The organism is Psychromonas sp. CD1, assembly GCF_002239585.1.
Classification (GTDB): Bacteria; Pseudomonadota; Gammaproteobacteria; order Enterobacterales; family Psychromonadaceae; genus Psychromonas.
In genome coordinates this window covers 115,343-173,013 of the sequence record NZ_NDFH01000002.1, presented here as the reverse complement: position 1 = coordinate 173,013, position 57,671 = coordinate 115,343, and the positions used below count along the sequence as shown (strand labels likewise).

The 57,671-nt window shown below is 36.8% G+C and carries 46 protein-coding genes, 1 tRNA gene and 1 pseudogene (2 of these 48 running past the window's edge); 21 read left to right on the top strand and 27 right to left on the bottom strand.

Annotated features, from left to right (window positions below; translation table 11 throughout):
- From B8W84_RS01000 to B8W84_RS00985, 4 genes are all read right to left on the bottom strand, one after another.
- Positions 1–225: the beginning of a TrmH family RNA methyltransferase gene (locus B8W84_RS01000; protein WP_094751478.1), read on the bottom strand. Its footprint begins 519 nt before the window's first position; the window shows 225 of its 744 coding nt (coding positions 1–225); its start codon is at positions 223–225; the stop codon falls past the left edge of the window.
- 9 nt (positions 226–234) lie between these two features.
- Positions 235–687: a ribosomal protein S18-alanine N-acetyltransferase gene (gene rimI / locus B8W84_RS00995; RefSeq protein ID WP_257797875.1), complete on the bottom strand. Its 453-nt coding sequence runs from the start codon at positions 685–687 to the stop codon at positions 235–237.
- Positions 674–1,072, bottom strand: a complete 399-nt coding sequence (locus B8W84_RS00990) for a DNA polymerase III subunit psi (protein WP_094751476.1) — start codon at positions 1,070–1,072, stop codon at positions 674–676. The genes rimI and B8W84_RS00990 overlap by 14 nt, the downstream gene beginning before the upstream one ends.
- 93 nt (positions 1,073–1,165) lie before the next feature.
- Positions 1,166–1,822 carry a Qnr family pentapeptide repeat protein gene (locus tag B8W84_RS00985; protein ID WP_094751475.1) on the bottom strand — a complete coding sequence of 219 codons (657 nt, stop codon included), beginning with the start codon at positions 1,820–1,822 and terminating at the stop codon, positions 1,166–1,168.
- 489 nt (positions 1,823–2,311) lie between these two features.
- Between B8W84_RS00985 and B8W84_RS00980 the strand changes: the two genes are divergently transcribed.
- Positions 2,312–3,889, top strand: coding sequence for a BCCT family transporter (locus B8W84_RS00980; RefSeq protein ID WP_094751474.1), 1,578 nt, complete (start codon positions 2,312–2,314; stop codon positions 3,887–3,889).
- 32 nt (positions 3,890–3,921) lie between these two features.
- Here the strand turns inward: B8W84_RS00980 and B8W84_RS00975 are convergent, their stop codons facing one another.
- The 8 genes from B8W84_RS00975 to trxA all read right to left on the bottom strand — a co-directional run bounded on the left by B8W84_RS00975 (position 3,922) and on the right by trxA (position 15,414).
- Positions 3,922–4,638 (bottom strand): 3'-5' exonuclease, encoded by a 717-nt coding sequence (locus B8W84_RS00975; protein ID WP_094751473.1) that lies wholly within the window; start codon positions 4,636–4,638, stop codon positions 3,922–3,924.
- 9 nt (positions 4,639–4,647) lie between these two features.
- Positions 4,648–6,516 carry a DUF294 nucleotidyltransferase-like domain-containing protein gene (locus tag B8W84_RS00970; RefSeq protein WP_094751472.1) on the bottom strand — a complete coding sequence of 623 codons (1,869 nt, stop codon included), beginning with the start codon at positions 6,514–6,516 and terminating at the stop codon, positions 4,648–4,650.
- A 141-nt stretch (positions 6,517–6,657) separates the two neighbouring features.
- A complete protein-coding gene (gene polA / locus B8W84_RS00965) occupies positions 6,658–9,462 on the bottom strand; it encodes a DNA polymerase I (protein ID WP_094751471.1) in 2,805 nt (934 codons plus the stop codon).
- Between the two features lie 268 nt (positions 9,463–9,730).
- Complete coding sequence (locus B8W84_RS00960) at positions 9,731–10,843, bottom strand: 1-acyl-sn-glycerol-3-phosphate acyltransferase (protein WP_094751470.1); 1,113 nt, start codon at positions 10,841–10,843, stop codon at positions 9,731–9,733.
- Positions 10,844–11,401: 558 nt separating this feature from the next.
- On the bottom strand, positions 11,402–12,097 hold the full coding sequence (gene fre / locus B8W84_RS00955) for an NAD(P)H-flavin reductase (RefSeq protein WP_094751469.1): 696 nt from the start codon (positions 12,095–12,097) through the stop codon (positions 11,402–11,404).
- A 35-nt stretch (positions 12,098–12,132) separates the two neighbouring features.
- Positions 12,133–13,602 (bottom strand): 4-hydroxy-3-polyprenylbenzoate decarboxylase, encoded by a 1,470-nt coding sequence (gene ubiD, locus B8W84_RS00950; protein WP_094751468.1) that lies wholly within the window; start codon positions 13,600–13,602, stop codon positions 12,133–12,135.
- Positions 13,603–13,678: 76 nt separating this feature from the next.
- Positions 13,679–14,947, bottom strand: a complete 1,269-nt coding sequence (gene rho / locus B8W84_RS00945) for a transcription termination factor Rho (RefSeq protein WP_094751467.1) — start codon at positions 14,945–14,947, stop codon at positions 13,679–13,681.
- Positions 14,948–15,087: 140 nt separating this feature from the next.
- Positions 15,088–15,414 carry a thioredoxin TrxA gene (gene trxA, locus B8W84_RS00940; RefSeq protein WP_094751466.1) on the bottom strand — a complete coding sequence of 109 codons (327 nt, stop codon included), beginning with the start codon at positions 15,412–15,414 and terminating at the stop codon, positions 15,088–15,090.
- Positions 15,415–15,627: 213 nt separating this feature from the next.
- On the opposite strand from trxA, the gene B8W84_RS00935 reads away from it, so the two are divergent.
- The 3 genes and pseudogenes from B8W84_RS00935 to B8W84_RS00925 all read left to right on the top strand — a co-directional run bounded on the left by B8W84_RS00935 (position 15,628) and on the right by B8W84_RS00925 (position 19,197).
- Complete coding sequence (locus tag B8W84_RS00935; protein ID WP_094751465.1) at positions 15,628–16,815, top strand: multidrug effflux MFS transporter; 1,188 nt, start codon at positions 15,628–15,630, stop codon at positions 16,813–16,815.
- A gap of 220 nt (positions 16,816–17,035) precedes the next feature.
- Positions 17,036–18,250 (top strand): annotated as a pseudogene (gene rhlB, locus B8W84_RS00930) (ATP-dependent RNA helicase RhlB); the annotation flags it as partial.
- 47 nt (positions 18,251–18,297) lie between these two features.
- Positions 18,298–19,197 (top strand): Ppx/GppA phosphatase family protein, encoded by a 900-nt coding sequence (locus tag B8W84_RS00925; protein ID WP_094751463.1) that lies wholly within the window; start codon positions 18,298–18,300, stop codon positions 19,195–19,197.
- A 107-nt stretch (positions 19,198–19,304) separates the two neighbouring features.
- On the opposite strand, the gene argH is transcribed toward B8W84_RS00925, so the two are convergent.
- The gene (gene argH, locus B8W84_RS00920; RefSeq protein WP_094751462.1) at positions 19,305–20,690 is read right to left on the bottom strand and encodes an argininosuccinate lyase; all 1,386 of its coding nucleotides are present in this window, start codon (positions 20,688–20,690) and stop codon (positions 19,305–19,307) included.
- Positions 20,691–20,983: 293 nt separating this feature from the next.
- Here argH and pepT point away from each other — a divergent pair, with 293 nt between their 5' ends.
- Positions 20,984–22,213: a peptidase T gene (gene pepT, locus B8W84_RS00915; protein ID WP_094751461.1), complete on the top strand. Its 1,230-nt coding sequence runs from the start codon at positions 20,984–20,986 to the stop codon at positions 22,211–22,213.
- Positions 22,214–22,215: 2 nt separating this feature from the next.
- Complete coding sequence (dcuC, locus tag B8W84_RS00910; RefSeq protein ID WP_094751460.1) at positions 22,216–23,583, top strand: C4-dicarboxylate transporter DcuC; 1,368 nt, start codon at positions 22,216–22,218, stop codon at positions 23,581–23,583.
- Between the two features lie 96 nt (positions 23,584–23,679).
- Here dcuC and B8W84_RS00905 read toward each other — a convergent pair whose 3' ends face one another.
- The gene (locus B8W84_RS00905) at positions 23,680–24,903 is read right to left on the bottom strand and encodes an argininosuccinate synthase (protein ID WP_094751459.1); all 1,224 of its coding nucleotides are present in this window, start codon (positions 24,901–24,903) and stop codon (positions 23,680–23,682) included.
- A 480-nt stretch (positions 24,904–25,383) separates the two neighbouring features.
- On the opposite strand from B8W84_RS00905, the gene ppc reads away from it, so the two are divergent.
- Positions 25,384–28,017 carry a phosphoenolpyruvate carboxylase gene (gene ppc, locus B8W84_RS00900; RefSeq protein WP_094751458.1) on the top strand — a complete coding sequence of 878 codons (2,634 nt, stop codon included), beginning with the start codon at positions 25,384–25,386 and terminating at the stop codon, positions 28,015–28,017.
- A 227-nt stretch (positions 28,018–28,244) separates the two neighbouring features.
- Positions 28,245–28,487 carry a sulfurtransferase TusA gene (gene tusA, locus B8W84_RS00895; protein ID WP_094751457.1) on the top strand — a complete coding sequence of 81 codons (243 nt, stop codon included), beginning with the start codon at positions 28,245–28,247 and terminating at the stop codon, positions 28,485–28,487.
- 27 nt (positions 28,488–28,514) lie between these two features.
- Here tusA and galE read toward each other — a convergent pair whose 3' ends face one another.
- The 3 genes from galE to orn all read right to left on the bottom strand — a co-directional run bounded on the left by galE (position 28,515) and on the right by orn (position 30,499).
- Complete coding sequence (gene galE, locus B8W84_RS00890) at positions 28,515–29,531, bottom strand: UDP-glucose 4-epimerase GalE (protein ID WP_094751456.1); 1,017 nt, start codon at positions 29,529–29,531, stop codon at positions 28,515–28,517.
- A gap of 186 nt (positions 29,532–29,717) precedes the next feature.
- Positions 29,718–29,792 (bottom strand) — tRNA-Gly (locus tag B8W84_RS00885).
- 167 nt (positions 29,793–29,959) lie between these two features.
- Positions 29,960–30,499, bottom strand: coding sequence for an oligoribonuclease (gene orn, locus B8W84_RS00880; RefSeq protein WP_094751455.1), 540 nt, complete (start codon positions 30,497–30,499; stop codon positions 29,960–29,962).
- Positions 30,500–30,606: 107 nt separating this feature from the next.
- On the opposite strand from orn, the gene rsgA reads away from it, so the two are divergent.
- The 5 genes from rsgA to srmB all read left to right on the top strand — a co-directional run bounded on the left by rsgA (position 30,607) and on the right by srmB (position 37,228).
- On the top strand, positions 30,607–31,647 hold the full coding sequence (gene rsgA / locus B8W84_RS00875; RefSeq protein ID WP_094751454.1) for a small ribosomal subunit biogenesis GTPase RsgA: 1,041 nt from the start codon (positions 30,607–30,609) through the stop codon (positions 31,645–31,647).
- Between the two features lie 10 nt (positions 31,648–31,657).
- The gene (gene asd / locus B8W84_RS00870) at positions 31,658–32,506 is read left to right on the top strand and encodes an archaetidylserine decarboxylase (RefSeq protein WP_094751555.1); all 849 of its coding nucleotides are present in this window, start codon (positions 31,658–31,660) and stop codon (positions 32,504–32,506) included.
- Positions 32,507–32,615: 109 nt separating this feature from the next.
- A complete protein-coding gene (locus B8W84_RS00865) occupies positions 32,616–33,680 on the top strand; it encodes a potassium channel family protein (RefSeq protein ID WP_094751453.1) in 1,065 nt (354 codons plus the stop codon).
- Positions 33,681–33,815: 135 nt separating this feature from the next.
- Positions 33,816–35,678 (top strand): TonB-dependent receptor plug domain-containing protein, encoded by a 1,863-nt coding sequence (locus B8W84_RS00860; protein ID WP_094751452.1) that lies wholly within the window; start codon positions 33,816–33,818, stop codon positions 35,676–35,678.
- A gap of 143 nt (positions 35,679–35,821) precedes the next feature.
- A complete protein-coding gene (gene srmB / locus B8W84_RS00855; RefSeq protein WP_094751451.1) occupies positions 35,822–37,228 on the top strand; it encodes an ATP-dependent RNA helicase SrmB in 1,407 nt (468 codons plus the stop codon).
- A gap of 108 nt (positions 37,229–37,336) precedes the next feature.
- Here srmB and yaaA read toward each other — a convergent pair whose 3' ends face one another.
- Both yaaA and B8W84_RS00845 read right to left on the bottom strand, forming a co-directional pair.
- A complete protein-coding gene (yaaA, locus tag B8W84_RS00850; protein ID WP_094751450.1) occupies positions 37,337–38,110 on the bottom strand; it encodes a peroxide stress protein YaaA in 774 nt (257 codons plus the stop codon).
- A 126-nt stretch (positions 38,111–38,236) separates the two neighbouring features.
- Positions 38,237–39,271 carry a type IV pilus twitching motility protein PilT gene (locus tag B8W84_RS00845; protein ID WP_094751449.1) on the bottom strand — a complete coding sequence of 345 codons (1,035 nt, stop codon included), beginning with the start codon at positions 39,269–39,271 and terminating at the stop codon, positions 38,237–38,239.
- Positions 39,272–39,288: 17 nt separating this feature from the next.
- On the opposite strand from B8W84_RS00845, the gene B8W84_RS00840 reads away from it, so the two are divergent.
- The 6 genes from B8W84_RS00840 (at position 39,289) to hemW (ending at position 44,092) form a co-directional block, all read left to right on the top strand.
- Positions 39,289–39,987, top strand: coding sequence for a YggS family pyridoxal phosphate-dependent enzyme (locus B8W84_RS00840; protein WP_094751448.1), 699 nt, complete (start codon positions 39,289–39,291; stop codon positions 39,985–39,987).
- A 40-nt stretch (positions 39,988–40,027) separates the two neighbouring features.
- Entirely contained in the window at positions 40,028–40,852 is an 825-nt protein-coding gene (proC, locus tag B8W84_RS00835) for a pyrroline-5-carboxylate reductase (RefSeq protein ID WP_094751447.1), read from the top strand.
- 27 nt (positions 40,853–40,879) lie between these two features.
- On the top strand, positions 40,880–41,422 hold the full coding sequence (locus B8W84_RS00830) for a YggT family protein (protein ID WP_094751446.1): 543 nt from the start codon (positions 40,880–40,882) through the stop codon (positions 41,420–41,422).
- Positions 41,423–41,686: 264 nt separating this feature from the next.
- Positions 41,687–42,118, top strand: a complete 432-nt coding sequence (locus B8W84_RS00825) for a DUF4426 domain-containing protein (RefSeq protein ID WP_094751445.1) — start codon at positions 41,687–41,689, stop codon at positions 42,116–42,118.
- Positions 42,119–42,131: 13 nt separating this feature from the next.
- Entirely contained in the window at positions 42,132–42,734 is a 603-nt protein-coding gene (gene rdgB, locus B8W84_RS00820) for an RdgB/HAM1 family non-canonical purine NTP pyrophosphatase (protein ID WP_094751444.1), read from the top strand.
- Positions 42,735–42,952: 218 nt separating this feature from the next.
- A complete protein-coding gene (gene hemW, locus B8W84_RS00815) occupies positions 42,953–44,092 on the top strand; it encodes a radical SAM family heme chaperone HemW (protein WP_094751443.1) in 1,140 nt (379 codons plus the stop codon).
- Between the two features lie 71 nt (positions 44,093–44,163).
- On the opposite strand, the gene purL is transcribed toward hemW, so the two are convergent.
- Positions 44,164–48,060 (bottom strand): phosphoribosylformylglycinamidine synthase, encoded by a 3,897-nt coding sequence (purL, locus tag B8W84_RS00810; RefSeq protein ID WP_094751442.1) that lies wholly within the window; start codon positions 48,058–48,060, stop codon positions 44,164–44,166.
- Positions 48,061–48,313: 253 nt separating this feature from the next.
- On the opposite strand from purL, the gene mltF reads away from it, so the two are divergent.
- A complete protein-coding gene (gene mltF, locus B8W84_RS00805) occupies positions 48,314–50,344 on the top strand; it encodes a membrane-bound lytic murein transglycosylase MltF (protein WP_094751441.1) in 2,031 nt (676 codons plus the stop codon).
- Positions 50,345–50,363: 19 nt separating this feature from the next.
- Here the strand turns inward: mltF and tadA are convergent, their stop codons facing one another.
- The 7 genes from tadA to nudF all read right to left on the bottom strand — a co-directional run bounded on the left by tadA (position 50,364) and on the right by nudF (position 56,801).
- Positions 50,364–50,882, bottom strand: coding sequence for a tRNA adenosine(34) deaminase TadA (gene tadA / locus B8W84_RS00800; protein WP_257797874.1), 519 nt, complete (start codon positions 50,880–50,882; stop codon positions 50,364–50,366).
- Complete coding sequence (locus B8W84_RS00795; protein WP_094751439.1) at positions 50,882–51,754, bottom strand: prepilin peptidase; 873 nt, start codon at positions 51,752–51,754, stop codon at positions 50,882–50,884. The genes tadA and B8W84_RS00795 overlap by 1 nt, the downstream gene beginning before the upstream one ends.
- A 14-nt stretch (positions 51,755–51,768) precedes the next feature.
- Positions 51,769–52,197 carry a nucleoside-diphosphate kinase gene (ndk, locus tag B8W84_RS00790; RefSeq protein WP_094751438.1) on the bottom strand — a complete coding sequence of 143 codons (429 nt, stop codon included), beginning with the start codon at positions 52,195–52,197 and terminating at the stop codon, positions 51,769–51,771.
- A gap of 47 nt (positions 52,198–52,244) precedes the next feature.
- Positions 52,245–54,134: a DNA topoisomerase IV subunit B gene (gene parE, locus B8W84_RS00785; protein ID WP_094751437.1), complete on the bottom strand. Its 1,890-nt coding sequence runs from the start codon at positions 54,132–54,134 to the stop codon at positions 52,245–52,247.
- A 348-nt stretch (positions 54,135–54,482) separates the two neighbouring features.
- Complete coding sequence (locus B8W84_RS00780) at positions 54,483–55,058, bottom strand: YqiA/YcfP family alpha/beta fold hydrolase (RefSeq protein ID WP_094751436.1); 576 nt, start codon at positions 55,056–55,058, stop codon at positions 54,483–54,485.
- Complete coding sequence (cpdA, locus tag B8W84_RS00775) at positions 55,058–55,885, bottom strand: 3',5'-cyclic-AMP phosphodiesterase (RefSeq protein WP_094751435.1); 828 nt, start codon at positions 55,883–55,885, stop codon at positions 55,058–55,060. The genes B8W84_RS00780 and cpdA overlap by 1 nt, the downstream gene beginning before the upstream one ends.
- 274 nt (positions 55,886–56,159) lie before the next feature.
- A complete protein-coding gene (gene nudF, locus B8W84_RS00770) occupies positions 56,160–56,801 on the bottom strand; it encodes an ADP-ribose diphosphatase (RefSeq protein ID WP_094751434.1) in 642 nt (213 codons plus the stop codon).
- A gap of 91 nt (positions 56,802–56,892) precedes the next feature.
- Here nudF and B8W84_RS00765 point away from each other — a divergent pair, with 91 nt between their 5' ends.
- Positions 56,893–57,671 carry the 5' portion of a TolC family outer membrane protein gene (locus B8W84_RS00765; protein ID WP_094751433.1) on the top strand. Its footprint extends 550 nt past the window's final position, so 779 of the gene's 1,329 nt are visible here — the first part of the coding sequence; the start codon lies at positions 56,893–56,895; its stop codon lies off the right edge, out of view.

Sequence of the window (57,671 nt, the reverse complement as noted above, 5' to 3'; positions counted from 1 at the left end):
ATCTTCACTCACTTCTGTACATAAAGGAACAAGTTGTAACGTCGATAACAGCGTATTATTTTTATTGATGAAAGTCGCTGTTGCAAAAATTTGTTGGATAATGAAATCAGAGCGTAATAGCTCTGCGACATTCTTTTCACCTTGAATTATAAATAAACCTTGTTTTTTACGTTGTTTTTTTTGTTCCAAACTTTTAATGAGTTTTAACTGATTTTTAGAGATCATTTTTCCAACCTAAAGGTGACAACACATAATAATCGCATCTTCGCGACCTTTTTCTAAGGGATAATAATCACGGCGCCTACCCACTTCAACAAATCCTAATTGTTGATATAAGCGCCATGCACTGCTATTTGAAACACGTACTTCAAGCCAAATTTCTTGCTCATCTTTATCTTTAGCAGTATCTAATAGTGACTGTAAAAGAAGCTTTCCAAAACCTTTCCCCTGCTCTTCGGTCGTAATTGCAATATTCATCAGTGTCACTTCACCCGCAACAGAGCTGGCGACATAATAACCAATAATTCTCGGTCCATCGACTAACACATGATTAAAATAGCGTTTGCCAAAATTGCTTAAAAAAATCTTCTCAGACCACGGAGATATATGCACGATGTGTTCAATTTTTGTGACACAAGCAATATCGGCAAGCCCCATTGGGACAATATTCACATTATGTGATCGCATCACAGTATTCTTCCCATAATTTCTTTTTTTTCTTTGCATCCATATATAACTGCGCTATCGAAGGTGAATTTAAAATAATAGAACCATCGAAACATCCACTTATCGCTCCCTGTGTAGACCAAATAATGGCGGGGAAATTAGCTTTTAATTGCAAGAATTCTGACATTGTGCAGTAATACACTTGCTCAGTTTTAATATTAAACGCTTTGAGTATATTCGTTAATAGAAGTGACTCGCGATCTTGCTTCGCACAAATGATTAATAACTCACAATCATTTAATGTGGCAGATAATTGAGGTGTTAAATACACAAAACGTGGCTCATTACGTAAAATCCAACGGGTTATGCCCATTTCTTGTAAATACAACGTTTTTTTATGTTGCATAAGCTACCTTATGATGCATGAGGCACTGCAATATACAGTAATCATAACTTAAACGATATCGCTTCATGTATATATATTAACGCGAATATCTATTTAATCGGGATATATAATAAGGCCTAAAGGTGATAATAATTGCTCTTGTTGCCAAGCACATATTTTAACACCAGAAAGATTCACACGTCGAAGATCTAACGAGTAAAGATCTGAATAGCGAATATCACAATCTTGTAGATTGAACAGCCCCCAACTGTCGGCTGCAAATTCGCTACGGCTTAAATTAGAGCCTTTAAAAGAGGCCCCTTGCAAATTTGCACCTATCCAACGGTTTTCAAAAAGATCGCATTTTTCCATGCATTGATGAGTAAAATTTGCATAAGATAAATTACAACCCGTAATATAAGCAGAGCAGAAATAAGCATTTTGACTAATGTGATTAACAAAGCTGGTTTTTAAAAAATTAGCACCTTTTAGGTCGCAATTTCTAAATTCTATAGCAAAACAGTTCGCCCCATAAAAATTCGCCATCGATATTTGGCAATCCTTAAAACTTGCATCACGTAAATCGCTATATTCAAATTTACAGCCATGATCTGAACCAGACTCTAAAAATTTACAATGAATAAATTGAGTATCCCTTAAATTTGCATGGCTAAAATCACAGCCGTAAAAATGGCAATATTCATAACGCTTAGCCTCTAAATCCTGGTCAATAAAACTTACATTTTTAAATGTTTCATTACGATATAACATACTATGCCCTCTGTTTAGATAAGACGCAGACTAGCATTGTAATATATAAAAATCCACACGAAACACCCACTTAAAATCAACGGGTTACGACCCAACAAACACCTACTTTACGAAGCCAAAATGGCACGCTAAGAGACTTTAAATGCAAAATGGAGCCCAGATAGGCTAAAAAAGTTTTACTTTATTTACAGAGCAAACAAAAACACGTCAAAAAGTCACAAAACAGAAGAAAAAAACCTAAAATATCCGATTATATTTTCTAAATTAAACAATAGTAAATCACCCTTAAATAGATTTATCTGTAAAGAAGAGCAGACTTTGTTAAGATCTTATTTGTTATACCTCACTTCGTGACGCTCGTTTTGAACTAAAATAGATAAATACGACGTATTAAAAGAAGAGATAAGAAGCGTATCGAAACGCTCTTGAACTATTACAGGTATATCAATAAATTAACAAAAGAGACAAAATTTCTCTAACTGAGGTTAAATGAGTTTAAACAAAGATAAATATAGTATCGATAACACCGACTACACAATAGGACAAGATAATATCCAAAAATGGGGGCTTGATGTACACAACCCTGTTTTTGGGATCAGTGCAGGGTTCATCGCTCTTTTTTTGCTCACTGTATTAATTGTTGACCCACAAACATCTAAATCTGTTCTTGATAGTTTAAAAGGACAAATTATAAATACCTTTGACAGTTTATTCATGTGGTCTGCGAATTTTTTTGTGGTATTTTGTTTGATTCTCGTTATTTCTCCTTATGGCAAAATTCGCTTAGGAGGTGATAAAGCTAAACCTGATTACACCACACTTTCTTGGCTCTCCATGTTATTTTCAGCAGGAATGGGTATTGGCTTGATGTTCTGGGGCGTCGCAGAGCCTCTTGCGTATTATACCGGTTGGGCAGGCACTCCGTTAAACGTAGCAGCCTACTCTCCTGAGGCGGTATCGATGGCATTAGGTGCAACGATGTTTCACTGGGGACTACACCCTTGGGCTATTTATTGTGTTGTTGCTTTATCTCTCGCCTTTTTTTCTTATAATAAAGGGCTCCCTTTATCCATGCGTTCGGTTTTTTATCCTATTTTAGGTGATCGTACTTGGGGATGGCCTGGTCACTGTATTGATATCCTGACCGTACTTGCCACATTATTTGGTTTAGCGACATCTTTAGGACTAGGAGCACAACAAGCCGCAAGTGGCTTTCATCATGTCTTTGGCATTGATGGTGGTTTACCATTACAAATTACGATTATTGTCGTCGTTAGCTTTCTTGCTGCCCTTTCCGTTTTACGCGGTATAGACGGCGGTGTTAAGGTAATTAGTAATATTAATATGCTACTTGCTCTTGTATTAGTTATCTTTGTTGCACTGGTCACTCTTGCTGTGACAATAGGCTCTATCCCACAAACTCTCATGGCCTATATCAAAAACATTATCCCTTTAAGTAATCCTATAGGTCGAGAAGATCAAGCGTGGATGCATAGCTGGACTCTTGTTTACTGGGCATGGTGGATTTCATGGTCTCCTTTTGTCGGCATGTTTATTGCGAGAATATCTAGAGGACGTACTGTGCGTGAATTTATTACGGCAGTGTTATTCATTCCAACTGGTGTCACTATTTTATGGATGTCCGTTTTTGGTGGAGAAGCCATTCACCAAATAGTCGATAAAGTAGGAATATTAGGATCTCAAGGTCTACATGAAATACCACTCGCTATGTTTCAAATGTTTGATGCTTTACCCTTAGGAAACTTATTATCCATACTTGGTATTATCCTTGTATTAGTTTTTTTTATTACTTCATCCGATTCTGGATCTTTAGTTATCGACAGTATCACCGCGGGAGGAAAAATAGATGCTCCTATACCACAACGTATTTTTTGGGCGTTAATCGAGGGCGCAATTGCTATCGCTCTTTTATGGGTAGGTGGCACTGATGCGATTGAAGCTTTGCAGGCGGGAACCATATCTACCGCATTGCCCTTTATCATCCTTCTTTTGATCATGTGTGTTTGTCTTATTATGGGTATGCGCACAGAAAAACATCGCGCTTAAATTTTATTAGAGTAAACAATGAAAAAATTAATTTAAAGCCACAATTCTTTGATAGCAGCATCCGAACTAAAATGATGCTTAATTTGAGCTTGTAATAGTTCTGCTGTTGCGATTGCATCAGTTAAAGCGTCGTGTGGTGAATACGCGGGTAAATTGTAGCGCAAGCGACTATTCGCTAATCGAATAGAGCTAATAGGGTAACCTTTTAACCAATTTAAAAATCCATGCGTTTGATCTTTTTGTATATTAGCTTCAATTTGCATCGTATCAATAACAGGGAAAATGATACCTTCTTCCACCTGTGCACGTAAATTAAGATCAAAAAAATCACGCTCAATACGACGATAGTGCACGACCACGACTTTTCCTGCAAGCTCCTCTAATAAAGAGCCTAAAATACTGAATAAATCAGGGGCACCTTGTAAATCAGAATGCGTTATCCCATGGATAATAATTGAGTTCTCTTTTAAATTATCTTCGGGATTGATATACCACTTTTTAGCATCTCTACAATAAATACGTTGTAAATCAAAGGGAACAAGGCCAATGCTAATAATGCTATTTTTAACCGGATCTAATCCTGTTGTTTCAAAGTCCAGAGCTACAAATTTTATATCACTTAATTTAGTGTCCTCGTGATATGTTCCCTTTTGATAAAATTTAAATAAATGCTTGTTTTTTGTTTGTAATGCTTTTAATTGCAAAAAAGCATTCCAATTTAATATATATTTACTGGTAAAATTATGCATTTTTAACCTTTATAATTTCGTGGCACTATAACGGTACTTTAAAAAGTTTTGAGCATTACTCAGCACCAAAAAAGCATCTTTTAAATGACGTCTCTCAAAATCTGACATATTCTCTGGCTCTATATTATTATCCGGCTCAATATCAGATTCAATATCTAAGGCTTGGTGACGTAAACGTACTAATGAAATTAATTCCATTGCATGTTTTAAATCTTCTCCTTTCGATTTTGGCAATATTTTTGCCTCAATAATATCATCCAAACGATTAAATGAATTTTGTGATTCTGATCCAATTGCAAGTGCATGCACACGAATAAGGTCGGCAAGAGGCGCGGTTCCTCGTCGTTTTAAATTGATAGAATTATTTTGACGACCATCTTTTTCCATGACAAAATCTTTAAAGAAACCCAAAGGAGGCGTTCTATTACGGGCATTACGTGCCAAACAGGCTAAAAATCGATTGTTTTTTCTCGCGCGACGCAAAATAAACATATTTAACTGCTCTGCCCATTTTATACGCCCATAAACACCCTCAATATCAAAGAAAATAGAGCAATTTAAGAGCGCTTGAGGATTGGGCTTATCTATCCAATTAGCAAAACATTCTTCCCATTGCACTTGAGTCTTCCTGTGCTCAGGGTTAGTTGCCATAATATCCCCAGTACAATAGTTGTAACCACAAATAGCTAAACCATCACATACAAATTTTGCCAATTTCTCAAAATATTTACCATGTTTCTTTTCATCATAACTATTATCTAAAATAATGGCATTATCTTGATCTGTAACGATTAATTGCTCATTTCTTGCCATTGATCCTAATGCCAAAAAACAATACGGAATCGGAGGTGGCCCATATTTTTCTTCAGCAAGTTCAATGAGGCGTTGTTTAAAACTACGTCCAATTTCCGACATGGCATGCCCAACCATATGTGAGTTAGCATCTTCATTGACCATTCGTAAAAAACAGTTCTTTAATTCGTGTGAAAGTTGCTCTAAATCTTCTGGACTTTGTTGCTGAAAGATACTACTTACAAACAACAAACTATTCTGTGATTCATAACGAATGATATCCGCAACCTCTATTAAACCTATTGGGTATTTATTTTTTAAAATGGGTAAATGATGTACGTTATAACGCAACATTAATAGCATCGCTTCATAAATATAAGAGTTATGATCTAAGGATATTAACTTTGTCGACATAATTTCTTTTACCGGATCATTAATATTTAAGCCTCCACCAATCACTTTCCCACAAAGATCATGCTCGGTGATAATCCCTACAAAGTTATTGCCTTCAACAGAAGGATCGTTAATCAATACTGCAGAGACATTCTCGTCACTCATAAATTTTGCAACACGTTGCATTGAACTCGTAATCGGTAACATTAATACATCACGGGTTAATAATGTTTTTACTTGAGAGCTCATCAGTGCATTCGCATCATCACTTTTACTTTCGACTGCTTGCTTTAAGCGCATACTATCTTCAACTTCGACAAAATCAGCAAAAGACTCATAGCGATCATATAAATCATGAAAAATAACTTCGGGAATACAATACAAAAGCGTGTCTTTCACCGATTTGGCGAGGAAGCGCACTTTATTATTGGTCAATAAACCGACTTGACCAAATAACTTACCTTGATCTAATCGATTATAAAGCTCACCTTTACGTCGATATATTTCAACAACACCACTGCGGATCAGATATAACTCACGACGCGTATCACCAAGCGGATTAATCATCGTTCCCATTCGATAATAAGAGATCTCGATATTCTGAGCAATATGGCACAGCTCCTCTTCAGGGAGCTGATTAAAAGGGTTATATTGACTAATAAAATCTTGGATTTCTAATAATTCAATGTCCATTTTTTCCTCGATGCAAGGTAAATATGTTTGTCTATATTTGACATTATATAATGTATTTTTAAAACCAAGAAAACACTAACTAGTTCACATTATTAGTCAGCAGTATCTTTAAAAGGTTCAAAATACCTTCATCCTAATTTTTTAATGTGCTTCATCCCAATTATTTCCGACACCTACGTCAGCAATTAAGGGAATATCTAAACAAATCGCCTGTGCCATGATTTCTTTTATCTTATGTGTATAATTTTCAACATACTCATCTTTAATACAAAATACCAATTCATCGTGCACTTGCATTAATAACTGAACTTGAGCGCTATCTTGCTTTTCTATCCACAGAGCAATATCCAACATGGCCTTTTTAATAATATCCGCAGCCGTACCCTGCATAGGAGCATTAATCGCGGCGCGTTCAGATGCTTTTTTTAAAATACCATTACGTGCATTGATATTTGGCAACTGTAAACGACGTCCTGAAATCGTTTCAACAAAACAGTTTTTACGTGCCTTTTCTCGCGTTTCTTGCATATAGATTAAAACACCAGGATAACGATTAAAATATTTGTCCATATATTGCTGTGCTTCTGAACGTGAAATCTTTAACTGCTTCGCTAAGCCAAAAGCACTCATCCCATAAATCAGCCCAAAATTAATGGCTTTAGCACTCCGTCTTTGCTCCGTTGTCACATCTTCTAACGCAACAGAAAAAACTTCCGATGCCGTCGCTTTATGAATATCAAGTCCAGTTGAAAAAGCGTCGAGTAAGCCTTTATCTTGCGAAAGATGTGCCATTATACGCAATTCAATTTGGCTATAATCTGCTGCCACAATTTTATATCCAGTCGGGGCAATAAAAGCTTGGCGAATACGGCGTCCTCGTGGACTTCTGATGGGTATATTTTGTAAGTTAGGATCGCTTGAAGATAAACGGCCGGTTACCGTTACTGCTTGATGATATGAGGTATGCACCCGCCCCGTCAATGCATTGATCATCTTAGGTAATTTATCTGTATAGGTTGATTTAAGCTTACTCAACCCGCGGTGCTCGATCACTAATTTAGGTAAAGCATACGTTTCAGCTAATTCAACTAAAACCTCTTCCGCTGTAGAGGGGGCACCTTTGGGAGTTTTCTTTAATATTGGTAATTTTAAGTCTTCAAACAAAATATTTTGTAACTGTTTAGGAGAGCTTAAATTAAATTCTTTACCTGCTTCAAGATAAGCACACTTTTCAATTTCAGCTAACCGAATGCCAATTTCAACACTTTGTTCCGCCAACATTTTAGCGTCTATTTCGACACCACCTAACTCTATATCAGAAAGAACATGTGCTAAAGGTAATTCAATGTCTTGATATAATGCGACTAAACAAGGTAATTTTTCTAATTTAGGCCATAACAACAAATGTAAACGTAATGTAAGTTCAACATTTACACCTACATACGAGGTGACATCTTTTATGCTAATTTTATTCAATGGCAGTTGTTTTTTACCTTTACCTGCTAACGATTCAAAAGGCACGCACTGATATTGTAAGTATTTAATGGTTAGTGAAGTTCTATCATGCTTACCGGTGCTATCGAGTACGTATGCTTCTAGCATCGTATCAAACGCAACACCTTGTAATTTTATACCTTCTTGAAGTAACACACTGCGCATGTATTTTAAATTATAAACAACTTTTTTAGGCGTCGAATTTTCTAGCAATGGTTTTAATTTATCTAATATTTCATTATATTCTAGCTGTTGAGGCGCATCAAGATAGTCATGTTTTAACGGTAGATAGATAGCTTCAATGTTTATTTCATCTGCGTCTTTACTCTGACATTGCAGTGCAAAAGAAAAACCAACAATTTTAGCCTGCATATAATCAGAGCTTGTGGTTTGAATAGAAAATGAAAATAATTCAGCGTTTTCTAACTTTTGAATAAGTTGCTTAAATTGTCCTTGGCTATAAATACATTGATCATGACGGATCACGCTTTGAGGTAACTCTTTTTTTTCATCATTTAACGATGAACTTTGTACCACCGCGGTAGACATCGTTCCTTTTAATATATTCTCGCCATCGAGTAACGCCGATAACCAACGTTTAAATTCTAACTGACCAAAAAGTTGTACTAAACTGTCCGTATCCTGTTTGGTCGTTTTAAAATCTGGATAAGTAACATCTAATGCAACGTCTAACTTAATCGTCGCGAGTTGATATGATAGACGCGCCATTGCTTCATTATCTACCATTTTTTTAGAAATTGTTTTACTACCACGAAAGCCTAATGGTGCTAACTTATCAAGGTTTTCATAAATAAGATCCATGCTACCAATACCTTGGATCATCGCTACCGCAGTTTTTTCTCCGACTCCCCGCACACCGGGTATATTATCCGCAGTATCTCCCATCAAAGCCAAGTAATCGATAATAAGCTCCGGAGGAACACCAAATTTTTCTTGCACGCCTTGTCTGTCTAATACAGTGTTAGTCATCGTATTAATCAGTAAAGTATGCTCATCTACCAACTGGGCCATATCTTTATCACCCGTACTGATCAATGTTTTAATACCTTGCTCACTCGCTTGTTTCGCTAAAGTGCCAATAACATCGTCAGCTTCCACACCTGGTACAATTAAAATAGGCAAGCCCATTGCTTTGATCACGGCATGTAACGGCTCAATTTGCGTACGTAGCTCATCGGGCATACTCGGTCGATTCGCTTTATATTGATCATAGAGATCATCACGAAAAGTCTTACCCTTGGCATCAAAGATGACGACAATATGCGAAGGCGAAAACTGTTGCATTAAGCTTTTTAGCATATTCACCACACCATAAACCGCACCGGTTGCATCCCCCGCAGAATTAGTTAAATGAGGAGGAGAGTAAAAAGCACGATAAAGATACGAGGAGCCGTCAACAAGTACAAAAGGATTTTCAGGGATAGTCGCCATCAATTTATTACCTAATAGCAGAAAAATAAATAACGATTATAACAGAAAAAAAGCCGAAAATAGTAATCTATTCGGTAAGTGGTTATTCACTTCCTTACGACAAAAAAACTCTGTGGATAACTCTGTTAGTAATTTAACGCCAAATTTGAGCTGGCACAAAGAAAGACTACAACTTCTTAATAATCAACGGGTTGAATTTAAACAAGAAAATACAACAAAAAAAATAATGTGCATAACAAAAACATAAGCGCTTTATTTTTAAGCTAATTTAAAAATCAGGAGCATTTTTTACTGGATTAGCATACATTTTTAAAACCATTTCTTGTAACTCAGAATCAATATTATTTAAACGTTGCGCAAACACCTCTTTATCAGCCTTATCGATACTCTCTAAATTAACTTTGGCTGCGATATAGTTTGACGGATGCAAATAATAATTTTTATAAATCTGTTTATCAATGGCCTTTGCAACTTCTTCTGCATCAGTAAAATCACCTTGTAATGGTTCTCCGAATGCTACGTGTACATGACCTTTTTCTCCAATCAAACCCGAAACGATACTTTCGATATCTTCAAACTCTGATTTTTTATATTCACCATATTTATTCTTAGTGTATAGCTCTTGTGCTTTTTGTTTATCACAAGCGTCAAATTCATAAGATATAGCTACGGGTACAATATTAAGCTGGTTAATATAATCAGAAAATTCTATCTTATTCTTCTTTCCATGAATATAAAACATCTTCACTATCGCAGGCTCTGTTTTATCAAAACCATCTTTAGCTCGCCCTTCTCGTTGTGCTATCCAAATACTACTATCACTTTTTAATGAGCTAAAAATATAATCGGATAAATGCAATAACGCTTTAAGCATTTCCCGAGGAGCACTAATAGAGCGCTTAACAATAAAACTTTTATTCATACGCATTAAGTCCGCAATAAAAGGCTTGCTTAATAAATTATCTCCGATAGCTACGCGCGCAGTTTTAAACTTTTCCGTAAATAAGGCTAGATTCATAAAGGCAGGATCCATCGCAATATCACGATGATTAGAAACAAATAAGTAACTCTTAGACACATCCAAATTCTGCAATCCTGAATAGGTAAATTGCGTGGTTGTGCCCTTGATCATATGTTGCATATATTGCCCCACCACTTTTTGAACCTCATCAATACTTGTAATACTTCCCCATTTATAAATAAAATAACGACGTAAAAGAGGCCTTAATAAGCAATGAGTAAATTTAGAAAATTTAGAAAAACGAAAACTAATAATGGCATTAATTAATTCATCGTTATTGATCAATCGTAAGATAGTCGCTTGGATCTCGTCATCATTATAAGGTCGAATATCACTAAATTTATCTGATGATGTTGGCATTTTTTTGCTCTCTATAAAATTAAGTGCGCATTTTACCTGCTTTCAGTGTAATTACCAAGTCGCTTTAAAAGGAATAACGCTTTGCAGACTAAATAGCGGTAATATTTTCACTCAATATTTTCTTCTAATTCATTCTCTAATGGAGAATAAATGTACCAAAAAGTTTAGATGTTATTGATGATACAAGTGAGCAGGCTGATATTTGTTACATTCTTCAGACAATAATATATTGCTCTGAGAGTGGCAATGATTTTCAACTCAACATTAACATTTCCTAGTGCAAGTGATTTCCTAGTACAAGTGAATTTATAAGGCCATATTTTTTTATAAAAAATTCACTTATACAATATAAAACAGAAGAATACACCGTTAAATATAATAAAATGATCTAAAAAAAATCTTAGCGTGAGCCTTCATAAAAAGATTCGGTTTTTTACATCTAGCGCCTTTGCGTATATTTATTCACAGATCCTAAATATATCAATAATAATTTGATTAGATTTCATATTAAAAATCACAAATATGTTAATTATTAATAGTACGCCATTTTTAATATTGTTAAATAAAAGTAAACGCATCACCATAAATATGACTCAGCTGTGCACCTTGTTTAATAAAATCTTCACGTGCGATTTTTGCCATTTCAAAGCGCCCAACAATATAAATATCAAACGCACTCAAATCAGGAAAATCATTAAGTACAGCCTGATGCACATACCCTTTATGTCCTTGCCAATTAACATCTGCCTGTTCGACTACTGGATGAAAAGAAATATTCTTATGTTGTTTTTCCCATTCTAATGCTTGCGTATTAAAATAAAGATGTGCGTATTCTTTAACGCCCCAATATAAATAAACAGGGTTTACTAGTTGTAATAGAACAATTTGTTCTAATAAAGATTTAACATACGGAAATCCAGTTCCGCCCGCCATTAAAATGATAGGGCGCGCTGACTTTTCTCGCAAAAAGGCTTCACCTAAACCAATTTCAACATCTATGGAGCCATCTTTTTTCATCTTTTCGATAACTTGCATAGCATACGTATTTTCAGGTGTTGCACCAATATGTAACTCAATCAATGGAGATGATGGCGCATTAGCAATTGAAAAGTGACGCTTATCTTTTTTTCCCATAAGCACCGACAAATATTGTCCTGCTTTATAAGAAACACTTTGCGGTGGCTTTAGAAAAACACGATACAAGGAGTGATTTAACTTCTCCATCAAGGTAACTTTACACGTGAATACAGACATTTACTTCTCTTCTTGTTTTTAACGAGTTGATAACATTATGACAGGATATTTAATTCTTGCCAAAGTGAATCTATTTTTTCTTGTACTTTTTTATCCATGGTTATCGGTATACCCCATTCTCTATCGGTTTCACCCGTCCATTTATTCGTTGCATCTAAGCCCATTTTAGAGCCTAAGCCTGACGTTGGTGACGCAAAATCTAAATAATCAATCGGAGTGTTTTCAATTAATGTTGTATCCCTGGAGGGATCCATGCGCGTGGTAATAGCCCATATTACATCATTCCAATCACGAACATTAATATCATCATCACAAACAATAATAAACTTGGTGTACATGAACTGTCGCAAAAAAGACCAAATACCCAACATAACCCGCTTAGCATGACCCGGATAGCGTTTTTTTATTGACACAATCGCCATCCGATAAGAGCAGCCTTCCGGTGGCAAGTAAAAATCAACAATTTCAGGGAATTGCTTTTGTAATATTGGTACAAAAACCTCGTTGAGTGCAACCCCTAAAATAGCAGGTTCATCCGGCGGACGTCCTGTATACGTACTATGATAAATGGGATCTTCGCGCATAGTGACATGGGTAACGGTCATTACTTGAAAATCATCTACTTCATTATAGTACCCGGTATGATCGCCATAAGGGCCTTCTGGTGCCTCTTCTCCTGGCATCAAATAACCTTCTAAAATAATTTCAGCGCTCGCAGGTACATCTAAATCATTACTAATACTCTTAGCTACTTTAGTGCGCGAACCACGCAATAGCCCCGCAAATGCATACTCCGACAACGTATCAGGAATCGGCGTAACCGCGGCTAAAATAGTCGCGGGATCTGCGCCTAAGGCAACAGATACTGGAAAAGGTTTTCCTGGATTTAACTCCTGCCATTCCCGAAAATCTATCGCTCCACCTCGATGCGATAGCCAACGCATAATAATTTTGTTTTTTGAAATCAGTTGCTGCCGATAAATACCTAAGTTCTGACGCTTTTTATAAGGTCCACGCGTAATGGTTAAACCCCATGTTATCAATGGGGCTACATCTCCTGGCCAGCATGTCATAATAGGTAGTTTTGTTAAATCAACCGCATCACCTTGCATCACTATTTTTTGACAAAGAGGATTACGCACTTTTTTCGTTGGCATATTTAAAATTTGCTTAAAAATAGGGAGTTTTTCCCACAGCGTTTTAATGCCTTTGGGTGGTTCCGGCTCTTTAAGATACGCCAACCACTCGCCCACTTCTCTTAATTGGGTAATATTTTCTTTACCCATTGCCATGGCGACTCGCTCTGTTGTACCAAAAAGATTCGTCAGCACTGGCATCTTATAGCCCTTGGGATTTTCAAATAACAAAGCAGGGCCACCCGCTTTTAAAGTACGATCCGAAATTTCCGTCATCTCTAAATGCGGATCTATTTCTTGCGAAATACGCTTTAATAAGCCTTTATCTTCAAGTCGTTCAATAAAATCACGTAAATCATCAAATTTCATAAAATCCCTCGGTACAGAAAAAAGTGAAAAAAAACGCTACATAAGTAGCGTCAATGGACTAAATCTAAAATAGATTTTATTTTGAGCGTTGATTCTTCATTGCACTAAAGAATTCACCGTTCGTTTTACTTAGGCCTAATTTAGAGATCATAAATTCTGTTGCGCCAATTTCACCCATTGGGTGTACTATTTGACGTAAGATCCACATACGTTGCAATTCATCAGATTTAGTTAACAACTCTTCACGACGTGTGCCTGAACGAATAATATCAATAGCTGGATAAATACGCTTCTCAGCTAATTTACGATTTAAGTGAATTTCACAGTTACCAGTTCCCTTAAACTCTTCATAAATAACTTCATCCATTTTGGATCCCGTATCTATCAAAGCAGTCGCAAGAATGGTTAAACTACCACCTTCTTCAACGTTACGCGCAGCACCAAAGAAACGCTTTGGACGATGTAAGGCATTCGCATCAATACCACCGGTTAACACTTTACCCGAACTTGGAACGACCGTATTGTAAGCACGCGCTAAACGTGTAATAGAGTCTAAAAGGATGACGACATCTTTTTTGTGTTCAACTAAGCGTTTCGCTTTTTCAATCACCATCTCAGCAACTTGCACATGTCTGCTTGCAGGTTCATCAAAGGTAGATGCGACAACTTCACCTCGCACTAAACGGCGCATTTCAGTTACTTCTTCTGGGCGTTCATCAATCAATAAAACAATTAATACCGCTTCAGGATAATTTATCGAAATACTTTGGGCAATGTTTTGCAAAAGCATCGTTTTACCCGCTTTTGGAGGCGCGACTATCAGTCCTCGCTGACCTTTACCAATCGGGGATACGAGATCTAAAATTCTAGCGGTAATATCTTCTGTACTACCGTTACCATTTTCAAGGCGAAAACGCTGATCAGGATGAATAGGCGTTAAATTTTCAAACAGAATTTTATTGCGAGAATATTCTGGTTTATTAAAATTAACTTTATTGATTTTTAACAAGGCAAAGTAACGTTCGCCATCTTTAGGCGGACGAATTTTCCCCTCAACACTGTCTCCAGTACGAAGATTAAAGCGCCTAATTTGACTTGGAGAAATATAAATATCATCAGGCCCAGCTAAATATGAGCAATCCGAGCTACGCAAGAAGCCAAAACCATCTTGTAATATTTCTAAAACACCTGCGCCGAAGATATCTTCTCCGCTTTTTGCATGGGCTTTTAAGATGGCAAAAATTATATCTTGTTTTCTTAGCCGCGCTAGATGCTCTAGCCCTTTACTTTCACCAAGTTTAACAAGTTGTGCGACAGATGTGTTCTTTAATTCGGTTAAATTCATAAGTGGTCTGTTTGAAGTGATAGATTGTTGTTTGAACATTGAATTGTTCAAAAGTTGAGTTGCTAAAGGTAACACTAAAAATGACAATAGTCTAGATTGGACTTATTGCAAGTCGCAATTTATCCAATCTTTTCTTGTTTTTAGATGTTTGCATCCAAAAATTCAACCAATTGAGTTTTTGATAATGCGCCAACTTTCGTTGCAGCTACTTTACCATCTTTGAAGAGAAGTAACGTAGGAATACCGCGAATACCAAACTTTGGTGGCGTCGCATTATTTTCGTCAATATTTAATTTGCCGATAGTAACTTTACCCGCATATTCGGTCGCTATTTCACTTAGAATAGGGGCTATCATTTTGCAAGGTCCACACCACTCAGCCCAAAAGTCAACTAGAACAAGGCCCGTTGCATTAAGGACATCAGTGTCAAAACTCGCATCAGTTAAAGTTACGATATTATCGCTCATTTTTCTCTCCAGAAAGAATTAATTTGTTAATTTATAATGACTATAACGGTAAATGTACAACTTAACTATTTATTATATTTTTTCTCTGCATCTGTTCACAGTTTTGAGTGGGTTGTCTACCATTCTATTGATTATTAACGCTTCTTCAGCTAGCAATAAACATGAATAATGCATGTAGGCATGAATCTTTCTACGCAGATAATGAGAGCTTCCATGACAAAAAAAATCACCACACCGTTACTTATTCTACTCGCGAGTGTTTTTGCGATGACCCCTTTTGCGATAGACGGATATCTACCTGCAATTCCCACTATCGCACATGAATTGAGTGTCAATACGTCTTTGGTTGCCGTTAGTGTCAGCCTTTACATATTAGGCCTCGCTATTGGACAAATTATTGGAGGTCCTTTATCCGATCAATACGGTCGTATGAAAATAATGGTGGCAGGACTTCTCATTTTTGCTCTCGGTAGTCTTTTTGTCGCAACGATTGAATCTTTAGAAATGCTTTGGATTTGGCGTATATTACAAGCCATTGGCGCAGGAATAGCAGTCGTTGGTGTCCCCGCGACAATACGCGACAATGCAGATGGAAAAGAAGCCGCTAAATTATTTGCTTTGATCTCTCTCATTATGATGATTGCGCCGAGCATTGCACCGGCATTAGGCACTTTAATTATGAAAGTGCTTAACTGGCGTTGGATATTTATATTACTTTCAATCATTGCGACGATAATCGCACTGTGTACAGTATTTATTATGCCCCCATCGAAAAAAAGAACGATCAATAAAAAAGAAACGGGTTATCTTAGCGTACTTAAAGAGCGCAGAGCATTAGGCTACCTAATAGCGCAAGCCTGTAGCTATACTATGCTAGTGGTTTTTCTTACTAATGCACCTTTTGCTTACATTGAATATTTTTCAGTAAATGAAACTATTTTTTCTGCGTTGCTTCTCACAAATGTTCTCGGACTTGTTATTATAAATAGGTTAAATAGCTTTTTATTACAGAGATTTAATCCAGAAACCCTCCTCAAAATCTTTCTTCTTATGCAACTATTTGGAGGTGTCATATTAATCAGCGCGATGCTTATTGATGCTCATAACATTTACTTTATTGTGCCCGGATTTATTGTTTCTATCGCCTCTATCGGTGGGATTTTGGCAAATAGTAATGCCTGCTTTATTAGTTATTTTAAAGAAAATGCGGGGGTAGCTTCCGCTTTACTTGGTGCAACCCAATATGCTTTAAGCGCGGGTGTTAGCGCGTTAGTTGCAATGCTAAGCATAAATTCCCTTTGGCCAATAGTATTAGCAATGTTTATTGCAACTGTCATTGCCTTATTTGGCGCCTATACTGGATCTCATTATCAGCGCAAACAAAATTTACTTAATACATGATTTAGCGTGTAGATGAATATATTTTTAAAATACAATAGCACCAATTAAAAAGGGTACTCTGTATATAATTTATCTCTTATTAGTATGCATTAAAGTGATAATGTTAAGCATTCAACAGATTAAAAACAAACCGATACCCCACACTAGAGATAAATTTTTCATCATTAGTATATGATGTACATTGAATGACAAGGCCCATATAAGCTGTTATGCTTCGCGAATGAATAAAACACATCTAAGTAAAATAAAATTTATAGATCTTCCTCTTCAGGAAAGTCTTCTTTCAGCCTTAGCAGAGCTAGGTTTTGAATATTGTACGCCTATTCAGGCGGTGTCATTACCGATCACTTTATTAGGTAAAGATATTGCAGGTCAGGCACAAACAGGTACAGGTAAGACCCTTGCCTTTTTACCTGCTATTTTTAATCACTTATTAATCAACAAAGAGCCTGAAAATCGCAAAAAAGATCAACCTCGTGCGATCATTTTAGCGCCAACACGTGAACTTGCTATCCAAATTCACAAAGATGCAATGATATTTGCAAGACATACAGATTTACGTTTAGGCTTAGCATACGGCGGTGAAAAAGTTGAAATTCAACGTAATAAACTTGAAAAAGGCGTTGATATATTAATTGGTACAACGGGTCGTATTATCGACTTTGTAAAGCAAGGCACACTCAATCTTAATAGCATCCAATGTGTTGTCCTCGATGAAGCTGATCGAATGTTTGATCTTGGTTTTATTAAGGATATTCGTTATCTATTTAGACGCATGCCTGAAGCTAAACAACGTTTAAATATGCTTTTCTCTGCGACGTTGTCTCATAAAGTTCAAGAGCTTGCTTTTGAACATATGAATTCACCAGAGCATATTCAAATTGAACCAGAAAGAATGACTTCTGAAAATATCTCTGAAGAGCTTTTCTACCCTTCTAATAAAGAGAAAATGCACTTGTTGCTAACTCTAATGGAAGAAGAATGGCCAGAAAAAGCGATTGTTTTTGCTAATACTAAGCATACTTGTGAAAAAGTATGGGGTTACTTGGCAGGTGACGGCCTACGTGCAGGATTACTAACGGGTGATGTACCACAAAAGAAACGTGAAAAAATATTAAGCCAATTTACCAACGGCGACATTGACGTTTTAGTGGCAACTGATGTTGCCGCACGTGGACTACATATACCCAAAGTGTCCCATGTATTTAACTTTGATCTTCCTGATGACTGTGAAGATTACGTGCATCGCATTGGTCGAACAGGTCGCGCGGGTGAAAAAGGTCTTGCTATCACTTTAGCATGTGAAAGATATGCCTTTAATTTACCTGAAATTGAAGCCTTTATTAAACATTCTATTCCTGTCAGTGAATATGATACAGATGCCTTAATAAAAACACTGCCAAAAATGATCGTCACAAAATATAAAGCTCATCCTAATCGACGTAAAGATAATTATCATCGAGAACACAAACGCTGAAAATAATGAATAAACGCTATACGATTATTGATCTTGGCTCAAATAGCTTTCATATGCTAACGGTGCTCAAAGAACAAAATGGTTTTAGCGTTTTTTCTAAACATAAAGAAAAAGTCAGATTGGCGTCAGGCCTAGATTATCAACACAACCTCAATTTAGAAACCATGCAAAGAGGTTGGCAATGTTTACAGCAATTCAGAAATGAACTTGATAAGTTACAACCTTATAAAATATTAATAACTGCAACCGCAGCATTACGCTTAGCAAATAACAGAAATGATTTTCTACAAAAAGCAGAAGCTATTTTAAAAACACCTATTCGCTTAATTTCTGGTATTGAAGAAGCTGAAACCATTTATCACGGCGTTGTCTTTACCGAAAAAGTACAGAAACAACTCTTAGTCATCGATATTGGTGGTGCAAGCACAGAGTTAATTATAGGAAAAAACACTAAAATATTTAACTCTACAAGTTTACATATGGGGTGTGTTACATGGCTCAATACTTATTTTAGCGATGCCAAATTAAACTCAGCGAACTTTGACAGTGCAATTCTTGCTGCTAAAAAAATACTTGCAACATCTATTTCCGATTACAAAAAACAAGGCTGGTCATTATGTATGGGAGCCTCTGGCACAATACAAGCTATCAATGAGATTAATGTAGAGCAAAACACCTGCAAAAAAATTGATATTGCTTTCTTATATCAGCTCAAAATGCAACTAATGGCCTGTAAAACTATCGAACAAATCTCTATTTATGGCTTAAAAAAATCTCGGATTGCGGTTTTTAGTGCTGGAATAGCTATCTTGATAGCTATTTTTGAATGTTTAGACATCAAAGAATTAAAAGTATCACAAGGTGCCTTACGTGAAGGGTTAATAAGCCAACTTTTTAAAAAATAAAAAACTCCATCCCCTAAATTCAATGAAATATTGACCTCTTATCGGTCTTTTTATCTAAAGTAATATAGAAGAAAACAATTAGATGTCTTCTTCTATATTAAAGTAAATTAGCTCTTCTCATGTAAGAGCCGATGCTCTGCTTCTTTTAAAGCAAACTCTATTTGCTCAGGAGCAACGCCACCTAATGCTTTACGTGCATTTAATATCGATTGAAGCATTAAAACAATATAAACATCATTTTCTATTAATGGTGTAAATTTTTTAAACTCTAATAAGGTTAAATCCTCTAATGCCACGCTTTTTTGTATAGCAAATAGGACTATTTCTCCGACCATCTGATGCGACGCTCTAAATGGGACTCCTTTTTTAACTAAATAATCAGCTAAATCTGTAGCATTAGCATAGCCACCTTGAGCTGCTTTCTCTGTACGCTCTACATTTACTTTAATATCAGCTAATACAATAGATGCAATTGCAAGGCAATCTTGCCATGTGTCTAACGCATCGAAAAGTCCTTCCTTATCTTCTTGCATATCTTTATTATAAGCAAGCGGTAAACCTTTTAACGTCATTAGCATACTTGCTAACGAGCCAAAAACTCTTCCCGATTTACCACGAATAAGCTCCATCGCATCTGGATTTTTCTTTTGTGGCATTAACGAGGATCCCGATGTCACTTGATCCGACATTTCAACAAATGCAGCTTCACCACTATTATAAAAAATAAGATCCTCAGCCATCCTAGATAAATGCGACATGGATAGCGCAGCACAACTCATTAGTTCGATTACATGATCTCTATCTGCCACCGCATCTAAACTATTACGCGTCGCACTTTTAAACCCTAAGTCATACGCCAAAGCCGTTCTATCTATTGCATATGCAGTTCCCGCTAACGCCCCACTACCCAGAGGACAGGTATCTAATCGAGACAAACAATTTTCTAAACGACTTTTATCGCGTTCAAGCATTTCAACATACGCTAAACACCAATGCGAAAAGGTTACTGGTTGTGCCCGTTGTAAATGTGTATATCCAGGAATAACAACATCTTGATTCAAACGAGCCAATTTGACTAACGTCGCCTCTAACGTCTGCAATTCTTGTCTTAATGCAAAACCTTTTTTCTTACACCAGAGTTTTAAATCGGTTGCAACCTGATCATTACGGCTTCGCCCCGTATGCAGTTTTTTACCTAAATCACCCAATTTATCAATTAATTGAATTTCCACCCAAGAATGAATATCCTCAGCCGTAGAGTTTAATATTTCCTGGTTATCATGTAAGACCAAAACCAAGAGATCCTGCAATGCAGATTCTAATTTTAATTGCTCATCATTACTTAAAACCTGCACACTTAATAACGCTTTTGACCACGCTATCGAGGCTATAATATCTTGCTCGGCAAGGCGATAATCAAAACGTAATGAATCATTAAACATTTTGAATTTTACATCTGCTTTTCCACTAAATCGTCCACCCCATAGTGCCATACTGTGCTCCTACGCTAAGATTATTTTCTAAAAAAGTGATTAATAGTTCAGTCTATACAGTAACCTACAATCTAACCTAGTTCAAAGTTTACCTCTCCGTCAATTTAAAACTTATCAAAACAAATATTTAAATATATATTGGATTTAAATAACAAGCGCGTAATTTGTTCTCTGTAATCCCCCGATTTATAACGCTTATATTAAAATATTTTTTACATTGGGATAAAGCTCACTTTAACTTTTGATTGATATTTATAATATGTCACCTTAAATAATAAATAAGGTACTGAAAAATGCATATTGTAGAACGTTTCTTAGGTTACACTCGAATTAATACGACCACTAACCAAGAACAAGGAAGCCTCGGCATAATGCCCTCAAGCGATGGTCAATATAAATTAGCGACTCTGGTTAAATGTCAATTAGAGTCATTAGGTTGTATTGATATTACGCTTCATGATAATGCAATCTTAAATGCAACTTTAGCTTCCAATTCAAATAAAAATTTGCCCACTATCGCTTTCTTTGGCCATCTAGATACCAGTTCTGAATGCACGGCTGATACACATGCTAAAATTGTACAATATAATGGTGGTGATATTTCTCTCTCCGAAAATATAACTCTGTCTTTACAACAATTTCCTGAGCTTGCTCATTATACTGGCCAAGAAATCATCGTAACCGATGGAACATCATTATTAGGCGCGGATGATAAAGCAGCTATCGCAGCCATATTAAATGCCTTACAATTTTTTCAAGACAACCCTCAGATTGAACATGGAAAAGTTCAAATTGTATTCCTTCCCGATGAAGAGCAAGGCCTTTTAGGTGCAAAAGAATTTAATGTCAAAGAATTAAATGCTGATTTCGCCTATACAATCGATGCGGGTCCAATTGGTGAATTTATTTATGAAAATTGGAATGCAGGTAATGCAGTTGTTACTTTTACAGGCCAATCTGCACATCCAATGAACGCCAAAGGCAAACTTGTCAATGCACTCCTACTTGCAAATACTTTTATAACTCAATTCCCCAGCGAAGAAAGACCTGAATGCACCGATGCACGTCAAGGATACTACTGGATGAAAAAAATGGTGGGCAACTCTGCAAAGACAGTACTAAATATCGACATCCGAGATTTTACTGAGGATGGATATAAACAACGTAATGAATATGTGCGTAAACAAGTAGAGATTTTTAATCAAAATAATAATGATAGAGCACATTTAACTCTCACAGATCGCTACAGTAACGTACTTAATTTTTTGAAAAATTCAACATTGCCGATTGATCTTGCCATAAGTGCCTATAAAGACAACAACATTAACCCTAATATTGTTGCCATGCGGGGCGGATATGATGGTGCTGTTCTTTCCCAAAAGGGTTTACCGTGCCCTAATCTATTTACGGGAGCGCATAATTTCCATTCGATCTTTGAATATTTACCCGTACCTTCATTAATCGCCGCCAGCAATGTAGTACAAAGCATAATAATGAACCTCACAGCACATGAAAGGGTTTAAACATGGTGCAGTTATTATTGGTTTTAGCAGTAATAATCTTTACTGCCTCAATGATTTTAAAGGGATATAAAGCAGAACTTACGTTGTTATTAGGTGGGATGATCTTGATTTTTTCCACTCTAATTTTCGGCTGGGGGGAGGTACTTCCGAATTCTGTTCACTCTACAAATTTTATTGGGTTTGAACCTTTTAGGTATGTTCAATACTTAATGGGCTACCGCGCAGGGACTTTAGGCCTGATGATCATGTCATTGGTCGGTTTTGCCAATTATATGAACCATATTGGTGCAAATGATGTGGTGGTAAGGCTTGCGACAAAAACATTAAAACATATTACAAATAAAAAGATCATGCTCTTCTGTGCATATTGTATGGCAAGTGTATTACAACTAGCAATTCCTTCTGCTACAGGCCTTGGTGTTCTATTAATGGGTACTCTGTTTCCAGTTTTATTGGCTCTGGGTCTTTCACGGGGTAGTTCAGTCGCTATTATTGCCAGCTCTCTTGCCGTCAGCTATACACCCACTGGTATCGATGCGATTCGGGCAAGTGAAGCTTTAAATATGGATTTAATGACCTATATTTTTAACTACCAAGCACCAACATCGATAGCGACTATGATTGTAATTGGTTTTATGCATATTATTTGGCAGTCTCATCTCGACAAAAAACATCCTGAACAATTTGAAAAAATATCCAACACCAAAAGCAAAGAGATCGGAAAGCTTGCTCCAAGCTATTATCTGATACTCCCTTTATTACCGATTATCATGGCAGTCATCTTTTCAAATCTAATTATGTCAAATATTAATATTGATGTGACAACCATCGTTTTTATAGCAATGTTCATTTCGATTCTATGTGAATGCTTTACTCAAAAAACACTTAAAACCATTTTTAATGATTTTGGCGTGTTCTCCAAAGGAATGGGAAATGCCTTTAATCAAGTTGTTTTCTTATTGGTGGCTGCAGGCGTTTTTGCTCATGGCATCCAAGCCACAGGCGCAATATCAAACCTAATTATCATGGCTAAATCTATTGGTTTACCGAGTGTTGCTATGACGTTGGTTTTTGCAGTTATTACGTTGGTTGCAGCCGTGATTATGGGCTCGGGTAATGCCCCTTTCTTAGCATTTGTCGAATTAATCCCTAATATCGCATCGAGTATGGGGGCGAATATGCCTGCGATGCTAATGCCTATGCAACAAGCATCCGCAATGGGCCGATCAATGTCCCCTGTTTCTGCTGTCGTGATTGCGTCTGCAACGGGCGCCAAACTTAGCCCCTTTGAAGTCGTACAACGAACATCTGTTCCCGTTTTAGTTGGCTTTGTATTTCATTTTATAATCGTTTATCTATTTTATAGTTGATTTTTTAGAGTCTATTACCAAATATATGCAAAAGGCCCTCATGATCGAGATGAGGGCCTTTTGCATATTAACGAGATAACAAACGATTATAAGCACCTACTTGAATTGTTTTTTTGCACTTTCATTAAGCTTTCTTATCCGACTTGATAACGAATATAAACGAATAAAACCTTCTGCATGACTTTGATCATAGACATTATCATCCCCAAAAGTAGCAAAAGTTTCAGAATATAAACTATTTATTGAGTCTTTTTTGACAGCAACAGCTTGTCCCTTATAAAGGCGTATAACTACTTCACCATTGACATAACTTGCAAGTGATTCAGACGCGGCTAATAACGATTCACAAAGTGGTGTAAACCAGCGCCCATCATAAACTAAATGAGCAAATTCTTGCCCAATTTTATCACGCCAACAACGTGATAATTTATCATGTACTAATTCATCAATTGCACGTAAGGCCGTAACCATGACTGTCCCTCCAGGTGTTTCATAACAGCCTCGAGATTTCATCCCTATCGTACGATTTTCAACGATATCAATTCTACCAATTCCATGTTTAGCTGCTTTGTTATTTAATAAAATTAACGCTTGATAAGGGGACAATGCAACACCATCGATTTTTGTCACTCTAGAATTTTCAATATGAAGATGCACATATTCTTCTTTATCTGGCGCTTGTAATGGATCAACTGTTAATGTCCAAACATCCTTGCAAGGGGCATTATTGGGATTCTCAAGAGCCCCTCCCTCATGCGAAATATGCCATACATTTGCATCTCGACTATAAATTTTAGTGCTCGTTGCACTCGTTTTAATGTGTCGCTTACTCAGATAATTTAATAAATCTTCGCGTGACACAAGATCCCATTCTCGCCACGGCGCGATAACTCGCAATTGTGGTGCAAGCGCAGCAAAACAACTTTCAAAACGGATTTGATCGTTACCTTTTCCTGTACAGCCATGACAAAGGGCATCCGCACCTACTTGCAACGCAAATTCAACTTGTGCCTTAGCAATAATAGGCCTCGCCATTGCAGTACCTAATAAATAAGTCCCCTCATAAACCGCATTTGTTGCTATGGTTGGGTAAATGTAATCTGATACGAACTCTTCTTTTAAATCAACAAGGTGGTACTCACTTGCTCCCGAAGATAACGCTTTTTTTTCTAATCCGATTAACTCCTCTTCACCCTGCCCGACATCAGCACAAAAAGCGATAACCTCACAATTGTCATAATTTTCTTTTAGCCACGGTATGATTGCAGAGGTATCTAAGCCTCCAGAATAAGCTAATACTACTTTTTTTACTTTATTCATTAATTAGCACCTCTTCAGTTATAACTTTATCAGACACCTACTCAGAAAAACAAAAGTGCATAATCATGCGAAGCATTGATTGTAATCTAAATTAATTCTTATATCTAAAACATCTATATAAATACGATGTCATGTATAAAAAAGTTGATGATAGATATTTATATGAATCAAAAAATGCAGGATGATGACTCTAAACTTCCTTTTGTTGAACACCCTCTCTTATGTTATTATTACGAAACACTTAAAACACCTAGCACAACACCTCAATCCAATAAATACTTATATTTCCCCACGATTTGAAGCCTATAAAGTGATTTCAAATAAATAAACGTGGCTTTCTTACACCGCTCGATTACAAATATTGTAAAAAAAACAAAATGAAATTTATCTTAGGTAAGATTGATTGAAGTCGCATTTGTGCTACGGTACGGCATGATCAAACAATGAGATATGCTTTTTTAAAAAAATCAGGAGCTTTATATGACAGAGCAATATGCAAATTTACGTAGTAATGTAAATTTATTAGGTCAATTATTAGGGAAAAGTATTGGCGAGCATTTAGGTGAAGAGTTCCTTGATAAAATAGAAGAAATTCGCCAACTTTCAAAATCATCACGAGCAGGTAATAAAAATGATGGTGATATTCTTATTCGTGTTTTATCCAATTTATCTGATACTGAACTAGTACCTGTTGCTCGAGCTTTCACACACTTTTTAAATTTAGCAAATATTGCAGAACAATTCCATGGTATTTCACGGCATGCTGAAAATGACAAAAATTCTCCTGACCCCATAATGGAAATGATCCAGAAGCTTAAGCAGTCCAATATAACTAAAGAAGATATGCAAAAAGCGATTAATGATTTATCCATGAACATGGTTTTAACCGCGCATCCCACTGAAATCACACGACGAACATTAATTCACAAACATATTGCGATTAATAGCTGCCTGAGCCACTTAGAAGCATCTGACATTTCAAATAATGAGCAAGATAGACTACTCAGCAGACTCGAACAATTAATTACTCAAGCATGGCATACCAATGATATTCGTAAAAAACGCCCTTCTCCTGTCGATGAAGCAAAATGGGGTTTTGCCGTCATAGAGAACAGCCTATGGGAAGCTGTACCTCTTTATGTGCGAGAGCTAGATAAAAAATTAAAATTAGGACTTGGCCTTTGTTTAGAAAAAGACGCCTCCCCTATTAATATCACCTCATGGATGGGAGGTGATAGAGATGGAAACCCTTTTGTAACAGCAAAAGTAACAGAAGAAGTCTTGCTCACCAGTCGTTGGGTTGCTATCAACTTATACTTAAAAGATATTCAACAGCTAACTGACGAATTATCCATGGATAATTGCGATGCCACCCTGCGTAATCTTGTCGGTGATGCAGATGAACCTTATCGCGCTATTCTACGTAAATTACGCATTGAATTAAAAGAAACACTAACAGCACTCAGCGCGAAATTACAAGGCCATAAAAGTGATGCACAAGACTTAATCACTCGAACCAAACAATTAAAAAATCCTATCTCGCTTTGTTATGAATCCCTTAAAAACACTGGTATGCATTCAATTGCCAATGGTTTTATTTTAGATGTTTTACGTCGCATTGCCTGCTTTGGTGTTAACTTAGTTAAATTAGATATTCGTCAAGATGGGGGACGTCATGCCGATACACTTTCTGAATTAACAACCTATTTAGACTTAGGCAACTACAACTTATGGAGTGAATCTAAAAAGCAAACGTTCTTATTAACGGAGCTAAATAGCAAGCGCCCTCTTATTCCACATAGCTGGACTCCTTCAGCTGAAACACAAGAAGTTTTAGATACTTTCGCCGTTATCGCTAAAACAGATCCCCAAGCTTTAGGCATTTATATCATATCAATGGCTCGCCAAGCCTCTGATGTTTTGGCGGTGCAGCTTCTTTTAAAAGAAACGAATTGCCCATTTAAAATCCCTGTCGCACCTCTTTTTGAAACATTAGATGATTTAAATAATGCCAAAATGGTGATGCAACGATTATTTGCTGTGGACTGGTATAAAAATTATATTAACGGCGAACAACATGTGATGATTGGTTACTCTGATTCAGCAAAAGATGCGGGGGTTATTGCCGCGAATTGGGCGCAATATCAAGCACAAGAGGCTTTGATTAAAATATGTGACGAAAATAGCATTCAACTGGTTCTTTTTCATGGCCGAGGAGGCACAATTGGCCGAGGCGGTGCACCAGCACATCAAGCTTTATTATCTCAACCTCCAGGATCATTAAAAGGAGGTTTACGTGTTACCGAACAAGGAGAGATGATCCGTTTTAAATTTGGATTGCCTAAAGTAGCTGTACAAAGTTTAAATCTATATACCGCAGCTATTTTAGAAGCAAATTTATTACCACCTCCAGCACCAAAACAAGAATGGCGCGACATAATGCACCAATTTGCGGAACAATCTTGTCAAGAATATCGCCACTTTGTGCGTGAAGAGCCCGATTTCCTACCTTATTTCCGTAGTGTCACACCAGAGCTCGAACTGGGGAAATTAGCCCTTGGTAGTCGCCCTGCGAAACGTAAAAAAAATGGTGGCATTGAAAGTTTACGCGCTATTCCATGGATTTTTGCTTGGAGCCAAAATCGTTTAATGCTACCAGCATGGCTTGGCACAGGAGGACCATTAAAAACATTATTAGATGAGGGCAAAAAAGAATTATTACAAGAAATGTATTGTCAATGGCCGTTCTTCCATACACGTTTAGAAATGTTAGAGATGCTTTTCTTAAAAACCGATGCGGGATTAACAAAATTCTATGAAGAGCGCCTAGTACCTAAATCTTTATGGCCATTAGGACAGCGTTTGCGCGATAATCTAACTCTCACACAAAACGTGCTTTTAGAAACGATTCCAGAGCATAAGTTAATGCAAGAGCGACCTTGGATAAAGAAATCAATTTCTTTACGTAATCCTTACGTTGATCCGCTTAATATGCTCCAAGCAGAGCTCCTTTCTCGGTCTCGCGCTAATGGTGACACTATTTGCCCCGTAATCGACCAAGCTTTAATGGTTACAATTGCAGGTATTGCTGCCGGATTACGCAATACAGGTTAAATTACAATCCACTCTACTAAAAATAAAAAAGGCTCTCTAGAGCCTTTTTTAATTTAAAGAGAAGCCTCGATAAATAAACACGATAATGTCTCTACGAATGGGGAACTTTAACAAAAAAAATATTTAAGGGTTTGGCCTTAGCTCTATCCTTGAGATAGAGCTCCGCTTATTTAAATCAACAGACTTTACTGTTAACATAAGAAAAGTATCCCTACTAAGAGCCTATAATGATAAATAATGAAAAAAGAATACGATTGGATACTTTAGGCCTACGTTGCCCAGAACCTATTATGCTTATCCGAAAAAAAATAAGGAGCATGCAAGCGGGTGAACTACTGTATGTTTTAGCCGATGATCCCTCAACCACTCGAGATATTCCCAGCTTTTGCCGTTTTATGGATCATTCTCTGATTGAGACAAAAACAGAAAGCCCTCCCTATCAATACTTAATTCGTAAAGGCAATCATTAAATATAATTGCCTTTTGTATTCTTCAAACTATAACGGATAACCGTTTGGATTAGTAACTTGCCAGCGCCATGTATCTTGCATCATCGCGGTTAAGCCTCGACTGGCAGACCAATTCAACTCTATGCGCGCCTTTTCAGGATCAGCATAACAACTCGCAATATCACCTTCGCGCCGAGCTGAAAATTGATACGATATTCTTTTACCACTCGCCTTTTCAAAAGCATGTATCATTTCTAAAACAGAGTAACCTTTACCCGTGCCTAAATTATAAATGGACACACCCTTTGTATTTTTTATCTTATCCAGTGCTTTTAAATGTCCTAATGCCAAATCAACGACATGAATATAATCTCGTATCCCAGTGCCATCGCATGTTTGATAATCATTACCAAATATCGTTAATATATTTAATTTACCGACAGCAACCTGCGCAATATAAGGTAGCAAGTTATTAGGTATTCCATTAGGATTTTCACCAATAAGACCTGAAATATGTGCGCCTACTGGGTTAAAATAACGTAAAATAATAAATGCCCAACGCGGATCAGATTTTGCGACGTCTTGTAAAACCATCTCGACCATCCTTTTTGAAGTACCATAAGGATTTGTTGTCGCCCCCACTGGAAAGTGTTCTTTAATCGGTAAATGGGAGGGATCGCCATAAACCGTTGCAGAAGAACTAAAAACCAAATTAAAAACATTAGCATCAGCCATTGCATCCAACAAAGTTAACGTCCCCTGCACATTATTCTGATAATATAAAACAGGTTTTGCGACCGATTCACCTACTGCCTTTAACCCTGCAAAATGCATCACTGCTTGAATTTTATGTAGATGGAAAATCTTTGCTAAAAAATCTTTATCTAATATATCACCTTTATAAAATAGACAGCTTTTTCCCGTAATTTCTTTAATGCGGTATAATGACTCCTGAGATGAATTACATAAGTTATCAATAACAACAACGTCATAACCTGATTCTAATAATTCTAAAACTGCATGTGAGCCAATATAGCCAGCACCACCGGTCACCAAAATAGTCATAAAAAACCTTCTAAAAAAATAAAGAACAGGCATCATACTATATATGTATGTAAACAGGATAAAAATAAAGAAGAGATAAAAAATTTAATAGGTTAATAAATGTTGATTTAATAGAACGAAATGAGTTGTCGATAAACTTACATTACAAGTTGATTATTTAACGATTATGAAGATATATGTTAAAAATGGAGCGGCACAAGAGGCTCGAACTCTTGACCCCAACCTTGGCAAGGTTGTGCTCTACCACTGAGCTAGTGCCGCATTATCTTATCTACTTAGCTCTTAACATCTGGCGATGTATGCTTCGTATGGGGTGCGATTATAGACAGAGACACAATGAATGCAAGCTTTTTTTAGTTATTTTAAAAACAAACTAAGCGTTTGCTTTTTTTTTAAACAGACAGCCTACTGTCTGTTTAAAAAACCAACTAAAATTTAAAAAAACATTTTTTATAGTGCTGTAACTCTGAAATCGATTCGCGAATATCAGCAAGTGCCAAATGTTCACCTGATTTTTTATGCGCTTTAACCATTTCTGGAGCCCAACGAAAGCCTAACTCTTTTATACTGCTAACATCAATATTTCGATAATGAAAATAAGCTTCTAACTCAGGCATGTAACGCACTAAAAAACGACGATCTTGCCCTATGCTATTACCGCATAGAGGAGAAATCCCAGCTTCTGTCCACTCTTTTAAAAAATCCAACGTTGCTTGCTCGGCTTGAGCGCAATTAATACCACTATCCAACACGCGTTGCGTTAAACCTGAAGCACCATGGTGCTGAGTACACCAATTATCCATAGCATCCATGTGTTCTTGACTGGCATGTATAACACACGCTGGTCCTTCAGCTAGAATATTCAGTTCACTGTCCGTCACTATCGTTGCGATTTCAATAATAAGATCTGTTTCTGGGTTTAAGCCCGTCATTTCTAAATCTATCCATATAAGATTTTTTTTATTCATGCTAGTTGTGATCCTTTTCTCGACAAGAAAATACTCTTTTGCTCAATATGTTAAAAAATATAGTATGATACTGTATTAACACAATCAGCGATAGCAAAGGGTACCTTGTGGCCAAAAAGAAAAAACTAAGCAAAAATCAAGTTCGACGTGTTCAACAAAACCATAATAAACGTTTGAAAAAGAATAATGACAAACAGTGGGATGAATCAGAACTTGGCCCTCAACTTCAAGGTGTTGTGATCAGTCGCTTTGGACAACATGCAGATATTGAAGATGATAAAGGCAATATAGAACGGTGTAATTTACGTCGTTCTATCAAGTCGCTGGTAACTGGTGACCGCGTTGTATGGCGAGCTGGAAATGAAGCTTATCGTGGCATAAGTGGCATTGTAGAAGCGGTGCATCCACGTGATACAGTTTTAACTCGCCCCGATTATTATGATGGTATAAAACCTATTGCTGCAAATATAGATCAAATAATTATTGTGAGCTCTATTGCACCAGAATTTTCACGAAATATTATCGACCGCTACATTATTGCTTGTGAAGATATTGGTATCACACCAATTATCGCCTTAAATAAAACGGATCTTCTCGATAAGGAAACCGCAGAAAAAATTGATAAAGAGTTACTCTGCTACCAAAATATCGGTTACCAAGTACTATATTGCTCAATGTTTGGTGATGGACTCGACAAATTAAAAGCCGTTATGAAAGATAAAGTCAATATATTTGTAGGCCAATCAGGTGTAGGTAAAACATCCCTACTCAATATGCTACTGCCCGAAGTTGACGCTACGACAGGGGAAATATCCGAGGGTTCCGGTCTTGGTAAACATACCACCACCACCGCTCGTTTATATCATTTTGCTGACGGAGGCGATCTTATCGATAGCCCTGGAATACGTGAATTTTCATTGTGGCATTTAGAAGCCGAGCGTATTGCCACTGGCTTTGTTGAATTTAGAGAGTATCTAGGCACTTGTCGATTTAGAGATTGTAAGCATAAAACAGATCCCGGTTGCGCGCTCATTGAAGCCGTACAACAAGGGAAAATAGACAAGGCAAGATATGCCAGCTTTATTCGAATATTAGAAACGATGGATGATGCAAAAAATGCACGTCATCGCAATCCCAATACTTATTAAAGAGAAAATTATGCTTGAGAAACTAAAAATCATGAGCCAATATATTTTACCGAAGCATTTACTCTCACGCTTAACAGGTAAAATGGCTGAGGCCAAAGCAGGTAAATTCACAACGTTCTTAATTAAACGCTTTATTGCCCAATATGACATTGACATGAGTGAAGCAAAGCACTCTGATGCAGAACATTTTGTCACCTTTAATGATTTTTTTACTCGAGAGTTAAAATCGGGCATCCGCCCTATTGTTGACGGAGATAACAATCTAGCGATTCCAGTTGATGGCAAAGTGAGCCAGCAAGGCGATATTAAAGAAGGGCGTATTTTCCAAGCAAAAGGTCATGATTTTAGTTTGCGAGAATTATTAGGAGGAAAAGACACTATTGCAGCACCTTTTGAAAAAGGTGTTTTTTCTACTATTTATTTAGCCCCTAAAGATTATCATCGCATTCATATGCCGATTACGGGGAAACTTGAAAAAACCATTTTTATCCCTGGCGACCTTTTTTCTGTTAATCCACTTACCGCTGAAAATGTGCCTAACTTATTTTCGCGTAATGAACGCGCGGTTGCGATTTTCTCTACGGCATGTGGCCCAATGGCAATGGTTCTTGTTGGCGCAACGATTGTTGCCAGTATTGAAACCGTGTGGAGTGGTACATTAAAAGGTAAAGATATCCAATACTGGGATCATAGCACTGAAAATATTGTCCTTGAAAAAGGTGCAGAGATGGGCTGCTTTAAACTTGGTAGTACTATCATTGCAATCTTTTCTGAAAATTCAGTTGAGTTATCCGCTGCATTATCATCAGGTTCAGCCACTCGCTTAGGAGAATTTTTTGCCTGCATTAAAGCCAAATAAAAAATAATATGGCTTGCTTATACGTTGCCATTTTTTATTTATTTGATAAGGATAAATCAGCGCTTAATACATTTGTTTTCCGACCGTTTAATACAAAGGTACTGCTTAAATGATGTCTATTCTGCAATTACGCTTGATTTGGCGACGCTTATCACTACGCTTAAGTTGGCCTGCCATGTTGTTTTTAGTGATGGCTCAATCTTTTGTCACCTATTTACTGTTTTGCCTCGCGGGTGAAGATGCGCTCGTCGCCAACCCCATTGAATTTATCTACTACAACATGGTCGTAGTTTCTACCGTAGGCTTTGGCGATTTAAGCCCTAGTACCGACTTAGGTAAAGCTATTGTATCTTTTTATCAAATTCCCTCTGGGCTTATTATTTTTGCCTCTTTCATTAGCAAAATGACACAATTATTTATTGATATAGCGAGACGTAATATGCACGGTAATAATGATTTTTCACACTATCAACAGCATATATTATTATTGTGCTGGGATAAATATTCCACCGCGCAGATAATCGCACTTATTTTAGCCGATAAAAAACGTCGCCATCGAGATATTTTACTATGTGTCACCGATGATATGGAAAACCCTTTTCCCGAAATCACAGAAATTTCTTTTGTAAAAATAAGTAGTTTTTCAGATGCTAAAGAGCTTGAAAGAATTGCATTAAAGGAAGCTGCGCGTATTATTATTAATGGTAAATCTGATGATGAAACCTTATCCATCGCCTTAAGTATTGCCACAAATAGCGATAATAAAGCTAATATTTCGGCTCATTTTTTTGACAAAGAAAAAGCCAAATTACTTAAAACTCATTGCCCTCAGATAGAATGTAGCCTCGACAATAGCGCTCAAATGATGGTGCGTAGTATGCAAGATCCAGGCTCGAGTCAAGTGGCTGCCCAGTTATTTTCTACCCTTCGAGGCGCAACATTATACTGCTTGCAAGTACCTCAAGGCACTCCCTCTTGCCTTTTCTCCGATCTGTTTACTCATTTAAAAAAACAGCATCAAATGATATTAATTGCGCTAAGTTCCTTTAAAAATGGTGATGAAATGCAACTTAATCCGCATAAAGATGTACAAGTAAAAGCAGGCGACCACCTGCATTATATTGCAGATGAACGTTTTTTCGCCGAAGAGCTTTTATGGCTGGATAAAAAATAAGAGCTTGCTATACTCCGCGTTTTTTATGCTAAGCATAAAAAACATTAGCCGCCTCTAAAGAGAGTGAACTTCTGACCCTAAATAAGGATTATTTAAGGTCGATATGAATGTTATATACAAACAATGGAAAACAACATGTTCAACCACCGCTATTCCTTACTGACTATAATTTTTTCTTGCGCCCTGTGTAGCTCGCTCGCAGTAGCAGAGACTTATCGCGAGACCAACCCCCATGACGATATCGTCATCTCGGCTAGCCTAGTCGAGACCAAGCGGGTCGAAAGTGGTAGCTCTATTGTCGTTTTAGATGAGCAATATATCAAAGATAACCAAGCCCGTACTGTCAGCGAATTATTACAAGATATCCCAGGCGTCACAGTGAGTAAAAGCGGAGGTGTAAGCTCTGTCTTTATTCGTGGAGCAAACTCTAATCAAACCTTAGTCATTATTGATGGTATTGAAGTTAACGACCCTACGAGTATCAATGGTGGATTTAACTTTAGCTCTTTAATGGCGATTAATATTGAACGAATTGAAGTGCTAAAAGGATCTCAAAGTGCATTGTGGGGCAGTGATGCGATGGGAGGCGTCATTAATATTACCACTAAAAAAGGAAGCTCAGGCTTTAACCCCAGCTTTTTTGTTGAAGGGGGCAGTAACCAATATCATCTGCAATCTTTTAATATAAATGGCGCTAATAAACGCAGTTATTACTCCTTCTCAGGAAGTAATATACAATCAAATGGGATCAGCACAAAAATTGAAACAACCGGTGGTAATGAAAACGACGCTTATAAAAATCAAACGCTAGCAATGAAAGTGGGACATGACTTTAATAAGACATTTAGTTTGGATGCCATGTTACGTTATAGTAGCGCCAAAAATGATTACGACGGTTATCCCGGTACCGATGCCTTAAATAATGATGGTTATTTTTCAAGCACCAAAGAACAGTCAGGTAAAATAAATGCACATTTAAATTCACTCGACCAAAAATCAAAAAACAGTTTATCCTTGAGTCGCTCATCCTACAATAGTAATGATAATAATCCCTCTTCAAGCTCTTCTAATAGTGGCGCTAAAAACAAAGTCACAATACAAAGTGATTATTATTTCACCACGCAAACGTCTTATACACAACGCTTAAGCTTTGCAGGAGAATATGAACATGATAATTACCAGAGTTGGAGTATGTCACAACACCAAGATATGAAGGCTTCGGCTCTTGTGCTTGAATATGCAGCCGATTGGAATAAAAGTATATTTTTTAGTTTAGCCGCACGGCAAGATTTTAACGATCGCTTTACTAACACACAAACATACCATGCCGATATTAGCGCTTGGATAAGCGATGGGACTCGCCTACATAGTAGCTTGGGCACGGGTGTTAAGAACCCTAGTTTTGGACAATTATATGGATATAATGCAAGTGAATGGGGTGACTATCATGGTAATCCCGATTTGAAGCCAGAAAGAAGTACCAGCTGGGATATGGGTATTGAATATAATTTTGCCAGTCGTGATGCGTATGTTGATTTAACCTATTTTGATTCGCGTTATACGGATATGCACATTTATGAAAATAACACCTATATAAATAAAGATAGGGCAACGTCACGAGGGATTGAATTGACAGGGTACTTAAATATTTCAGATAGGCTACGTGTTAATAGCGCTTACACCTATAATAAAACCCTAAATAATGACAATAATGCGCTGGTACGTCGACCAAAAAACAGTGCGAATATAAATGCAAACTATCAATACACCGAAAAATTAAGTGCAAATATTGGCTTACGTTATATTGGTCAACGAATAGATAGCGGTGATGTCAACTTAAGCAGTTACAGCCTTCTTAATATCGCGGTTAACTACCAATTAACCGAACATATCTCACTACTTGGCCGTATTGAAAATGCTTTAAATAAAGATTATGTCGAAGTGTCGGGGTACGATACAGAGCCCCTAACGGCATATATTGGGTTTACGGTTAAATAAATAAAAGGGTGTTTATCTTCAAAGGTATAACACCTGTTTTTATAACGACTTATTCTTTGGGTGAAACAATGCAGAGTATTGCCTGTGATGCTTTATAATAAGATTTATTAATAAACCTTATTACTTTTTTACTGGATATTATTTTGCAAAATATTACCTCTTTTGACGCACTCGAGCTTGATAATTCATTACTTGATGCCATTTCACTAATGGGACATACGCGCCCAACAAGTATTCAACTTTTGGCAATTCCTCCTGCAATGGATGAACGTGACATTATGGCAAGTGCGCCAACAGGAACAGGTAAAACACTTGCATTTCTATTGCCAGCAATACAGCGCTTAATTGATTTTCCTCGTCGAAAGGGAGGCTCAGCTCGTATTCTAATATTGACACCAACACGAGAACTTGCCACACAAATCAGTGAAGTAGCACAACAATTAACTCAAAATACAAGTCTCATCGTGGGTAATATAATTGGTGGTGTTTCTTATCAAGAACAAGAAGCAATCATTACCGATAATATTGATATTGTAATTGCGACTCCAGGCAGACTCATGGAGTACATTGATGCTGAAGCCTTTGATTGTCGTGAAGTTGAAAGTTTGATCCTAGATGAAGCAGATAGAATGCTAGATATGGGATTTATTAATGAGATGGATCGTATTGCAGACGAAACGCGCTGGAGAAAACAGACATCACTTTTTTCTGCAACACTCGAAGGTAAAGGGTTACGCGACTTCGCTCGCGAGGTTTTAAATGAGCCTCTCGCATTAAAGGCTAAAGTTTCACGTCGTGAAAGTGGCAAGATAAATCAATGGATCCACCTTGCGGATAGTCCAGAGCATAAATTACAATTACTGGCTGAGCTTTTAAAAAATGAAGATGGAATAAATGACGAAGAAAAAGTCGATAAAAAAATAATTGTTTTTGTAAAAACCAGAGAACGGTTAGCCTTTCTGGTAGCACAGCTTGCTGAATTGAATATTTCTTGTAATTACTTACGTGGAGAAATGGATCAAGAAAAGCGTACCCAAGCCTTGGCCCAGTTTAAAGACGATAAAGTTAATATCTTAATTGCCACAGATGTAGCGGCCAGAGGCATCGATGTAGCGAATATTACCCACGTCATCAATTACGATTTACCACGAAGTGCAGATATTTATGTGCACCGAATCGGTCGTACTGCCCGTGGTGGTAAAAAAGGCACAGCTATCTCATTAGTTGAAGCTCATGATATTGATATTCTAGCTAAAATTGAACGTTACACTGATCAAGTTCTTAAACGCAGAATTATCAAAGCACTGCGCCCTAAGCATAAAGAAGCAAAATTAAGTCAGCGTAAATCTAAAAATCCTGTGAACAAAAAAGGTAAAGCTCGAGAAAAAGAGTTAAAAGAAAAGAAAAAAGAAAAACGCCAGAAAAAGAAAGATGATCTAGGTAAGCAACGCTTACGTAATAAGAGAGCAAAAGGCAAACCAGATTGGGCGGGTAAAACACATAAAAAAGAAAAGAATAAAGAAATAAAGCCTAATGAAATAACTGAATAACGAAATAACGAAATAACGCCTGATAATATATAACTGAATAACTGAATAACTGAATAACTGAATAACGAAATAACGCCTGATAATATATAGATTCATCAGGCGTTATTGTTATTTTTCATCACGATAAAAAAGCAATTCATTTTCTTGTAAATTTTGCTCTACAAAGTAATAGCCATCGACAGCAAATTCTTTTAATTGTGCAATATCTTGCACTTCATTTTCTAATATATAACGCGCCATTAAACCTCGTGCTTTTTTAGCATAAAAACTAATCACTTTATATTGTCCATTTTTTTGATCTTTAAAAATTGGTGTGATCACTCGTGCGCTTAATGCGTTATTTTTAAGTACTTTAAAATATTCCATAGACGCTAAATTAATTAAAATGTTATCTCCTTGTGCTTGCAATACGTTATTTATTGCCTCACTAACACGCGTTCCCCAAAATTGATACAAGTTTACCCCTCTTACATTTTCAAGGCGAATTCCCATTTCTAAACGATAAGCATGCATCAAATCTAACGGTCTCAATAAACCATATAATCCGGATAATATACGTAAATGCTGTTGTGCATAATGCAATGTTTTATTAGGTAATGTTTGCGCTTGTAATCCTGTATAAACCTCTCCCTGAAAAGCAAATAAGGCTTGTTTTGCTTTTCCTAACGTAAGGGGTAATTCCCACGAAGAAAAACGTTTTTCATTTAAGGTGGCAATTTTAGTGCTCACTTTCATTAAAGAGATAATATCCTCCACAGATAATGTTTTACATTTGTTTATCAATAATTCACTTTCTACTAATAAATCGCTCTGTGTGAAATCAGAAATAGGAGGGGCCGTTTCAAAGTCCAGCGTTTTCGCCGGAGAAAGTACTATCAACATAGATATTCCTAATAATATCAGATCGTTTTTTGATCATACAAAATAAGTATGACATTTTATTTACTCTAATTGAAAGCGACGTTATGTTCCTAAATAAATTTATGAACATAACGTTGCCAATGCTTTTTAAAATGTTTTTGGATATACGGCCTTTTCCAAAGCGACGCTATTGGAGATCACCCCTTGATGCACTAATTCACGTAAACACTGATCGAGTGTTTGCATGCCATGTACCATCCCCGTTTGAATAACAGAATACATTTGTGCTACTTTATCTTCACGTATTAAGTTACGAATTGCAGGAGTTGCAATCATAATTTCATGCGCTGCCACACGTCCCCCAGCTATTTTTTTAAGTAACGTTTGCGATATTACTGCACGCAAAGACTCTGACAACATAGATCTCACTATCATTTTTTCTGATGCCGAAAAAACATCAACAATACGATCTATACTTTTTGCGGCTGAAGTCGTATGTAAGGTGGCAAAAACCAGATGCCCTGTTTCAGCGGCCGTTAACGCCAGACGAATCGTTTCAAGATCGCGTAACTCCCCGACCATAATAACATTTGGATCTTCACGCAATGCACTTTTTAATGCATTATCAAAACTGAAGGTATCACGATAGACTTCTCGCTGATTAATAATAGATTTTTTACTCTGATGCACAAACTCAATAGGATCTTCAATAGTTAAAATATGTTTAGCCTTTGTCTCGTTAATATAATTAATCATAGCGGCTAATGTAGTTGATTTACCCGAGCTGGTTGGACCTGTAACCAACACAAGTCCTCGCGGAAAATCAGCTATACGGGTCAAAATTTCAGGGCAATTTAAATCTTCAAGGGACAACACTTGATTCGAAATAATACGGAAAACACCACTCACACCTCGCTGTTGTGTAAAAACATTAACACGAAATCTAGCTAAATCAGAAACTTCAAAAGAAAAATCGATCTCTAAATTCTTTTCATAATCTTGGCACTGTTTATCTGTCATAATGCCATAAATTAGAGCTTTAACATCTTTTTGTGCTAAAGTTGGCATATTTAACTTGCGTATTTCACCATCGACCCTGATCATGGGAACCAACCCAGCCGAAAGGTGTAAATCTGAAGCATCTGACTTGACACTAAAAGCTAATAATTCAGTCATATTCATAATTTAAAATCCTTATAATGACAATAATTAAAAAAAACATAATAGATATTAGACAAAAAATAGAACATGCGGCGCTACAAGTAGAACGTAATACAAAAGAGATACAACTACTTGCAGTCAGTAAAAAAAAATCAATCATACAAATAAAAGAAGCTTACTTAGCCGGCCAACGACTTTTTGGTGAAAATTACGTACAAGAGAGTATCCAAAAAATACAATCCATTAAAAATGATTGTACTTTTAACGATCCTATCTGTTGGCATTTTATCGGTCCACTACAATCAAATAAAACGCGTCTTGTCGCCGAAAATTTTGATTGGGTACAAAGTATTGACCGTTTAAAAATAGCACAACGCTTAAGTTCCCAGCGACCAGCACGCTTAGCGCCTCTAAATATATGTCTGCAAATTAACATCAGTGCGGAGACGAGTAAATCAGGAATAACTCTAGCACAAATTATGCTACTCGCGTCCCAAGTTAGCAAACTTGAAAATATAAAACTGCGAGGCATAATGGCCATTCCAGAAAAAACGCCTGATACCGTACATTTAAGCAAACAGTTTAAAATACTGCATGATATTTATCTTAAATTACAATCCATATATCCAGATATTGATACTTTATCTATGGGCATGAGTGCCGATATGAAGCTCGCTATTTCCTGTGGCAGTACAATGGTACGGATTGGTACAGATATTTTTGGAAGTCGAAATTAAGAATAAATTGATAGTGCATATTCACTGTAAGGGAATAAATATGTTACATAAAAAAATCACCTTTATCGGAGCCGGAAATATGACTTCGAGTATTATCAGTGGTTTAATTAAAGCAAATTATCCAAGCTCATTAATTTGTGCAAGCGCACCAAGTCCAGATAATACAACGCGCTTAAAGGATCAATTTTCAATTAAAATTAGCAATGATAATATTAGTTCCGCCAAATGGGCAGATGTCATTGTCTTAGCTGTAAAACCTCAAATAATGGCTGAAGTTTGCCAAGCACTTAACCTTGCTGGCATCCATTTTGAAAATAAATTAATTATATCTATCGCAGCAGGCATCACTGTAGAACGTTTACAATTCCTACTGGGTGATACAACTGAAATTATCCGTACAATGCCCAATACGCCAGCACTAGTACAAAAAGGAATGACAGGACTTTTCGCATCAACACTCGTATCCACTGACAATAAATTATTTGCAGAGCAACTCTTGTTAAGTGTTGGTAAAATCATTTGGGTTCAAACAGAGGCAATGATTAATGCTATCATTGCAGTGTCTGGCTCTGCACCCGCATACTTTTTCCTATTTATGGAGGCAATGCAAGAGAAAGCCCTTAAAATGGGTTTCGATGAGCAACAAGCACGTTTATTAGTACAGCAAGTTGCCTTAGGTAGTGCTGAAATGGTATTGCAAAATCCAGAAAAGAGTATTGCTACCTTACGTCAAAATGTCACCTCAAAGGGGGGGGCTACTGCGGTAGCATTACATATGTTTAACGAATTAGATTTAAATAATATCGTCGCGAAAGCGATGCAAAGTGCTTCCGATCGAGCGAATGACATGGAATCATTATTTTAAACCCCCTTTAAATAAGAGAAAATATTTATGAATTCAATTAATTTTTTAATCAATACGATCTTTGATATTTATATCATGGTGATCCTTATTCGTGTTTGGCTACAAGTAGCACGCGCAGATTTTTACAATCCATTTAGCCAATTTATTGTTAAAGCAACACAACCTATCGTGGCACCTTTACGTCGCTTTATTCCTAGTCTCAAAGGTTGGGATTGTGCGACGATTCTTTTTGCATTTATCATGGCAAGTTTAAAAATAGTCGCTTTATCTTTAATCTTTAATAGTGCAATACATATTATTCCGATCTTAATTTCTAGTCTATTTATTGTAATTCAAAGTGTCTTTAAGTTGATTTTTTGGGTGCTTATTTTACGCGCAATCTTCAGTTGGATAAGTAAAGGAAACAACCCTGTTGAGGCGGTAATGATTCAACTCAGCGAACCTTTACTTGCTCCTATTCGTCGTTTTATTCCACCTATTGGAGGCTTAGATTTATCCATGGTAGTCGTTTTATTTGCTTTACAATTTGTTGAAATATTTGTCAATGACTTATTGAGTCAGCTTTTTTAGTAACACAAATACTTTTAAAAATAGATGGCAAAGATATTTTATCTTTTCCATCTATTCACTCTAAAGACAACATCGGTACCTTTATAGTTATCTGAAAAATAAAAGCCAAATAATCCTGTGATATATAACGCAAACAGACCGTTATCAGTGAGTGATTTAATGTACTAAACAAAACATACCCAGTAAAGGAAGAACACTTTAATAAACATAATTTAATACAGATAATCTCACCTTATAAACGGCTATTTTTTACTTGGAGTCAATATGTTTAAATTTATTTTAAAGTGCGTTCTTTTATCTTTCTTGATACAAAGTAATTATCTTCACGCAGAGCAAAAACAAATTTTCGATAATTTAAGCGTGCATTACATTGCTATACCAACAAAATTTTTAACACCTAATATTGCTCATCAATATTCAATCAAACGCAGTAAATATAATGGCCTGATTAATATATCTGTAATCGATAACACGCAGAATAACAAAGCAATTTATGCGATTATTAGTGGTACTGCACGCAATTTAATCGGCCAAATACACCCCTTAAATTTTACCCTAGTTAATGAGGGAGATGCCATCTACTACCTCGCTACCTATCCATTTCTTAACGAAGAAATCGTAAACTTTAACATAAAAATAAAAACAGAGAAAAAAACTAACATTCTTAAATTCCAACATAAATTTTATATCAATTGAGGCACGAAAAAAAATGAATACAAAATGGGTATTAGCTACAGGTAATGAAGGTAAAGTAAAAGAAATGAGTCAACTGCTTAATAGCTTCTCCATTGAAGTATTAGCACAAAGCTATTTTGATGTATCCGAAGTTGCCGAAACGGGATCGACTTTTGTTGAAAATGCGATAATTAAAGCACGTCACGCATCAAAAATAACAGGCCTGCCAGCCATAGCAGATGATTCCGGATTAGAAGTTGATTTTCTAAAAGGAGAGCCTGGCATCTATTCTGCTCGTTTTGCCGGGGAAAAAGCCTGCGACCAAGATAATATTAACTTATTATTAGAACGCTTAAAAGGCGTTGATGCTACGCTACGACAAGCTCGATTCCAATGCGTACTTGTTTATATGCGCCATGCTGACGATCCTACCCCTATTATTTGTCAAGGAACATGGGAAGGACGGATCAGTACCGAAGCACATGGAGAAAATGGTTTTGGTTATGATCCTATTTTTTGGTTAGAGTCTGAGCATTGCACCTCGGCACAACTTAGCGCACAACGTAAAAGAGAATTAAGCCATCGAGGCCAAGCACTGGCACAATTAATTAAAAAATTAAAAGTTCAACTTGGCTAAACAAAAGAGCATTGTAAGATGCACAATGCGCTTACAATGCGATTTCCTCAGAAAACATTAAATATTGAGATCCAACATAGAAAAATATCACACCTAAAATTTGTTTTATAACCATTAAAGACGATTTGCCTTGCTGATATTATCTCTTAACGTACTATGCAAATATACTTGTGATGAATCGCATCCCTTTCTTATATTTAATAATAGAAATCAATACTATGCTACAGCTTCCTCCATTAAGCCTTTATATTCATATTCCATGGTGTATTGAAAAATGCCCTTACTGTGATTTTAATTCCCATAAATTACAGGGTAAAATCCCTGAAGAAGCCTATTTAAGCGCATTAATTGACGATTTAAAAATAGATCTTGTCTATGCACAGGGGCGTATTTTAGATACCATTTTTATTGGAGGAGGTACACCGAGCCTTATTTCACCAAAAGGTATTTCTTGGTTACTCACAGAGATACAACACAAAATCGCTTTTAAGAAAGATATTGAAATCACATTGGAAGCTAATCCAGGCACCCTTGAAAACGCTAAAATAGCGGCCTTTAAAGAGGCTGGAATTAGTCGATTCTCTTTTGGCGTACAAAGCTTTCAAGCAGAAAAATTAAAACGTCTGGGTCGCATTCATAATACCGAAGATGCTATTAGAGCGGCAGAACAAGCTAAAAAATGTTCGATTAAAACCTTTAATCTTGATTTAATGCATGGTTTGCCAGAGCAAAGCATTACCGATGCACTCTCTGATTTACAGCAAGCGATTAGCTTACAGCCCACACATATTTCTTGGTATCAGCTCACGATTGAACCCAACACACAATATTTTTCCCACCCACCGACATTACCCGATGATGACTTGCTCTGGGAGATTCAAGAAGCGGGACAACAACTACTCGCAAAAAACAATTATATTCAATATGAAATATCGGGATACTGTAAAAAAGGCTTTGAGTGTTTACATAACTTAAATTATTGGTCTTTCTCTGATTATATTGGTATTGGTTGTGGGGCTCATGGAAAGTTAACTCTACCGCTCGAGAATAAAATTATTCGCACCGTAAAAGTCAAACACCCAAAAGGCTATTTACAAACCGAACGATCCTTTTTAGATAAATCAGAGCATGTCGCACTTACGGATCTTGCCTTTGAATATATGCTCAATCGCTTACGTCTTTTTGCACCTATTCCTTTTACTGAATTTGAAGCCTATACGGGTTTGAGCCTTGAGAGTATTGACTTGCCTATTTCTCAAGCTATACACAAAAAATTATTAATTAAAAAACAGGATCATTGGTTAGTCACCGATTTGGGCCACCGCTATTTAAACGATTTATTACAACTGTTTATATAAACAAAATAAAATAAAGTAGAGAGAAGGAGGTCTCCCTCCTTCTCTCTACTTATGTTTTCATTGTGACTCTATTAGCCTAATTGTTTACGCGCATTTCTAAACATACGCATCCACGGGCTATCTTCTTGCCATTCATCAGGATGCCAAGAGTTCGCAACAGTTCTAAATACACGCTCAGGATGAGGCATCATAATCGTCACACGTCCATCATTTGATGTTAGTCCTGTTATTCCTCCTGATGATCCATTAGGATTTGCAGGATAAGCTTCTGTTCTTTTTCCGTAGTTATCAATAAAGCGTAATGCAATATTATCACTCGATTCAAGCGCACTAAGATGCGCTAAATTTTTGAATTCGACACGTCCCTCTCCATGCGAAACCGCTATCGGCATATGCGATCCTGCCATATCGGTTAAAAAGACTGAATTGTTTTTTTGCACTTCAAGTAAACTAAAGCGCGCTTCAAATCGCTCTGAACGATTACGCACAAAACGAGGCCATAATTCGCTACCAGGAATCAATTCCTTTAAATTAGAAAGCATCTGACAACCATTACAAACACCTAATGTAAAAGAGTCTTTCGCTTCAAAGAAACGTTGAAATTGCTCCCGAGCGCGATCATTAAACAATATCGATTTTGCCCAACCTTCCCCAGCACCGAGTACATCGCCATAAGAGAAGCCTCCACAAGCGACTAATCCTGAAAATTCATCTAATTTAACCTTGCCAGATAAAATATCACTCATATGCACATCAATAGCCGCAAATCCTGCGCGATCAAACGCGGCAGCCATCTCTTGTTGTGAGTTAACACCTTGTTCGCGTAAAATAGCCATGCGGGGCGCAACACCCTTAACAATATAAGGAGCTGCAACATCTTCATTGATATCAAAGCTTAATTTGACACTTAAGCCAGGATCCGCATCATCTAATTTCACAGCATGCTCCTGTTCGGCACATTCTGAGTTATCACGTAACGATTGCATTTTAAAAGTAGTTTCTGCCCATATACCACGCCATAAACGACGCGAAGCGGCTAATACATCGACAGAATCACGAGTAAATTTAATTTGATCCGTTGTATTTAGTGTTCCAATCACAAATATATTACTGCTTAAACCATGCCCGGCTAAGATATTTAACACTTTCTCTTTAAGTTCGCGTTTAACTTGAATAACCGCTCCCAACTCTTCACTAAAGAGTACCGAGAAATCATCAGCGCCTAATTGATCTAATTGGACAGTCACACCACAATGCCCAGCAAAAGCCATTTCAGTGATCGTCGAGAATAAGCCACCATCACTACGATCGTGATACGCGAGGAGCAGTTTATCTGCAACCAATTTTTGCATTGCATAGAAAAAACTTTTCAACAGTGCAGGATTATCCAAATCAGGAGTAATATCCCCTAGTTGTTTATAGACTTGTGCGAGTGAAGAGCCTCCTAATCGATTTTTGCCATTACCCAAATCAATTAAGATCAAATCAGTATCACCTTTATCGGTGCGCAATTGTGGAGTAACCGTAAGGCGAATATCACGGACGGCAGCAAAAGCGGTAATGATCACCGAAAGTGGTGAAATAACTTCTTTATCGATAGAGTTTTCATCTTGCCAACGTGTTTTCATCGACATTGAATCTTTACCCACTGGAATAGTTAATTCAAGTTCAGGGCAAAGCTCTTCACCAATAGCATGCACCGCAGCATACAAACCAGCATCTTCACCGGGGTGACCCGTTGCAGACATCCAGTTTGCAGAAAGTTTAATACGTTTAAAATCACCGATATCACTACAGGCGATATTAGTGATAGATTCTGCTACAGAAAGACGCGCAGAGGCACTAAAGTTGAGGAGTGCTACAGGAGCTCTCTCACCGATAGCCATTGCTTCACCAAAATAAGTATCATAACTTGACGCGGTAACTGCGCAATCTGCAACAGGAACTTGCCACGGACCAACCATTTGGTCACGCGCGACCAAACCTGTCACACTGCGATCGCCAATTGTTATCAAGAATGTTTTTTCTGCAATTGATGGTAAACGCAATAAGCGTTCCGCGGCCTCTTTTAATGTTGCAGCAGAAAGATCTAATGCTTTACCTTGCGCTATTTTAGTCTGCACATCTCGATGCATTTTAGGTGTTTTACCTAATAATACGTCCAAAGGTAGATTAATCGGTTGATTATCAAACAGCGTATCATTAAGCGTTAAATGCAACTCTTGAGTTGCTTCCCCTATCACCGCATACAATGCTCGCTCACGTTGGCAAATTGCTTCGAAGGTTGCTAAATTCTCAGGTTTAACCGCCAAAACATAACGTTCTTGAGATTCATTACACCAAATTTCATGTGGAGCCATACTCTTTTCATCATTTGGGATAGCACGAAGATCAAAAATACCACCTCGACCTGCATCATTAACTAGTTCAGGCATTGCATTAGAAAGCCCACCTGCTCCCACATCATGTATAAACTGAATAGGATTATCCTTACCCATCTGCCAACAACAATCGATGACTTCTTGGCACCGGCGTTCCATTTCTGGATTTTCACGTTGCACTGAGGCAAAATCTAAATCTTCACTAGAAGCACCAGAATTCATAGATGAAGCAGCCCCACCTCCGAGACCAATATTCATTGCAGGGCCACCTAAAACAATCAGTTTGGCTCCAACAGGTATCTCTTTTTTCTGCACATGTTCTCGGCGAATATTACCTAAACCACCTGCAAGCATAATCGGTTTATGGTAACCACGGATCTCTTCTCCATTATGGCTTTCAACTTTTTCTTCATAGGTCCGAAAGTAACCTAAAATATTAGGACGGCCAAATTCATTATTAAACGCGGCCCCTCCAAGTGGAGCTTCAAGCATAATATCTAAGGCCGAAACAATACGTGAAGGTTTGCCAAAGTCAGTTTCCCATGCTTGAACAAATCCTGGGATCCGTAAATTAGACACAGAAAATCCGACTAATCCGGCTTTAGGTTTTGAACCTATCCCAGTCGCACCCTCATCTCTAATTTCACCACCAGATCCTGTCGCCGCACCAGGAAAAGGAGAAATTGCAGTGGGATGATTGTGTGTCTCGACTTTCATTAAGATATCAATGGGCTCATGATGATAAGTGAACTTTCTTTCTTCCACGCTAGGGAAAAAACGACCACTGGCATACCCTTCCATTACGGCAGAATTATCCTTGTAAGCAGAAAGAACATAATCGGGATGCTTTTCATGCGTATTACGGATCATTTTAAATAATGATTTTGACTGTTTTTCCCCATCAATGGTCCATTGTGCATTGAATATTTTATGTCGACAATGCTCTGAATTTGCCTGAGCAAACATCATAAGCTCAATATCATTCGGATCGCGATCTAATTTGATGAAATTTTCTAACAAATAATCAATTTCATCGTCCGCTAATGCAAGACCCAGTTTGATATTCGCATTCTCAAGCGCAATTCGACCTTCACTAAGCACTTTAATGCTTTGCATTTTACCAGGCGCACCTTGTATGAATAATTGTTCCGCATCATTTAATTTACTAAAAACAACTTCCATCATACGATCATGCAATAAAGAAGATAATATTTTGTCTTCTTTAGCGGATAATGGTGTTGATGTTTGTACGTAATAAGCGATTCCACGCTCTAATCTTCTTACTTTATATAAACCACAATTATGCGCTATGTCGGTCGCTTTTGAAGACCAAGGTGAAATTGTTCCTGGGCGAGGGGTGACAAAGAATAATGTACCAAGTGGTAGCGAATCTGCTATCTTGGATCCATACGTTAATAATTTTTGTAATACAACGAGCTCTTGGTCATTTAAACTTTCACTTAAGTCTGTAGCGTGTATATATTCAGCATATATTGCTTCTACAGGAAGATTTAAAGAGGTACAGTTTTGTAACAGCTGTTGCACCTTAAACGTCGATAAGGCAGGAGCCCCACGCAAAATTTCCATAAGTTATTTCTCTCATTTTTAAATAAGTAAATGATCTTGGGTGATGCAAATTACACAATTATTGCCCTGCAAATAGATATCTCAGTTATTTACAAAAACAGATAAAAATAATTGCTTCTTTGATACAAGCGACATTATAAGCAAAAAGCATTTTTTATTAAACAGAAACACTCTATAGTCGATGTTAATTTTTGTTGAATAACATAAAAACAATGAATATAACGACTTTATTAACTTCTAGGTAATCTTTTTTATGCACTTTCGAAAAATGCACGATATTATCATATTATTTACTGCTTTATTGCTCAGTGCATGCCATCCTTTTACTGCCAGCACAAAAATACAAGATATCCAAAGTAATGGTGAGTTAATTATTGGAACTATCAACAGTTCCCTAACTTATAGCTTTGATGGCGAGCAATACAGTGGCTTTGATTATGAGTTAAGCAAGCTATTTGCAGATAAACTTAATGTGTCTTTACACGTCAAAGAATATGCTAATTTAAAAATGCTTTTTTTAGCATTAGACAATAACAAAGTGGACTTCATTGCATCGGGACTTGCATTAACGCCTGAACGTGCTGAAAAATATCACAGTTCCCCGCCTTATTACTATAATTCACAAAAAGTTGTTTACCGAAAAGGTAGCTATCGTCCTCGAAAAGTTGCAGATATTAACGCTCCTATTGGAGTTCTTAGTCAAAGTAGCCATGAAGAAACGTTAGAAAAATTATTAAATACCGCTCCAGATCTTATTATTGATATTTTAGATAATGAAGATGAAGAAAGTCTACTACGTAAAATCGCGGATAAAGAACTCTCTTTTGCCATTGTAGACGGCTCTACATTAGCACAAAAACAGCGCTATTATCCCATCCTTGCCGAAGCGTTTACCATCTCAAAAGATGATCCCATTGTCTGGCTCATTAAACGTAATGACGATGATAGTTTATATGCCTTAATGATTGAATTTATCGGTGAACAGTATAACAATAAAAACATTAATAAATTACAAGAAAAATACTTTGGACACGTCAATAATTTTGATTTTGTTGATACACGTATCTATTTACAACGTCTTAAAACACGGTTACCTAAATATGAAATTATATTTAAAGAGTTTCAAACAGATGACGTGAGTTGGAGATTACTTGCCGCCGTCAGTTACCAAGAATCGCATTGGTCTCCTTTAGCCAAGTCTCCAACAGGAGTGCGAGGTATGATGATGCTCACTCTCGATACCGCTAATGACCTTGGTATAAAAAACCGTTTAGATGCACGACAAAGCATTAAAGGAGGGGCTAAATATTTACAACAACTCATTAATCGATTACCCGATAGTATTGCCGATAATGAAAAAATCTGGTTTGCTCTGGCCAGCTATAATCTTGGTTATGGACATTTAATAGATGCTCGACGTCTCACCAAAATACGAAATCAAGATCCGAATTCTTGGGCAGATGTCAAAAAAAACTTACCCTTATTACATCAAAAAAAATGGTATTCAAAAACACGATATGGTTATGCCCGAGGCAAAGAAGCACAACATTATGTTAATAATATTCGTCAATATTTAAAAACATTAAATTGGTTTGTTAAAGAACAAAAAAAAGAAGCCTTGCGCCTAAAACAACTACAAGAAAACAAACAAAGACAAGAAAATAAAATCAAAAAAGAACTGCTCGCATTGCCTTTAGCTGATCGCACCGAAAAACAAGCACAGACACGCCTTGATGAACGTAGATTGGCATTACAAATAGCAATTTATAACACAAACAAGAATAACACCACATTAATAAAATCCAAAAAACGTACTTTATTAGCCAGTGATAAAACACTAAAAGTGCAAGAATTACTTAATAAAATTGATAAAGAACTACAAAAGACACTGATATTACAAAAACAAAAGGTAGCAGAACAACAACAAGCGAGTGAAAAAGCACAGTTAAAAGCACAACTTTTACAAAAAGAAACCGATAAAGTGAATGTAGAAATTGCATCTTTAAAGGCACAACAAAATAAAATAATGAAACTAGCAGTAGAGACTCAACAGGCACATAAAAAAGCCATCGCAGAACAAAAGGGCTACCAACTGCGCAAAGACTTAGCCTCCGCAGCACAAAGTAAACGTTTACAAGAGATACAACAAGCAGAAGACTCACTGCGTCAGATAAAAAACAAAACTTTGCAGCAAGAGAAACAGACACGCCACAACAAAAAAAATAAAGAAAGCAAAGAGCTAATAGATCTCTTCTCTTTTCATAATTACCTATCCTTAATATGATTAAGTTAATGATAGGTAATTACACAGATTTTAGGACAGGGTCGATATTAGAGGCTAATTTTTTTAAGGCTTTTTTTTCTTTACGGCGACGCTTAAAAAAAAGGCTGATTTTAGTCGAACATTGTTCACTAAGAATACCCGACGTCACAACGACTTGATGATTTAGTTTTTCTTCATCTAGCAGGTTAAAAACCGACCCAGCGGCACCCGTTTTTAAATCAGATGCGCCATAAACAAGTCGTTTAATACGCGCATGTATCAATGCGCCAGCGCACATTGGACAAGGCTCTAATGTTACGTAAAGTGTACAATCGATAAGGCGATAATTCTGTAACCTTTGACCGCCATCACGTATCGCCATCACTTCAGCATGTGCACATGCATCATGCGTTAAAATAGATAAATTCCAACCTTCAGCGATGATTTCATCGTCCTTTATCAATACAGCCCCAACCGGAACCTCTCCGAGTATTTCTGCTTTTTCAGCCAATAATAGTGCATGGCGCATCCACTTTTCATCTTTTAATAAAATATCCACTATAATAACAACGCATAATAAAATTGAGTTAACAGAGGCCCATAAAGTAAATAAATCCATCCGGCTATGGCTAAATACGGTCCAAAAGGAAAGGCTACGCTCTTTTTATCTTTAGATAAGAGCAATAATGCAATACCTATTATTATCCCAGAAAAAGAAGAAAGTAAAATAATTACAGGTAGAGATTGCCAACCAAACCAAGCTCCTAAGGCACCGAGCAATTTAAAGTCACCATAACCCATGCCTTCCTTTCCGGTGGCAAGTTTAAATAACCAATACACCGACCATAAACTTAAATAGCCAAAAACAGCCCCCAGCACTGCATCATTAATCGACGTGAAACTGTGAGATAAATTAATCAGTAAGCCAAACCAAAGTAACGGTAATGTTAATTGATCGGGTAACAGCATCGTATCAAAATCGATATAAGACAGACAAATCAAAATCCAAGTGAAAAACAAAGCAAATAATAACGGCCAACCAAAAGGAATAATATAGGCAACAGCTAAAGACATTAAAGCCGTTAATAACTCTACACTCGGATAGCGCACACTAATTTTACAAGTACAGTGCTTACAACGCCCTTGTTGCAGTAACCAACTAATAATAGGAATATTTTCCAACGCACCAATAACATGCGCACATTTAGGGCAGTGCGACCGAGGTAAAAAAAGATTAAACGTACCTTTGTCTAGTATTACGTTAGTCTCTGGAAAATATTCAGCACACTCGACTTTCCATGCGCGCTCCATCATCACGGGCAAACGGTATATCACGACATTTAATAAAGATCCTATCAGTAACCCCAAGCAAGTCACCATGATGTATAGCAACATCGGTATTTGACCCATCAAAAGGATAATATCACTCATTTTTATTCCACTAATTAACGAGGGGGGCAGATTTCATTATCATTAAAAAAGTATGCAATCTCTCTCGATGCTGACTCAAGACTATCTGATCCATGCACCGCATTACAACTCTTTGATTCTGCAAAATCAGCTCGAATAGTTCCAGCTAATGCATTCACAGGATCAGTATTGCCTATTTCATGACGATAATGCTCAATTGCATTTTCACCTTGTAAGACTAAAACAAGAATAGGGCCAGAGATCATAAATTCAACTAAATTTTCAAAAAAATCTTTTCCTTGATGTTCGGCATAAAAACCTTCAGCTTGCTCTTTTGTTAAATGTAACATTTTTATTGCAACCGGTATTAATTGTGCATTTTCAAACCGCGCAATGATTTTTCCAAGCAACATGTTAGAAACAGCATCCGGTTTTATAATAGATAACGTTCTTTGTAACGACATAATATTAAGCCTCTTAGCGGTATGATAATACAAGATAAAACAAATAATTAATCGACAGAAAGCATATCGCCACTTTTCTCCAACCACGCTTTTCTATCGGTCGCACGTTTTTTAGCAAGCAGCATATCCATTATCTCTAACATTTTATCAGCATCTGTTATAGTCAATTGCACTAAACGACGCGTGTTAGGATCCATCGTTGTTTCACGTAATTGATCTGGGTTCATTTCACCCAGCCCTTTAAATCTTTGGACGTTGACTTTACTGCGCTTATTTTTTTTCGAAATACGCTCTAAAATCGATTCTTTTTCGGCTTCATCTAACGCATAGAAGATTTCTTTTCCTGCATCGATACGATATAAGGGAGGCATTGCCACATAAAAATGTCCCGCATCCACTACCGCTCGAAAATGCTTAACAAATAAAGCACAAATAAGTGTCGCAATATGTAAACCATCCGAATCGGCATCGGCTAGAATACAAATTTTCCCATAACGTAACCCTGAAAGATCGTCAGAGGCAGGAGCAATACCGATAGCGATGGAAATATTGTAAATTTCTTCTGAATTCAAAATAACATCAGAATCATCTTCCCATGTGTTTTTTATTTTTCCGCGCAACGGTAAAATAGCTTGAAACTCTCTATCTCTTGCCTGTTTAGCTGAGCCTCCCGCCGAATCACCTTCGACTAAGAACAACTCACCTCGCTCTGGCTCTTGCCCTGAGCAATCCGTTAATTTCCCAGGTAAAGCCGGGCCTTGTGTTATTCTTTTTCTAGCAACTTTTTTACTTTTACGAGTTCTAATTTGGGCATTATTGATACAAAATATCGCTAATTCTTCTGCTTCACCGACATTGGCATTCAACCATAAACTAAATGCATCTTTAACTACACCAGAGATAAAAGCAACGCACTGTCGAGACGATAAACGCTCTTTCATTTGTCCTGCAAATTGAGGATCTTTAATTTTAACACTTAATATATAGGCACATTTATCCCAAATGTCCTCAGGGGTTAATTTAATACCCCGTGGTAATAAATTGCGAATATCACAAAATTCGCGCATCGCATCAAGTAGACCTTGCCTAAAACCATTAACATGCGTGCCACCTTGAATTGTCGGAATAAGATTCACATAACTTTCCGATAATGAGTTACCACCTTCGGGTAACCACACAATTGCCCAATCAACACTCTCACCATTTGCCAATAATTTACCAACAAATGGAGTAGCGGGTAAAAGCTCATTTTCATTAACCGCTTCTAGCAAATAATCATTTAAACCATCTTTATAACACCAATGGTAATTGTTTTTATTTACCTTATCCTTAAACTTAACACTTAAACCGGGACATAATACCGCTTTCGCTTTTAACAAATGCAATAAACGCGACACCGAAAATTTAGCACTATCAAAGTATCTTGGATCCGGCCTAAAATGAACACTGGTTCCCGTATTACGCTTACCACAACTATCGACCACTGCTAACTCTTCTACTTTTTCTCCATGTTCAAATGCAATATGATAAACTTTTGAATTTCGGCGAATATGGACATCAACTCGAGCCGATAGAGCATTGACAACCGAAATGCCCACGCCATGTAAACCTCCTGAAATTGCATAATTTTTCCCTGAAAATTTACCGCCAGCATGCAATTTACAAAAGATAAGCTCAACACCAGATATTTTTTCTTCCGCATGAATATCAATCGGCATACCTCGACCATCATCTGTCACCTCAATGGACTGATCTTCATATAAAGTAACATGAATAGATGTCGCATGGCCTGCAAGTGCTTCATCAACACTGTTATCGATCACTTCTTGAGCAAGGTGGTTAGGGCGATTAGTTTCCGTATACATTCCTGGACGATGGCGTACAGGATCAAGGCCATTTAAGACTTCAATGGAATCGGAATTATACTGTTCGCTCATTGTGATACCTACTTAAAAGAAAAAATAAAAGAAATACAATTATATCAGGAATAAAGCATGCACATCTAAGAAAACAGAAACTCAATGCGTTTTATTAAGACTGTTAGTAAAAAAGAAAAAGGTTTAAATGCTTTTTATTGTCTAAAAATATATAAATAAAAGTGGTTTAAAGGACGGATACCTGCACTTATATACAGAGATACCTAAACACTGATAATATTTCTGACTATCGGTTGATATTTATGCCACCAAAACAAAAAATGAGGGGGCAAATTTCAACCACACAAGCCTGCAATTTTGCATATTGAAAGAGAGTGCTTATACCTATACACAATAACGATTACGAGATTAACGTGGAAAAAGAAACTCAACAATATCTGGAATAAAACGCTCAAAACCAATAAAACTATGATCACCACCTTTTTCTGATGTAGTTTTACAAGAAGAATATTTCACTTTTGCATAACGGTGATCCAGTACTTCATCTCCTTCTTGTTGTAATAGCCAAATATTTTTCGGCATACTCAGCATTTTTACCTCTAATGCTTTTAGCTGATGTATATAATGCTTATCAATATTATATGCTTCCCCTGTGCAGGGGTGGCGTTGTTGTCCCATGTGCGCATGAAAGATATTATTCTTCACAACAGGATTAATCAAAATCGTTTTTAATGCATACTCATGTGCGAGTTTCATTGCAAAATAACCACCCAAGGAGCTTCCCATTAGTCCTATCTGTGCATTTTTATATTGCGTTATCAGTGCACATAACAAATGCCAAACTTGCTGGGGTAAACAGGGAAGTTGTGGGCAAACAAATACAATATCAGCATGATTTTGATGGATATATGCCTGCATTTGTTGCACTTTCAAAGACTTGGGGGAACTATGAAAACCATGCAAGGCAATTAATATTTTACGCATTAATAACCCTTAGAGGATATATCTACATTAAAAATACCTCTATTGACGCGTTCGACTCGTGTTGTGATCGTGCCATTTTTACGTAACGATAAGTATCGATATCCTGGCGCCGTACAATCTAAAGTAAAATCTTTACTATCCGGTTTAAACTGTACACATGTGGATGGTGAGGTGTAAAAAGTGACACCCTTAAAATCTATTTCTTTTGCTTGATGCACATGTCCAGACAAGACTGCTTGCACGTTTTTAAAAGGTTGTATAATGTCTAAAAAGTCTTGATTGTTTTTTAGAATATGCTGATCAAGCCAAATACTACCTACTGGTAATACATGATGATGTACACAAATAAGCGTATATTTATCTGGCTCATTCGCTAATATACTTTGTAAAAAATCTAATTGTTGAATATTTAACCTTCCATGTGCCCTATTTTTAAGTTGCGAATCTAATAAGATAATGTTCCAGTATTTACTGCACAATAATTTAATCTGAGCAAAACCTTCTTCTAAAAGACTTGGCAACATCACTGACTGCATATCGTGATTACCCGGGAGCCAATAACACGGTAAGTTTAACTTTTTAATTTCGCGACTAAATGTTACATAAGATTGTGCAGAATGATCTTGCGTTAAGTCTCCCGTTGCGAGTATTGCTTGACAAAAAGGTGCATCCTTACTGGCAAGTTCCACAACGGCACTAAAACTTTTTGCTGTTTTTATACCCAGAAGCTGATGCTCTGTATCAGAAAATAGATGTGTATCAGTAATTTGTAATACCGATACATTACCTTGTTTATCAGTCTGCAGAGGTGCGCTTATTTTATACATATATACTTATTTTATACCCGTTATGATCAAAATTCGCTTATTCGATATTAAAAAAACGTTTTGGTTATTCTTATTTGTCACATGATCGACATGAAAAGTTCCCTGAATAATAAAAAAGAACAACGATGAGATTTGTACCTTACTCAAGCCGTGGATCTTTATTTTATATCTTATGCGTACACATCCCAATATCACGCTTTTTCTAAAAAACAACTTAGATATCGTCAACATTAACATCTACACAACAATAATAAAAAACTAAACATTGAAAATGTTAATCTAATTGGACTTTGAAAAGTTTTTTATTCAATTCTAACCATTGCAAAGCTATTACCGTCATTGCATTATTAATTTTACCTTCAACAACCCATTGATACGCGACTTTTCGAGGGATAACATGCACTCGAATATCTTCGGACTCTTCAGTTAACCCATAAACCCCTTCAACGCCCTGACTTTCAACATTAGCAATAAATAATGCAACTTGCTCTGTCGAACCACCCGGGCTGACTAAATAATTCATGATAAATTGACAAGAGAGGAGTCTCAGCCCCGCTTCTTCAAAAGCTTCTCGGTGCACAACATCATGCGCCGACTCCCCCTCGTCAATCATTCCAGCTACCAATTCAAGTAACCAAGGCGATTGTTTCCCTCCTAATGCGCCAAAACGAAATTGTTCAATTAAAATGACACAGTCTTTTTCAAAGTCATAGGCTAATACGGCAGCTGCATTACCGCGTTCAAAAAATTCTCGCTCAATGACAGCACTCCAATCGCCAGAGAATAATTTATGCTGCAAAGTGTATTTGTTACATTGAAAGAAACCTTTATATAACGACTCTTTTTTTATAATTTTAACATCAGCTTTTGTATAACCGCTAAAATCATTGCAACTAATAAATGAATGTTCGTTCATTTTCTGCTAATCTCCTAAATTCTAGTTTAAATTTATTTATTCTAAGCTGATTCATCTTTCTTGATTAGCTTATACAGTAGGATTGTATACCATGAAAATTAAACAATTAACGCTTGCAACATTTATTGCATTAACAAGCTTTAATTCTATCGTTAGTGCCGATAATTTACTGAACATTTATGAAACCGCACAGCTACAAGATCCTGTTATTCAAAAAAGCAAAGCTCAATATGATATGTACCTTGAAAAAGTAAGTACTTCAAATGCGGCTCTTTTACCACAAATAGGCTTTGGTTTAAATGCGGCACAAACTAAAGATAAAGATGATATCAACTCAAATACCCAATATGGTGCAAACTTATCTCTTAGCCAATCCATTTATAACAGTTCATATTGGAAAGAGCTTGATCTAGCAGAACTACAAGCCACACAATACGCTGCAATTTATGGTTATGCACAACAAAATCTCATCTTGCGTACTAGTTCGATATACTTTGATGTGCTACGCGCAAACCAAAGCGTTATATCTGTCTCCGCTAATAAACTCGCGGTTGCTCGCCAATTAGAGCAAACAAAACAACGTTTTGATGTCGGTCTCATTGCAATTACAGATGTACATGAAGCACAAGCTGAATATGACAGAACAAATGCAGATCTTATCAAAGCAAAAAATAAATTAATGAATTCATTTTATGCGTTACGTGAATTAACCGGTGCAGAGATCAACAAAATTGACTTACTCAATACGCTAACATTTTCAGCTTCTCCCGTAGAAGGTAAGATTCAGCTTTGGCAACATAAAGCATTGGAAAATAATCTCCTTTTACATGAAAAACGTATTGTTAAAGATCTTGCACAAATGCAAATAAA

Bases quoted from the DNA above. Each gene is read 5' to 3' on its own strand.
- rimI (WP_257797875.1), bottom strand. From the start codon at position 687: ATGCGATCACATAATGTGAATATTGTCCCAATGGGGCTTGCCGATATT.
- B8W84_RS00990 (WP_094751476.1), bottom strand. From the start codon at position 1,072: ATGCAACATAAAAAAACGTTGTATTTACAAGAAATGGGCATAACCCGT.
- B8W84_RS00985 (WP_094751475.1), bottom strand. From the start codon at position 1,822: ATGTTATATCGTAATGAAACATTTAAAAATGTAAGTTTTATTGACCAG.
- B8W84_RS00980 (WP_094751474.1), top strand. From the start codon at position 2,312: ATGAGTTTAAACAAAGATAAATATAGTATCGATAACACCGACTACACA.
- B8W84_RS00975 (WP_094751473.1), bottom strand. From the start codon at position 4,638: ATGCATAATTTTACCAGTAAATATATATTAAATTGGAATGCTTTTTTG.
- B8W84_RS00970 (WP_094751472.1), bottom strand. From the start codon at position 6,516: ATGGACATTGAATTATTAGAAATCCAAGATTTTATTAGTCAATATAAC.
- polA (WP_094751471.1), bottom strand. From the start codon at position 9,462: ATGGCGACTATCCCTGAAAATCCTTTTGTACTTGTTGACGGCTCCTCG.
- B8W84_RS00960 (WP_094751470.1), bottom strand. From the start codon at position 10,843: ATGCCAACATCATCAGATAAATTTAGTGATATTCGACCTTATAATGAT.
- fre (WP_094751469.1), bottom strand. From the start codon at position 12,097: ATGTCTGTATTCACGTGTAAAGTTACCTTGATGGAGAAGTTAAATCAC.
- ubiD (WP_094751468.1), bottom strand. From the start codon at position 13,602: ATGAAATTTGATGATTTACGTGATTTTATTGAACGACTTGAAGATAAA.
- rho (WP_094751467.1), bottom strand. From the start codon at position 14,947: ATGAATTTAACCGAATTAAAGAACACATCTGTCGCACAACTTGTTAAA.
- trxA (WP_094751466.1), bottom strand. From the start codon at position 15,414: ATGAGCGATAATATCGTAACTTTAACTGATGCGAGTTTTGACACTGAT.
- B8W84_RS00935 (WP_094751465.1), top strand. From the start codon at position 15,628: ATGACAAAAAAAATCACCACACCGTTACTTATTCTACTCGCGAGTGTT.
- B8W84_RS00925 (WP_094751463.1), top strand. From the start codon at position 18,298: ATGAATAAACGCTATACGATTATTGATCTTGGCTCAAATAGCTTTCAT.
- argH (WP_094751462.1), bottom strand. From the start codon at position 20,690: ATGGCACTATGGGGTGGACGATTTAGTGGAAAAGCAGATGTAAAATTC.
- pepT (WP_094751461.1), top strand. From the start codon at position 20,984: ATGCATATTGTAGAACGTTTCTTAGGTTACACTCGAATTAATACGACC.
- dcuC (WP_094751460.1), top strand. From the start codon at position 22,216: ATGGTGCAGTTATTATTGGTTTTAGCAGTAATAATCTTTACTGCCTCA.
- B8W84_RS00905 (WP_094751459.1), bottom strand. From the start codon at position 24,903: ATGAATAAAGTAAAAAAAGTAGTATTAGCTTATTCTGGAGGCTTAGAT.
- ppc (WP_094751458.1), top strand. From the start codon at position 25,384: ATGACAGAGCAATATGCAAATTTACGTAGTAATGTAAATTTATTAGGT.
- tusA (WP_094751457.1), top strand. From the start codon at position 28,245: ATGATAAATAATGAAAAAAGAATACGATTGGATACTTTAGGCCTACGT.
- galE (WP_094751456.1), bottom strand. From the start codon at position 29,531: ATGACTATTTTGGTGACCGGTGGTGCTGGCTATATTGGCTCACATGCA.
- orn (WP_094751455.1), bottom strand. From the start codon at position 30,499: ATGAATAAAAAAAATCTTATATGGATAGATTTAGAAATGACGGGCTTA.
- asd (WP_094751555.1), top strand. From the start codon at position 31,658: ATGCTTGAGAAACTAAAAATCATGAGCCAATATATTTTACCGAAGCAT.
- B8W84_RS00865 (WP_094751453.1), top strand. From the start codon at position 32,616: ATGATGTCTATTCTGCAATTACGCTTGATTTGGCGACGCTTATCACTA.
- B8W84_RS00860 (WP_094751452.1), top strand. From the start codon at position 33,816: ATGTTCAACCACCGCTATTCCTTACTGACTATAATTTTTTCTTGCGCC.
- yaaA (WP_094751450.1), bottom strand. From the start codon at position 38,110: ATGTTGATAGTACTTTCTCCGGCGAAAACGCTGGACTTTGAAACGGCC.
- B8W84_RS00845 (WP_094751449.1), bottom strand. From the start codon at position 39,271: ATGAATATGACTGAATTATTAGCTTTTAGTGTCAAGTCAGATGCTTCA.
- B8W84_RS00840 (WP_094751448.1), top strand. From the start codon at position 39,289: ATGACAATAATTAAAAAAAACATAATAGATATTAGACAAAAAATAGAA.
- proC (WP_094751447.1), top strand. From the start codon at position 40,028: ATGTTACATAAAAAAATCACCTTTATCGGAGCCGGAAATATGACTTCG.
- B8W84_RS00830 (WP_094751446.1), top strand. From the start codon at position 40,880: ATGAATTCAATTAATTTTTTAATCAATACGATCTTTGATATTTATATC.
- B8W84_RS00825 (WP_094751445.1), top strand. From the start codon at position 41,687: ATGTTTAAATTTATTTTAAAGTGCGTTCTTTTATCTTTCTTGATACAA.
- rdgB (WP_094751444.1), top strand. From the start codon at position 42,132: ATGAATACAAAATGGGTATTAGCTACAGGTAATGAAGGTAAAGTAAAA.
- hemW (WP_094751443.1), top strand. From the start codon at position 42,953: ATGCTACAGCTTCCTCCATTAAGCCTTTATATTCATATTCCATGGTGT.
- purL (WP_094751442.1), bottom strand. From the start codon at position 48,060: ATGGAAATTTTGCGTGGGGCTCCTGCCTTATCGACGTTTAAGGTGCAA.
- mltF (WP_094751441.1), top strand. From the start codon at position 48,314: ATGCACTTTCGAAAAATGCACGATATTATCATATTATTTACTGCTTTA.
- B8W84_RS00795 (WP_094751439.1), bottom strand. From the start codon at position 51,754: ATGAGTGATATTATCCTTTTGATGGGTCAAATACCGATGTTGCTATAC.
- ndk (WP_094751438.1), bottom strand. From the start codon at position 52,197: ATGTCGTTACAAAGAACGTTATCTATTATAAAACCGGATGCTGTTTCT.
- parE (WP_094751437.1), bottom strand. From the start codon at position 54,134: ATGAGCGAACAGTATAATTCCGATTCCATTGAAGTCTTAAATGGCCTT.
- B8W84_RS00780 (WP_094751436.1), bottom strand. From the start codon at position 55,058: ATGCGTAAAATATTAATTGCCTTGCATGGTTTTCATAGTTCCCCCAAG.
- cpdA (WP_094751435.1), bottom strand. From the start codon at position 55,885: ATGTATAAAATAAGCGCACCTCTGCAGACTGATAAACAAGGTAATGTA.
- nudF (WP_094751434.1), bottom strand. From the start codon at position 56,801: ATGAACGAACATTCATTTATTAGTTGCAATGATTTTAGCGGTTATACA.